This is a genomic window from Acinetobacter sp. YH12094, assembly GCF_013419295.1.
GTDB classification, from domain to species: Bacteria; Pseudomonadota; Gammaproteobacteria; order Pseudomonadales; family Moraxellaceae; genus Acinetobacter; species Acinetobacter amyesii.
In genome coordinates, this window is the sequence record NZ_VPAK01000003.1 from 1 (window position 1) to 57671 (window position 57671).

At 39.4% G+C, this 57671-nt stretch carries 54 protein-coding genes and 1 pseudogene; 36 read left to right on the top strand and 19 right to left on the bottom strand.

Translation table 11 applies throughout. The features are described 5' to 3' along the window. Positions 1-129 precede the first annotated feature (129 nt). From FTU34_RS02360 to FTU34_RS02370, 4 genes and pseudogenes are all read left to right on the top strand, one after another. A complete protein-coding gene (locus FTU34_RS02360; RefSeq protein ID WP_373686462.1) occupies positions 130-582 on the top strand; it encodes a PoNe immunity protein domain-containing protein in 453 nt (150 codons plus the stop codon). A gap of 39 nt (positions 583-621) precedes the next feature. Beyond that, a complete protein-coding gene (locus FTU34_RS02365) occupies positions 622-1383 on the top strand; it encodes a hypothetical protein (RefSeq protein WP_249735183.1) in 762 nt (253 codons plus the stop codon). Between the two features lie 78 nt (positions 1384-1461). Continuing rightward, positions 1462-1594: pseudogene (locus tag FTU34_RS17825) on the top strand (hypothetical protein); the annotation flags it as partial. A 180-nt stretch (positions 1595-1774) separates the two neighbouring features. Then, positions 1775-2215, top strand: a complete 441-nt coding sequence (locus tag FTU34_RS02370; protein WP_180034611.1) for a hypothetical protein — start codon at positions 1775-1777, stop codon at positions 2213-2215. 73 nt (positions 2216-2288) lie between these two features. Here FTU34_RS02370 and FTU34_RS02375 read toward each other — a convergent pair whose 3' ends face one another. After that, the gene (locus FTU34_RS02375; RefSeq protein ID WP_111885341.1) at positions 2289-3068 is read right to left on the bottom strand and encodes a ferredoxin--NADP reductase; all 780 of its coding nucleotides are present in this window, start codon (positions 3066-3068) and stop codon (positions 2289-2291) included. 106 nt (positions 3069-3174) lie between these two features. Between FTU34_RS02375 and tsaA the strand changes: the two genes are divergently transcribed. Beyond that, positions 3175-3897 (top strand): tRNA (N6-threonylcarbamoyladenosine(37)-N6)-methyltransferase TrmO, encoded by a 723-nt coding sequence (gene tsaA, locus FTU34_RS02380; RefSeq protein ID WP_180034612.1) that lies wholly within the window; start codon positions 3175-3177, stop codon positions 3895-3897. Positions 3898-3917: 20 nt separating this feature from the next. Here the strand turns inward: tsaA and FTU34_RS02385 are convergent, their stop codons facing one another. After that, complete coding sequence (locus FTU34_RS02385) at positions 3918-4907, bottom strand: hypothetical protein (RefSeq protein WP_180034613.1); 990 nt, start codon at positions 4905-4907, stop codon at positions 3918-3920. 210 nt (positions 4908-5117) lie between these two features. Between FTU34_RS02385 and FTU34_RS02390 the strand changes: the two genes are divergently transcribed. From FTU34_RS02390 to FTU34_RS02405, 4 genes are all read left to right on the top strand, one after another. After that, complete coding sequence (locus FTU34_RS02390) at positions 5118-6875, top strand: GspE/PulE family protein (protein WP_180034614.1); 1758 nt, start codon at positions 5118-5120, stop codon at positions 6873-6875. 104 nt (positions 6876-6979) lie between these two features. Next, positions 6980-7342, top strand: coding sequence for a NirD/YgiW/YdeI family stress tolerance protein (locus FTU34_RS02395; RefSeq protein ID WP_180034615.1), 363 nt, complete (start codon positions 6980-6982; stop codon positions 7340-7342). 133 nt (positions 7343-7475) lie between these two features. Then, the gene (locus FTU34_RS02400; RefSeq protein WP_180034616.1) at positions 7476-8144 is read left to right on the top strand and encodes a response regulator transcription factor; all 669 of its coding nucleotides are present in this window, start codon (positions 7476-7478) and stop codon (positions 8142-8144) included. Between the two features lie 4 nt (positions 8145-8148). Next, entirely contained in the window at positions 8149-9468 is a 1320-nt protein-coding gene (locus FTU34_RS02405) for a HAMP domain-containing sensor histidine kinase (RefSeq protein ID WP_180034617.1), read from the top strand. Between the two features lie 198 nt (positions 9469-9666). Here FTU34_RS02405 and hemP read toward each other — a convergent pair whose 3' ends face one another. Then, positions 9667-9837, bottom strand: a complete 171-nt coding sequence (gene hemP / locus FTU34_RS02410; protein WP_078189103.1) for a hemin uptake protein HemP — start codon at positions 9835-9837, stop codon at positions 9667-9669. 147 nt (positions 9838-9984) lie between these two features. Here hemP and FTU34_RS02415 point away from each other — a divergent pair, with 147 nt between their 5' ends. Next, positions 9985-10884, top strand: a complete 900-nt coding sequence (locus tag FTU34_RS02415; RefSeq protein WP_180034618.1) for an NUDIX domain-containing protein — start codon at positions 9985-9987, stop codon at positions 10882-10884. Between the two features lie 545 nt (positions 10885-11429). Here FTU34_RS02415 and FTU34_RS02420 read toward each other — a convergent pair. Both FTU34_RS02420 and mrcB read right to left on the bottom strand, forming a co-directional pair. Continuing rightward, positions 11430-11912, bottom strand: coding sequence for a tetratricopeptide repeat protein (locus FTU34_RS02420; protein WP_180034840.1), 483 nt, complete (start codon positions 11910-11912; stop codon positions 11430-11432). Positions 11913-11988: 76 nt separating this feature from the next. Beyond that, positions 11989-14382, bottom strand: coding sequence for a penicillin-binding protein 1B (gene mrcB / locus FTU34_RS02425; protein WP_180034619.1), 2394 nt, complete (start codon positions 14380-14382; stop codon positions 11989-11991). Positions 14383-14534: 152 nt separating this feature from the next. Between mrcB and FTU34_RS02430 the strand changes: the two genes are divergently transcribed. Together FTU34_RS02430 and FTU34_RS02435 are read left to right on the top strand one after the other, a co-directional pair. Then, complete coding sequence (locus tag FTU34_RS02430; RefSeq protein ID WP_078189100.1) at positions 14535-15473, top strand: NAD(+) kinase; 939 nt, start codon at positions 14535-14537, stop codon at positions 15471-15473. Positions 15474-15475: 2 nt separating this feature from the next. Then, positions 15476-15742, top strand: coding sequence for a YeaC family protein (locus FTU34_RS02435; RefSeq protein ID WP_078189099.1), 267 nt, complete (start codon positions 15476-15478; stop codon positions 15740-15742). Positions 15743-15833: 91 nt separating this feature from the next. Here the strand turns inward: FTU34_RS02435 and FTU34_RS02440 are convergent, their stop codons facing one another. Further along, the gene (locus tag FTU34_RS02440; protein ID WP_180034620.1) at positions 15834-16832 is read right to left on the bottom strand and encodes a glycosyl transferase family protein; all 999 of its coding nucleotides are present in this window, start codon (positions 16830-16832) and stop codon (positions 15834-15836) included. 408 nt (positions 16833-17240) lie between these two features. On the opposite strand from FTU34_RS02440, the gene FTU34_RS02445 reads away from it, so the two are divergent. Continuing rightward, positions 17241-18587, top strand: a complete 1347-nt coding sequence (locus tag FTU34_RS02445; protein ID WP_078194416.1) for a dicarboxylate/amino acid:cation symporter — start codon at positions 17241-17243, stop codon at positions 18585-18587. A 170-nt stretch (positions 18588-18757) separates the two neighbouring features. Further along, positions 18758-19900 (top strand): acyl-CoA dehydrogenase family protein, encoded by a 1143-nt coding sequence (locus FTU34_RS02450; RefSeq protein WP_078194415.1) that lies wholly within the window; start codon positions 18758-18760, stop codon positions 19898-19900. Between the two features lie 127 nt (positions 19901-20027). On the opposite strand, the gene FTU34_RS02455 is transcribed toward FTU34_RS02450, so the two are convergent. Continuing rightward, positions 20028-20558, bottom strand: a complete 531-nt coding sequence (locus FTU34_RS02455) for a DJ-1/PfpI family protein (RefSeq protein ID WP_180034621.1) — start codon at positions 20556-20558, stop codon at positions 20028-20030. A 572-nt stretch (positions 20559-21130) separates the two neighbouring features. Here FTU34_RS02455 and pheA point away from each other — a divergent pair. From pheA to FTU34_RS02475, 4 genes are all read left to right on the top strand, one after another. After that, positions 21131-22240 carry a prephenate dehydratase gene (pheA, locus tag FTU34_RS02460; RefSeq protein ID WP_078194414.1) on the top strand — a complete coding sequence of 370 codons (1110 nt, stop codon included), beginning with the start codon at positions 21131-21133 and terminating at the stop codon, positions 22238-22240. A 69-nt stretch (positions 22241-22309) separates the two neighbouring features. Further along, positions 22310-23401 (top strand): histidinol-phosphate transaminase, encoded by a 1092-nt coding sequence (gene hisC, locus FTU34_RS02465; protein WP_078189092.1) that lies wholly within the window; start codon positions 22310-22312, stop codon positions 23399-23401. A gap of 3 nt (positions 23402-23404) precedes the next feature. Continuing rightward, positions 23405-25654 (top strand): bifunctional prephenate dehydrogenase/3-phosphoshikimate 1-carboxyvinyltransferase, encoded by a 2250-nt coding sequence (locus FTU34_RS02470; RefSeq protein WP_180034622.1) that lies wholly within the window; start codon positions 23405-23407, stop codon positions 25652-25654. A gap of 112 nt (positions 25655-25766) precedes the next feature. After that, the gene (locus tag FTU34_RS02475; protein ID WP_078194409.1) at positions 25767-26138 is read left to right on the top strand and encodes a hypothetical protein; all 372 of its coding nucleotides are present in this window, start codon (positions 25767-25769) and stop codon (positions 26136-26138) included. Positions 26139-26222: 84 nt separating this feature from the next. Here the strand turns inward: FTU34_RS02475 and FTU34_RS02480 are convergent, their stop codons facing one another. Together FTU34_RS02480 and FTU34_RS02485 are read right to left on the bottom strand one after the other, a co-directional pair. Then, positions 26223-26747 carry a hypothetical protein gene (locus FTU34_RS02480; RefSeq protein WP_180034623.1) on the bottom strand — a complete coding sequence of 175 codons (525 nt, stop codon included), beginning with the start codon at positions 26745-26747 and terminating at the stop codon, positions 26223-26225. Positions 26748-27027: 280 nt separating this feature from the next. Beyond that, positions 27028-27654 (bottom strand): alpha/beta hydrolase, encoded by a 627-nt coding sequence (locus tag FTU34_RS02485; protein ID WP_078194407.1) that lies wholly within the window; start codon positions 27652-27654, stop codon positions 27028-27030. A gap of 125 nt (positions 27655-27779) precedes the next feature. Between FTU34_RS02485 and yaaA the strand changes: the two genes are divergently transcribed. The 4 genes from yaaA to FTU34_RS02505 all read left to right on the top strand — a co-directional run bounded on the left by yaaA (position 27780) and on the right by FTU34_RS02505 (position 32341). Further along, positions 27780-28562, top strand: coding sequence for a peroxide stress protein YaaA (gene yaaA, locus FTU34_RS02490; RefSeq protein ID WP_180034624.1), 783 nt, complete (start codon positions 27780-27782; stop codon positions 28560-28562). 957 nt (positions 28563-29519) lie between these two features. Continuing rightward, entirely contained in the window at positions 29520-30842 is a 1323-nt protein-coding gene (locus tag FTU34_RS02495) for an NCS2 family permease (protein ID WP_111885323.1), read from the top strand. 66 nt (positions 30843-30908) lie between these two features. Then, entirely contained in the window at positions 30909-31910 is a 1002-nt protein-coding gene (locus FTU34_RS02500; RefSeq protein WP_180034625.1) for an adenosine deaminase, read from the top strand. Positions 31911-31966: 56 nt separating this feature from the next. Then, on the top strand, positions 31967-32341 hold the full coding sequence (locus FTU34_RS02505; RefSeq protein ID WP_111885321.1) for a hypothetical protein: 375 nt from the start codon (positions 31967-31969) through the stop codon (positions 32339-32341). Positions 32342-32393: 52 nt separating this feature from the next. Here the strand turns inward: FTU34_RS02505 and FTU34_RS02510 are convergent, their stop codons facing one another. Next, positions 32394-32951, bottom strand: a complete 558-nt coding sequence (locus FTU34_RS02510; protein ID WP_078189083.1) for a cytochrome b — start codon at positions 32949-32951, stop codon at positions 32394-32396. Between the two features lie 212 nt (positions 32952-33163). Between FTU34_RS02510 and FTU34_RS02515 the strand changes: the two genes are divergently transcribed. Both FTU34_RS02515 and rnhB read left to right on the top strand, forming a co-directional pair. Next, positions 33164-33550 carry a hypothetical protein gene (locus FTU34_RS02515; protein ID WP_168379346.1) on the top strand — a complete coding sequence of 129 codons (387 nt, stop codon included), beginning with the start codon at positions 33164-33166 and terminating at the stop codon, positions 33548-33550. Positions 33551-33643: 93 nt separating this feature from the next. Continuing rightward, positions 33644-34210: a ribonuclease HII gene (gene rnhB, locus FTU34_RS02520; RefSeq protein WP_180034626.1), complete on the top strand. Its 567-nt coding sequence runs from the start codon at positions 33644-33646 to the stop codon at positions 34208-34210. A 95-nt stretch (positions 34211-34305) separates the two neighbouring features. Here the strand turns inward: rnhB and csrA are convergent, their stop codons facing one another. From csrA to alaS, 3 genes are all read right to left on the bottom strand, one after another. Next, positions 34306-34560 carry a carbon storage regulator CsrA gene (csrA, locus tag FTU34_RS02525; RefSeq protein ID WP_078189080.1) on the bottom strand — a complete coding sequence of 85 codons (255 nt, stop codon included), beginning with the start codon at positions 34558-34560 and terminating at the stop codon, positions 34306-34308. 248 nt (positions 34561-34808) lie between these two features. Beyond that, positions 34809-36089 carry an aspartate kinase gene (locus tag FTU34_RS02530; RefSeq protein ID WP_078194395.1) on the bottom strand — a complete coding sequence of 427 codons (1281 nt, stop codon included), beginning with the start codon at positions 36087-36089 and terminating at the stop codon, positions 34809-34811. Positions 36090-36435: 346 nt separating this feature from the next. Next, positions 36436-39129 carry an alanine--tRNA ligase gene (gene alaS, locus FTU34_RS02535; RefSeq protein WP_180034627.1) on the bottom strand — a complete coding sequence of 898 codons (2694 nt, stop codon included), beginning with the start codon at positions 39127-39129 and terminating at the stop codon, positions 36436-36438. Positions 39130-40062: 933 nt separating this feature from the next. On the opposite strand from alaS, the gene FTU34_RS02540 reads away from it, so the two are divergent. Together FTU34_RS02540 and FTU34_RS02545 are read left to right on the top strand one after the other, a co-directional pair. After that, positions 40063-41091 (top strand): type I glyceraldehyde-3-phosphate dehydrogenase, encoded by a 1029-nt coding sequence (locus tag FTU34_RS02540; RefSeq protein WP_180034628.1) that lies wholly within the window; start codon positions 40063-40065, stop codon positions 41089-41091. Between the two features lie 199 nt (positions 41092-41290). Further along, the gene (locus FTU34_RS02545) at positions 41291-41593 is read left to right on the top strand and encodes a hypothetical protein (protein WP_078194432.1); all 303 of its coding nucleotides are present in this window, start codon (positions 41291-41293) and stop codon (positions 41591-41593) included. A 163-nt stretch (positions 41594-41756) separates the two neighbouring features. On the opposite strand, the gene FTU34_RS02550 is transcribed toward FTU34_RS02545, so the two are convergent. Both FTU34_RS02550 and FTU34_RS02555 read right to left on the bottom strand, forming a co-directional pair. Then, on the bottom strand, positions 41757-42056 hold the full coding sequence (locus tag FTU34_RS02550; RefSeq protein WP_180034629.1) for an AzlD family protein: 300 nt from the start codon (positions 42054-42056) through the stop codon (positions 41757-41759). Continuing rightward, a complete protein-coding gene (locus FTU34_RS02555) occupies positions 42053-42799 on the bottom strand; it encodes an AzlC family ABC transporter permease (RefSeq protein ID WP_078194431.1) in 747 nt (248 codons plus the stop codon). The genes FTU34_RS02550 and FTU34_RS02555 overlap by 4 nt, the downstream gene beginning before the upstream one ends. 142 nt (positions 42800-42941) lie before the next feature. Here FTU34_RS02555 and FTU34_RS02560 point away from each other — a divergent pair, with 142 nt between their 5' ends. From FTU34_RS02560 to FTU34_RS02585, 6 genes are all read left to right on the top strand, one after another. Continuing rightward, positions 42942-43397: an Lrp/AsnC family transcriptional regulator gene (locus FTU34_RS02560; protein WP_078194390.1), complete on the top strand. Its 456-nt coding sequence runs from the start codon at positions 42942-42944 to the stop codon at positions 43395-43397. A gap of 321 nt (positions 43398-43718) precedes the next feature. After that, on the top strand, positions 43719-44885 hold the full coding sequence (locus FTU34_RS02565) for an ATP phosphoribosyltransferase regulatory subunit (protein ID WP_180034630.1): 1167 nt from the start codon (positions 43719-43721) through the stop codon (positions 44883-44885). A 66-nt stretch (positions 44886-44951) separates the two neighbouring features. Further along, complete coding sequence (locus FTU34_RS02570) at positions 44952-46271, top strand: adenylosuccinate synthase (protein WP_078189071.1); 1320 nt, start codon at positions 44952-44954, stop codon at positions 46269-46271. A 193-nt stretch (positions 46272-46464) separates the two neighbouring features. Continuing rightward, positions 46465-47268, top strand: coding sequence for a M48 family metallopeptidase (locus FTU34_RS02575; RefSeq protein ID WP_180034631.1), 804 nt, complete (start codon positions 46465-46467; stop codon positions 47266-47268). Positions 47269-47365: 97 nt separating this feature from the next. Beyond that, positions 47366-47674: a hypothetical protein gene (locus FTU34_RS02580; RefSeq protein ID WP_078194385.1), complete on the top strand. Its 309-nt coding sequence runs from the start codon at positions 47366-47368 to the stop codon at positions 47672-47674. A 112-nt stretch (positions 47675-47786) separates the two neighbouring features. Beyond that, positions 47787-48566, top strand: a complete 780-nt coding sequence (locus FTU34_RS02585; RefSeq protein ID WP_180034632.1) for a M48 family metallopeptidase — start codon at positions 47787-47789, stop codon at positions 48564-48566. A gap of 156 nt (positions 48567-48722) precedes the next feature. On the opposite strand, the gene FTU34_RS02590 is transcribed toward FTU34_RS02585, so the two are convergent. The 3 genes from FTU34_RS02590 to FTU34_RS02600 form a co-directional block, all read right to left on the bottom strand. Then, entirely contained in the window at positions 48723-49205 is a 483-nt protein-coding gene (locus FTU34_RS02590; protein ID WP_078194383.1) for a peptidylprolyl isomerase, read from the bottom strand. A 136-nt stretch (positions 49206-49341) separates the two neighbouring features. Then, positions 49342-50643, bottom strand: a complete 1302-nt coding sequence (locus tag FTU34_RS02595) for an NAD(P)/FAD-dependent oxidoreductase (protein ID WP_180034633.1) — start codon at positions 50641-50643, stop codon at positions 49342-49344. Between the two features lie 103 nt (positions 50644-50746). Then, the gene (locus tag FTU34_RS02600) at positions 50747-52060 is read right to left on the bottom strand and encodes a D-alanyl-D-alanine carboxypeptidase PBP6B (RefSeq protein ID WP_111885897.1); all 1314 of its coding nucleotides are present in this window, start codon (positions 52058-52060) and stop codon (positions 50747-50749) included. Between the two features lie 180 nt (positions 52061-52240). Between FTU34_RS02600 and FTU34_RS02605 the strand changes: the two genes are divergently transcribed. Both FTU34_RS02605 and FTU34_RS02610 read left to right on the top strand, forming a co-directional pair. Beyond that, positions 52241-53944: a M61 family metallopeptidase gene (locus tag FTU34_RS02605; protein ID WP_180034634.1), complete on the top strand. Its 1704-nt coding sequence runs from the start codon at positions 52241-52243 to the stop codon at positions 53942-53944. Between the two features lie 61 nt (positions 53945-54005). After that, positions 54006-54752, top strand: a complete 747-nt coding sequence (locus FTU34_RS02610) for a hypothetical protein (RefSeq protein WP_180034635.1) — start codon at positions 54006-54008, stop codon at positions 54750-54752. A 32-nt stretch (positions 54753-54784) separates the two neighbouring features. On the opposite strand, the gene FTU34_RS02615 is transcribed toward FTU34_RS02610, so the two are convergent. Continuing rightward, on the bottom strand, positions 54785-55573 hold the full coding sequence (locus FTU34_RS02615) for an rRNA large subunit pseudouridine synthase E (RefSeq protein WP_180034636.1): 789 nt from the start codon (positions 55571-55573) through the stop codon (positions 54785-54787). A gap of 189 nt (positions 55574-55762) precedes the next feature. On the opposite strand from FTU34_RS02615, the gene icd reads away from it, so the two are divergent. Together icd and FTU34_RS02625 are read left to right on the top strand one after the other, a co-directional pair. Continuing rightward, complete coding sequence (gene icd / locus FTU34_RS02620; protein WP_180034637.1) at positions 55763-57016, top strand: NADP-dependent isocitrate dehydrogenase; 1254 nt, start codon at positions 55763-55765, stop codon at positions 57014-57016. A gap of 416 nt (positions 57017-57432) precedes the next feature. Then, positions 57433-57582, top strand: coding sequence for a hypothetical protein (locus FTU34_RS02625; protein WP_171319314.1), 150 nt, complete (start codon positions 57433-57435; stop codon positions 57580-57582). Positions 57583-57671: the final 89 nt, after the last annotated feature.

The window sequence follows — 57671 nt, forward strand, 5'->3', positions numbered from 1 at the left end:
TCCGCCTGTTTTAAAATGGACATGATCTGGCTGTCAGTAAATTTAGATGTTTTCATGCAGAATCTCCTGCTCGTATCTTAAGAGAAAATTCTACTTTTAGATCCTTTTATTTTTAGGGGGGATTACCATGTGATTGATAATGTAATAATTAAAAATAACAAAAATCATGCGATTGAACTGTTGGATGAATATTTGGCTGATTGGTATCAAATGCATAAAAATACACTTTGGTACAATAGTCATTTAAATTTAGATAATTATTCATATGTTGGTTACTGGGCTTTTGAAGCAGCAGCTCTTGTTTATTTACTAGATTTGGATGAAAGTTCTTTACATAAACATTTGTTTTATCCTAAAGATATAGTTGCATGGGCTCGTAAAAATAATACTCAATCTGAAGTAACCCAAGAGAATCTAACTGTAATAAAAGTCAAAGCTGGCGAAAAATCCCCAAAAACGGGCTATTGGACAACACCTGCACAAGTGGATTCACGCGTTCATGTGTTAAGAGGTGAAATGTTACCAACACTTTCTAAGGAAGATTGGGGTGAAGTGTACTGGTATTTTAATGGTGAAGAATAAATAAAATATGCCCTTCGGGGCATTAATTTTAGGCTGAATATGAATTTTAAAATCGATCCTAAATTTTTATATTTATTAGAACATTTTAGTTCTAAAGAATTTTTTTATAGCATGAGAAATAACTATCAATCTTTTTTAGATCGTTTGGAATTGCTGTTTGTCGTTTATATGAGAAATCTACCCTGTAATTATCTGGATTTTCCAATGCCAGAGCAAGTTGACATCAATTGGGGAGGGACGGTTTTACCGCTTTTAAGAAAAACCATGGATACTTTAGATTTTGCTTATATAAGAATAAAAGAAGGCGATCTAACATATTTAGATTGCGCATCAGAGATTCGATCGAATGACAAAGGTATGAGTGAGTTTTCAAAAAAATGGATGGATGAACTACCTCATGAAAATGTGAAAGAATGTTGGGATTTTTATACAAAGGCTAAGGTCGAGGCATTCATTATTGAAAATACCTATCCAACGTATTGGAATCAAGAAAGTATTGTTGATGAAATATTTGATATTTCAAAAATTAATATTCCTGTGTCATATCCCATTTATCGTATAAATCAAAGTATTAAAGTAAAATCGAATGAAAAAGTTGCGATAACAGGTTTATATATTTCCGAATTTGTGCCGAACCGAATAGAATTTATGGCTCATAGTAATGAAGATGATAGAGGTTTTGGTAGTGTAATTCCCACTACAATAGATCCAGAAACTTATGAAACATATTATGAGAAAACAGATTGGTACTTGATTGAAAGAGTCGCAAATGAAGGGGGCAAGTTTACCGATCGAAGCTGAAATGATTTGTGTTGTCTGATGTGTGTTGATAAATGATAGCGAAATAACACATATGATTTATCCAAAAGATTTGGTTAAATTTGCCCTAAAAAAGGTGAATGGTATATTCCTGCGAATAACATGGAAAAATGTCATTTTAATCAAGGAGAAGGTATGCCTGAGATTAAAGATATCCCTTGGGGGATTAACGATTTGGTATCTGACTGAATAAGTAGATGCCATTCGGAGGCATTTTGAAATGGATGCTAATATATATTGGCAGTTTGCTGGTGATAAATAGGATAAATTTTCCTTTTGGTTATTCGTTTCTAATGGATAATATTTTTAATTTTCATTGATTATTAATTTTTAATTAAATAAATTAAAACCCAATATTTTTAAAAGGATAATGATGAAAGTTTTAAAAAAGAATTTAATGCTTATTATGCTTTCAGCAATGAGTTTAATAGGGTGTAATACTCATTCAACAAAAACTTATGTGTTGACGACAACATCTTATGGTTATGATGCAAGTTATATTCCTTATATAGTCAAATTAAATGGTGAAGAGTTGGGTGGTGGATTTGGTAGTGGAACGAAAAGATCAGCAGTGTTAACAGGGTCCCAATATGTAAAATGGGGTGAAACAAACAGTTCGCGTAAACATAAAGCTATAAATGTTCCTTTATTAATTTCTAAAGACTTAAAAGATAAAAAATATTTAGCAGTCCATTTATACCCAGATGATAGTGTTGAGATTACTCTTTCAAATGAATTACCTCGTGCTACAAATAAAGGTTTAGAGTGGAGAGCAAAAATTATTGATGAATTGAAGGTAAAAGAAGAAAAATAGCTGTATCAGTCATGAGTGGCATATAGATCAAAAAAAAGCGCATGATGACATGCGCTTTTTAATTTTCAGCTAATTATTTTTCAACGAATGCACGTTCAATCACGTAGTCGCCTAGAACGCCCATCTTAGGAGATTCTTTCAGACCGTGCTGGTCAAGTAGTGCAGCAACGTCGTCTAGGAATGCAGGTGAACCACAAAGCATTGCGCGGTCAGTTTCAGGGTTGAAACGTGGAAGACCAATTTTTTCGAAAAGTTGACCAGTTTCAATGGCAGTAGTTACACGGCCTTGAGTATGGAATTCTTCACGGGTTACTGTAGGGTAGTAAACCAATTTTTCTTTCGCGCCTAATTCACCAAAGAATTCGTGGTTAGGAATTTCATCTAAGATTAAATCTTGATAAGCCAATTCCGAAATGAAACGTGTACCATGTACAACAATGATTTTTTCAAAACGTTCGTAAGTTTCAGGGTCACGAATTACAGAAAGGAACGGTGCAAGTCCTGTACCTGAAGAAAGTAGGTATAAGTTTTTACCAGGGTTTAAGTCATCTAGAACCAACGTACCTGTAGGTTTTTTAGACACTAAAATTTCATCGCCAACTTTTACTTTTTGTAAAATAGACGTTAAAGGACCATCTGGAACTTTAATAGAGAAAAACTCTAATTCTTCTTCATAGTTTGCGCTTGCAATAGAATAAGCGCGCATTAAAGGCTTACCATTTACTTCAAGGCCGATCATCACAAATTGACCGTTTTTAAAACGTAACGCAGTATCGCGAGTGGTTTTAAAAGAGAATAAAGTGTCATTCCAATGGTGGACGTGAGTAATCTTTTCGACGTTAAAAGCAGCCATTAAAGGTCTCAATAAAATTATCAAATTAGAACAGCTTACTATTCTAATCTAAAATCATTCTCGATAAACTGAATATATTTAATTGAACTTATCAGAAAAAGTGATTATGTCTGAGCTTAAAATGCCAATTATCGGGTATATGAAATCTCCCTACCGAGAAAAGTTTGGTATTCCACGTCAGCCGAATTTGGTGCAAGTCGAATCTTATATTGAAATGGTGGAACCTTATAACGATTTATTGGCTTTCGAAGGGATTAATGATTTTAGTCATCTTTGGCTGATTTGGCAGTTTCATGAAAATAAAAATGCAGATTCGACAAAATTTCGTCCGCAAGTTCGTCCTCCGCGTTTAGGTGGTAATCAAAAAATCGGGGTATTTGCGACACGAAGTATGTACCGGCCGTCACCTATGGGCTTGTCGGTTGTGCAGCTCAAAGGGGTGAAAAAAGTCGGTAAATCGGTACGTGTCTATGTGGTCGGCAGTGATTTGTTAGATGGAACACCAATTTTAGATATTAAACCATATATTCAATATTCTGATGCAGTGATGGATGCGCAAAGTGGTTATGCGCAGGATGAGCCAGAAAGAAAATCTGTAATTTGGTCAGAAGCAGCAGAACTGCAAAAAAAACAGTTGATCGGTATGGGTTCTTTAGAGATGCAGACAGTTTTAGAATTACAAGAGGTATTATCTTTAGATCCACGACCTGCATATCAACAAGATGAGGAGCGTGTATATGGCATGTTGTTTGCTGGCTTGAATGTGAAGTTTAGGATTGAAAGTGAAAAAATTTTACTATTAAAAATTTTAAAATCTGAAAGAGAGTAATCTCTTTCAGATTTGCTAACTTACTTAATTAAATCATCAGTAATTGCTTTAGATGCAATGTTATTGAAGAGATAACATGAATTTTTTCTTAAATTTATTAGCTCTTGAATAAGCTTTTTCTCTTCATTTGTTGCATCTGCACTTATGTCTTCTAATTCTTTAATTTCATCTGCAAAAGTATATTCTGTACGTGAATCTATTAGGTTAGCCCAATAATATTTTGATTTATACGAGGCTACCCCATGATTGTCATTATACTCAGGGGAATATTCTAGATATGCCGTTGTATCTTTAAAATTATATTTTTTAATATTAGTGTTATCTTGTTGTGTTGAGTATTTAATCCATTGATTTTTAAGAATATTTTGCTGATCTTCAGTGTCAGAATATTCATCATTATCTAATGATAGATAATCCTGATTATTTGTTTCACTTATAATTTGTAGACAGTATGAGCCTGTAGGGAATTTCTGCTCATTTAATTGCTTTAAGTAGCTCATTAATTGCTCAGGATATTCATAGGAATCATTAAGATTATTTTTAGCGATCCAGTATTCATTTGGTGAAACAATTTGCGCAATTGGTTGATTACTAATGTTGAGTATCTTAAAGTTCGTTGTTAATTTGAGGTCATTTGAACCAATACTTGAGTAAGGACTAAGAACCCAAGAGCTATTGTTCGTAACAACGGTGCCTTGATATTTTCCGTACTGATTATTTGTAGAACTTTGATCGTATACACCATTTTGAGTTACATAAATTTCAGAAAAAGTATCCTCGCTTTTAGAATAACTTTTACCATTATCAAGTGTTAGTGTATCTGAATAGTATTCAATATTATTAGTATTTAAATTGAAGTCTATAAAAAAATTTGACCACTGTTGGAAAGGTGAAGTAGTGATATTATTATTTTCACTATCATTAAATTTATCTGACGAACCTCCACCGCCACCACAAGCTGTTAAAATAAATGAACTTACAATAGCTGTGCTTAAAGTTTTAAATTTCATGTTACCCTCTTTAATAAATTATGAATTACGTCACTATTATTTGTGACTGTGGCATATAGTATAGAAAAATATAAAAAAAGGAATGTTAAAAAATAACTAATTAAAATTAATAATTTAAGTTAAATTTAACTTAACGATTTAAGTGAAAATATTAAGTTTAACTATTCTAGTTTTGTTATAGTATTCCCTATGTTTGGGGAACATAGAACAATGACTTTTAATTTTGAAATTGACACTTCTTGGTGTTTAGACCAATTACAAAAAGATGGACGTATTACTGAACGAGACAAAATACTGATTCAAACCACGCACCGTCAGCGTGAGCAGTTGAAATGGCATCCTTTACAATGGATTGCCAATTTTAATTTAGTCGATCAGAGTCATCCACAGTCTACCTTAACATTGAATAGACTCTGTCAATGGTTAGCAGAAAAGTCTGGTGTACCGTTTTATATTATCGATCCTCTAAAAGCTGATGTGCCTGCACTGACTGCAATTATGTCGCAGGAATTTGCAGTACGAAATCGCATTTTAGCGGTTGAATTACAAAATGAGCATGTGTTGATTGCAACGGATCAACCTTATAAAAATGAATGGATTGCCAACTTAGAAAGAACGGTATTACCACGCAAGATTCAACGTGTATTACTCAGTCCAGATCAACTACAGCGCTACTTGGTTGAATATTACCAAGTGAGTCGCGCAGTCAGTAATTCGCAAAAATCATCGAGTTATGACCGTGAAAATAAAGGCGTTGAAGCACTATTACAATTAGGTGATACACAAAATCCAGATGCCAATGATCAGCATATTGTGAAGCTTGTGGATTGGGTCTTACAGTTTGCCTTCGAACAAGGTGCAAGTGATATTCACCTCGAACCGCGTAAAGATACAGGAAAGGTGCGTTTTCGTATCGATGGCGTATTGCATACCATCTACAACATGCCTGCAAATACCCTGACAGCTGTGGTCTCGCGAATTAAGATCTTAGGTCGGATGAATGTGGCGGAAAAACGTAAGCCGCAAGATGGACGTTTAAAAACCCGTACACCCAAAGGCCAAGAAACAGAGCTACGTTTATCGACGCTGCCAACAGCCTTTGGTGAAAAGTTGGTTATGCGTATTTTTGACCCTGAAGTCTTGGTACGTAGCTTCCAACAGCTCGGTTTTGAAGGGCGTCTGTTGGATGATTGGAAAGCATTAACCAGTCATAGTCACGGTATTATTTTAGTGACCGGTCCGACGGGTTCGGGTAAAACCACCACGTTATATTCATCGCTCAAACAATTGGCAACCGAAGAAGTGAATGTCTGTACCATTGAAGATCCGATCGAGATGTTAGAGCCGAGCTTTAATCAAATGCAGGTGAATGCAGGGATTGATCTGGGCTTTGCCGATGGTGTACGGGCTTTAATGCGTCAAGACCCTGACATTATCATGGTCGGGGAGATCCGAGATCATGATACGGCAAATATGGCGATCCAAGCAGCATTAACAGGTCATTTGGTGCTTTCAACTTTACATACCAATGATGCACCATCGAGTTTGACGCGATTACATGATTTGGGTATTCAGCCTTTTTTAACGGCAGCGACTATTTTAGGGGTTTTGGCACAACGTCTAGTTCGTCAACTTTGTCCACATTGTAAGCGTGAGACTTTTATCAATGAACAAGAGTGGAAACATCTGACCTTTGATTATGCGATTCAAATGCCTGATTTTGTCTACGAGGCGGTGGGCTGTGATGAATGTCGTCAAACGGGGTATAAAGGCCGTGTGGGGATTTATGAATTTATGCCGCTCAGTATTGAAACCAAGCAATTGATTGGTGCCAATGCAGATCTAACCCAACTACGTACACAGGCACGTAAAGAGCATGTCGAACCATTACGAATTGCAGGTGCACGTAAAGTACTTGCAGGGGTGACGACTTTAGAGGAAGTCCTGCGTGTCGTACCGCTCAACTAATGGTTTGATCAAATAAATAAAAACGTCTTTGCAGCTTAAGATTCGACTCATCTTGCTTTGTTTAAATAGCGCTATCGAAATAGACAAAGTAAGAGAGAGCGAAGATGACAACATTTACACAATTGGTATGTGGTTTAGCATTTGCAGGTGTGGCATCAGTGGCAGTTGCGAATACAGCAGTCAATCAAACAGCAGTTGCGCCAGTGAAAACCACATCAGTGAAACATGCCTTAGGCTTAAAAGATGATAGTAAAGTTCAATTGAAAGGTTATGTTGTCAAATCGATGGGCGATGAAAAATATCAGTTCCGTGATAGCACAGGCAGCATTACAGTGGATATTGATGATCAACTTTGGCAAGGCAAAGCGATTTCAGCTAAAACACCAGTAACGCTCATTGGTGAAATCGACATTGATTACAAACCGACGAAACGCGTTGAAGTTGATGTCGATCAAGTAAGATTTTAATTTAGCCTGTTATTCATTTCAGTGCTGCTCCATAAAAAAACCACGGCTTGCTGTGGTTTTTTTTATGATTTGAGTAGATATGAGCAAAAGTTCGATACACTGAAGTCGGAACCATAGAAATAGGGTAGGTAAGATGCGAATTTTATTGGCAGAAGATGATGCTTCCCAAGCAGACAGTATAAAAACATGGCTTGAAATGGATGGCTACAGTGTCGATTGGGTTGATCGCGGCGATCACGCTATTTTGGCTTTAGAACAACATCAATATGACTGCATACTTTTAGATCGTGGCTTACCAAAAGTAACTGGTGATGAAATTTTAAAACGTATCGTACAGTTGCATCCGCTTACACCAGTTTTATTCATTACTGCTCGTGACAGTATTGCAGATCGTGTAGAAGGTTTAGATCTGGGTGCTCATGATTATTTGGTAAAACCCTTTAGCTTGGAAGAGTTGTCAGCAAGGGTGCGTGCCCAATTACGCTTGCATCATCAACAGCGTGATAATTGTTTGACTTTCGGAGATTTAAGTTTAGATGTACAAGCCAAAACGCTGCGTAAAAATGCGGAATTGATTACGCTGACATCGCGTGAATATCAAATCTTGCATAAGATGTTGTTAAATCCTGAGCATATTATGACGCGTAGCCAACTCGAAGAATCACTCTATGCTTGGGGCGATGAAGTGGAAAGTAATGCGATCGAAGTTTTTATTTACCAATTGCGTAAGAAGATTGGCAGTGATTACATTAAAACCTTAAGGGGCTTGGGTTATCGCATGAATCTTCCTCAACAAAGTTAAGTCTATGAGTGATAAAAAAAGCATTTCCTTACAGTCGCAACTGATTAAAACCTCACTGCTCAGTGCAATTTGGGCGGGAGCAATCTCCCTGTGTCTGATGTTGGGATTTAGTCTTTATCACATCATGAGTGTACATGATGCCCTGATGGACGAAGTGGCTGACATGCTCACTGCTACTGATCTCACGCTGAAGCAAGACGAACAAATAGATGAGCTGAGTGAAGAGTTTGATATGCAATATCAACTCATGCAAGGGCAGCAAGTCTTAACCACGTCGGAACAACACACAGCATTTGAACATCAGCTCAATTTAAAACAAGGGTTGCATTATCAATGGAGAGAAGGCGCGCTTTGGCGTAGCTATGAAATTCAGGACGATGGATTAAGCGTACAAATCATTCAACCGATGAAAACACGGCTGAGGGAAACGCTGCAAAGCGTACTAGGCTATGCAGGGATTCTATTGATTGTCTGGTTGATCCAATGGCTATTACTGCATATTTTGATTAAACGTCAATTGAAAGTTTTACAGCTTTTTTCAAAACAAATCGCTGAAAAAAATGTAGATGACTTACAAGCCATTGTTTTACCTGAACCTGTATTACAGGAACTAGAACCGATCCAAACACAGCTGAATTTTTTATTAAACCGATTAGATCAAGCCTTAGAGGCGGAACAACGCTTTACCTCCGATGCCTCACATGAATTACGCTCACCGCTGTCTGCGATTCAAATGCGACTTCAGGTATTAAAACGAAAATATCCCGACATTCAGCAGGATTTATTGAGCATACAGCACGATGTTAATCGAGGAACACGTGTGCTGGAAAATCTACTTATTCTGGCGCGGCTCGACCCGACGCAATCGGAGCAATTAGATAAAAAACAGAACGACTTAGAACAGCTGAGTTTACAAGTCATTGATGCTTTACAGCCGTTTATTGAAGAAAAACAGATCGAATTGAAGCTACAGACCCAGTCTGTACAGTTTGCGATGAACGCAGAGTTGATGTTTAGCTGTCTACGCAATTTAGTCGATAACGCTATTCGCTATAGTCCTACGCAAGGACAGGTAAAGATTGATTTAACGGTAACAGCACAGCAGGCGGTTTGGACGATTGAAAATCAAGGTGCGGGACTGACAGTCGCAGAATTGCAACGCATTGGCGAGCGATTTTACCGAGTATTGGGAACGAAGACGCAAGGTTCAGGTTTAGGTATTTCAATTGCCCAAAAAATTGTACAGTTACATCAAGGTCAATTAAGTGTGAAAGCCTCTGAACTGGGCGGCTTAAAGGTACAACTCATTTTTCCATTCCGCTAAAAACATGATTTGCCCTATTGAATTTAAGCGAAAGATTGTTGTGAGAGGAAGATGAGTGTTGCGATTTAAATTAAGTTTGAATAGTTATAAAGCTTAATTTGACTAAGTACAAAACTTAAAAAAGCAGTAAGCGGATGGCTTACTGCTTGTGTCCACGATTATTTTTATTGCGCTGATAATTATTATTTTTATCAGAAATTATTTGGTCAAAATAAGGCGATTATTTCGTGTTAAACGTAGTCGATATTCTTCACCTGCATGCATAATGCGAATTTCACGTCCTAAGGCAAAAAGGTTGTTTGAATGTAGCATTGGCAGCGAGTGGTGTGCTTCATTGCTACGAGTAAAAAGGCTAAATGGTGCGTTCATTCCGTCGACTCCGTGGTGTATTTTTGAATGGTTTAAATGATAATCATTATCGAATAGACCTGTCAACGGTAATTTTAGGATTTTATAAAAAAGATAAATTTGCTTACACTTGGATATCAATTGGAACAGAGTAGAGAGCAGGGAACTATGTCGAAACCGCAAATCGATGTCGCCATTGCGATTTTATTGCACCAAGACAAAGTACTGGTGGGTTGGCGTGAAGCAAAACAACATCAGGGCAATAAACATGAGTTTCCGGGTGGTAAAGTCGAGCAGGGTGAAAGTCCTGAACAAGCGTGTCGTCGTGAAATTTTTGAAGAGGTTGGAATTGGTTTACATGACTGGCATGCTTTTGATTTTATTCAACATGAATACGATGATGTTATTGTGAAATTGCATTTATTTCATGCCACCGTCCCGCATGCGTTGCTGAATGAAATCCAAAAGCCATGGGCCTGGTATTCACGTCAACAACTTATGAGTTTGAATTTTCCAAAGGCCAATCAAGCTATTTTGCAGCGCTTATATTGGCAGCAACAGATCAAAATCACCGCCGATCTACCAACATTTGAAACGCTTCAAGAGACGCTTTTGTATTATTGGCGAGTCGATGCCAGCGCAGAAAATGCAGAGGCATTAAATCAATTACCTACCGTGATTTTAAAGCAATTGATAATTAATGAAGATATATGGTCATTACTCTCTACAGAGGTGCAAGCACATATTTCGGCTTTACATCTTAAGCAGCACCAATTGCTGAAAAAAAATAAAGGTGATTTACAGCTTGGGAAGCGCTATATCGCCGCTTGTCATGATCAAGTTTCTGCGCTGCATGCGCAAAAAATTGGCTGTGAGGCTATTTTTATGAGCCCAGTTCTGGCGACACAAAGTCATCCAGAGGCGCAAGGTATGGGATGGGCGCATTTTTCTGAGATTGCACGAGGCATAGAAATCCCTGTTTTTGCTTTAGGTGGCATGCGTCCTGAATTGCTACCTATTGCACAGCAGCATCATGCTTATGGGGTGGCAGGTATTCGCAGTTTTTAGAAACTAGAATGTGTATATTGAATTAAAGTCGTATTTGAAAGTCGTTATGTAAAATTCAGTGAAGGTTGGTTAGAAATAGACTTACTATTTGTAAGCTATTTACTGATGTTACGCCCGTAAAAATAATTACGCATTTTTAAAATGATTTTTAAACCGATACGACGGAGTCTTAAATCTAGAGATTGAATAAAGGGATTAGCCTTCGGCTGGAGGTACTCGTACGAAACGATGCTTCTCATTAGGCAAAATGAGAAGCGTGCTTCACAAGGAAACCATCTTGCGGTGCAATGCACCTCACCGACAAAACTCGTTCGCTAGCGTCAATTTATCCAAAGTATCGCAAAAATATTTTTAAATAGATGTGGTCTTGTCTCAAACGCTTGCGGATAACGTTACCGTGTATCGTATTTTATTTAGATCAAATTATGCTTCTGATGTTACTGCGTAACATTATTTAATAATAACTATGAGAAATAAACTTACTTTTAGTATGTTTTAAATAAAAAAGCCTGATCTCAATTAAGATCAGGCTTTTTTATGGGTGCTTAAAGAGCTTTGATGGCTTGTTGGGCTTTTTGAATGGTGCTGCTTTTCTTTTGCATTTGACCGGCTTTTAAAACAACATTCCAAAGCTGTTGTTTCATCGGCTTGGTTTGAGCATAGCTTAATCCGCGCAGTGCCAACGATTCTGCATTCGCAGGCTGACTTTTTCGATTGGCGATCATTGCCAAATATAAAAAAGTTTCCGCAGATTGTGGTGCCAAACGCTGTGCTTGAGTTGCCGCACTTTCAGCTTCATTCCATTTTCCATTGGCATAAGCGGTTTGCGTAGTTTGCATCAATTTTTTGAATGCAGGTAAGTCGCGGCCATCATCAAACTTTTGAATTTGGGTTTTCTGCTCAGGAATAACGATACGTTGACGCTTAATTTCTGGATGGTCATATGGCGTAATGATGACCCCAGAAGGGTCATGGATATCTGCCTTTTTTTCAGGTGCAGCAGGCGACTTTTGCTCAGGTTCGATCATGGTTTGGCAACCTGCCAAAATGATCGTCAAAACGCTCAGAATACTGAACGTTTTTAAAACTTTAATGTTTTGCAGTTTAATTTGAATACTCTCCACTTGATATGATGCGAGGTTGATCAGATGAACCCTGATCATTATCGACATCACTTTCACGAATGTAGTCACCTAAACTATCATTTTGCTCCTGAGTTGGCTGCGTCTCTTCAGTATCAACTGTGTAAGGTTCTACTTCATATTGTGTCGAACCACATGCCGTAGCTTGATTTGGAATGGAGTTGCGCGAAAGAGGAATATATATCGCACCTGTACAATGCTGCGCAGATAAATTACCTGAATAACGGTCTAACCAATGCCACTGTACGCTGTCTGGTTGACGTAAATTAACTGGTTTTTGACGTAACTGCTTCATCACATTGGTCCAAACAGGAAGTGCTCCTGACGAACCCGTTAAGCCTGTAACTTTGTTGTTGTCTAAACCTAACCAAACCACACTTAAATAATTACCTGAATAACCTGCAAACCATGAGTCACGCGTATCATTGGTTGTCCCTGATTTACCTGCAAGTTTGAGTGAAGCTGGTAATGATGCATAAGCAGAACGGCCTGTCCCTGAACTCATCACTTGTTGTAAACCGTAGTTCAAGATAAAGGCTGCATCAGGTGCAATAGTCGGTTGTACCGTTAAGCTATAACGATCTAATAAACGACCATTGGCATCGACCACTGAACGAATAGCTTTCACTGGATATTTGAAGCCACCGGTTGCAAAGTTTCCATAGACACTCATGACTTCCATCGGTGACATATCGATAGCGCCGAGGTAAATCGAAGGGTAGTTTGGAATATTAGACGTCACACCAAACTTTTTCAGATGGTTAATAAAAGTCGACATACCGAACTCTTGACCTAAGCGTACCGCAGAGAGGTTATAAGAGTTTGATAGGGCATCGACCATTGGTACGACACCATGTGCACCACCACTATAGTTTTTCGGTGTCCAAGCTTTGCCATCACTTTGAATGCTGATAGGACTGTCTTCGATTTGACTCGCCCAGTTATAGCGGTTGGATTCTATCGCACTGAGGTAAATCACAGGTTTTAGCAATGAACCAACTTGACGTTTAGCATCCATCGTACGGTTAAAGCCAGTAAAGTCCTGCGTTGAACCGACTGCTGAAACCAATTCACCATTTTCAGGATGAGACACCAGTACCGCGCCTTGTAATTCTTTCAAGCGTGCTGGATTGGCATTACTTAAACGTGCCACAGATTCTTTAAATGCAGTTTGTACACGAGTTTGAGCAATCGGGTCCATCGCGGTGAAAATACGAAGACCTTGATTGGTCAAATCGCTTTCTTGGTATTCGGTACGCAGTTGACGACGCACGATGTCCATATAGTCTGGGAAGCGAGAAGGGCCCAATGTTGGTTTTGTAATGACATTTAATGGACGTGCAGACTCAGTTTCATATTGTTCCTGAGTTAAATAGCCCATCACCACCATATTGTTTAACACAATATTACGGCGTTTAATCGCACCTTCAGGGTTTTTCCACGGATTAAATAGGGTCGGACCTTGAACCAAACCGACTAAATACGCCTGCTGAGCAATATTTAGTTCACGCAGCGGTAAACCAAAATAGAATTGTGAAGCTAAACCATAACCATTGATTGAATAGTTACCGTTTTGACCTAAATTCACTTCATTTAAATAAGCTTCAAGAATTTCATCTTTGTCATAGTGAAGTTCAATCAGCATCGCCATTAAGGCTTCATTGGCCTTACGCTTAATGGTTTTTTCAGGGGATAAATAGAAATTTTTCACCAATTGCTGAGTGAGGGTCGAACCACCTTGACGTTTACCACCAGTGATATTACTTACGATGGCACGTGCTGTACCACGAATCGAAATACCATGATGCTGATAGAAATTACGGTCTTCTGTAGCAATTAAAGCTTGGATTAAAGGCTTAGGTACTTTATCCAGTTTAATCAGCACACGGTCTTCATTGTGCTGAGGATAAATACCACCTATTAACATCGGCTCTAAACGGGCAATACCACTACTTGAAGGTTTGGTCGCACTTACTTCAGTGATTTGATCTTCACCAAAGGTCACTTTAAGGACTTGTTCAGGGTCGACACTATCACCAAAGTCAAAACCACGCGTGTGGATATAAGTTACATTGCCAGAAGTAACGTAACTCCCTGTTTTCGCATAGCTGTCTTGAGCGTTATAACCCAAAAGTTTCAGTTCTTGGTTGAGGTCTGCTTGGCTTACAGGCGCATTGGTATAAATTTCTAAAGGACGCGCAAATACCTTGGCTGGAATGTCCCAACGTTGACCTTCGAATTTATCCCGTACAATATTATCTAGACGAATAAGATAAATGCTGAACACGAGAAATCCGCCGATAATCAACAGCGAAAAAATCAGTGCAATTATGCCTATGCCACGTTCAGACTTCATAAATAGTGATAAGACCCTGAGAAATTTTGCTAATCATGCGAAGCTTTTCAGTATTTTGCAATATTTAAACTGTTATATGTATGCAAAATATTGGAAGCTACTTCACTAAAGTCGAAACTTTAAAGTTTTTTTAAATCATTTCTGTTAGTGATATGATACCAATGAGGCGAAGCGGAGCAAAAGCGCAGGTGCAAATTTCACATAAATCATTTCGAAACATTGGGTTGATTGGTCGTCCAGACAAATCATCAGTGATCGAAACCCTATGTTTGATCCACGATCATATTTTAAGTTTGGGATTACATCCTGTATTTGATACGCAAACAGCGCAGCTGGTACCCTATAACAATACTCAGACGGTCAGCCGTAACTTATTGGGTGAAGTCGTCGATTTGGTGATCGTAGTCGGCGGTGATGGTTCATTGCTTCATGCTGCACGTGCCTTGGTGAAATATAATACTCCTGTGATTGGGGTGAACCGTGGTCGTTTGGGCTTCCTGACCGATATCAAACCGACAGAAGTGATTTTCAAGTTAGATCAAGTGCTCAAAGGTGAGTTTCAGCTAGACCGACGTTTCTTGTTGGAAATGGAAATTCGCTCGAAAGGTGAGTCGATTTATGATGCTGTGGCTTTAAATGATATTGTGCTGCACTCGGGTAAATCGGTACACATGATCGACTTTGAACTAAATATTGATGGGCAATATGTGTACCGCCAACACAGTGATGGTTTAATTGTTTCGACGCCAACTGGCTCTACAGCTTATGCATTATCTGGTGGTGGTCCGATTGTCCACCCAAGTATGGATGCGATTGCCTTAGTGCCAATGCATCCTCATACTTTGTCGTCACGTCCGATTGTCGTGGGCGGACAAAGCGAAATTAAAATTTTGATTCGTGAAAACCGTGTTCTACCAATGGTCAGTGCCGATGGTCAACACAGTGTATCATTGGGTGTAGGCGATAGTTTACATATCCGCAAACATCCATTTAAGCTCAACTTATTACATCCACCTGGTTATGACTTCTATATGGCATGTCGTACCAAGCTAGGCTGGAACCAAGATTTTGACTCATTAAAGCAGGATTAATTATGAATATTGAACAGATGCTTGCCGTACTCGATCCTGAAATTGTTGGTCGATTAAAAACGGCAATTGAAATTGGTAAATGGCCAAATGGTGTAGCGCTGACTCAAGAACAACGTCAAATTTGTATGCAAGCGGTGTATGCATGGGAAATTAAACATTTGCCAGAAGATGAGCGTAGTGGTTATATCGACCGCGGGACCAAAGAAGAAGATGAGCATTGCGACTCACATGTGGAAGAACCTGAGTTCAAGCCGATTCGTTTCGTTTAATCCTTTTTCTTTCTGATTGAAAAAGCCAGCTTAATGCTGGCTTTTTTATTAGCTGATGCATACCTTAATTTGTTGCTACATATCTGCTTATTTAAGCGTGACGATTTGCCCACATGGTTTTGGCAGTTTGCATTGCTTCATCAAAACTTGCGATGGCACCCATGGTATACAGTGCGATTCCCATGGTTTCGGTGACCGCGATTTCACCATATTCATGTGCCTGCTGACCGTCCCACACGGCTTTAAAAATGGCCAAATCAAGTTCTTCTTCGACTGGACTGCGGTTGTCCGTCAGTTTAGGCAATTCATGTTCATACATTTCACCATCCTTGATACCACAAATTAATGTTTTTGCATCGGGATTACGTTCGAATTCACCACCTTCACCCTTAATGACAGCACTATTTTGATAACCCAATTGAAATGCCGCACGTTGGTGTGATCCACGATAGGCTGGATGGAAAATAGCTTGCATGGTGGCTTTGGCATTAAATGGGTTAATCAGACGCGCAAGGGTGTGAATTGGGGAACGTAAACCCATCACATTGCGTAGTGAAATTAAATCACTGAGTATTGGTGAAATGACGTCGAGCGGAATATAAGCAAAATGACGTTGTATTAGTTGCTGTTCCACATCTGTATCATTTTGGCAAATAGGAAAACCCAAATACTCTAATACTTGTTCTGTATAAAGGCGGTTAATGGTATGACCTGAAGCGCCATGCATTACGACATTGTAGCCGTGTTTTGCTAGCGTTAATGCGGCCAATAAAAACCAAGGATAATGTTTGCGTTTACCTGCATAAGATGACCAATCTAAATCGACATCTAGCTTTTTAAACTTGAGTTGATCACGTGTAGCTTGGACGAAGCCTGTAAGTTCATCAACTGATTCTTCTTTTACACGCAATAACATCAAGAAAGCGCCCAATTGAACGTCTAAAACCTCATCTTTTAAGATCATGCTGAACGCTTGGTAGGCTTCATCATAAGTGAGCGAACGTGCGCCATTTTTACCTTTACCCACGATACGGACAAATTGCGCAAAAGGATGTTCAAAATCTTTGTAAATATTTCGTTTATTGTTCATGCAAATACTGGGCTTAAAATTAGGACTTAAGGATAGTTTACTTCTATAGTTGGTATTTTTCAGCCTGATAATGGGCGTAAAAAACGCAGTCTTTAGACTATAGTCTAATGATCTCGGTCTATTATTTAACCGAAATTAACATTTGTGGCAGAACAAGCCATTAAAAAACAGGTAAAATTTAACCTACTTTAGTATGTGTTTCATCTCCTGATCAATGTGCTGATTCTATATCAGGTCCTGATGTGATTATTTAATCACCATACATATTTCGTTTTTCTGTATTTGGCTAAGTCAAATACCTTTGGTGCTCTTTTGTCGAAGACAAAGGGGTTTTGGGCTGTTTATTTTTTGAAAATAGACAAAAACTGAATATTTCTTTGAAGCAGAAATATATCGTGAAGTAATGTCATGGCTAAAAAACCAATTTATAAGTCACTATATTTTCAAGTGATCGTTGCCATTATTGCGGGTGTATTGGTGGGTCATTTCTCACCAAGTGGTACGCAAATCATCAATGGTACCGAGCAATACGTAAAAGGCTGGGGTGAATTGTTCTATCCACTAGGACAAGGTTTCATTAAGCTAATTAAAATGATTATTGCACCTGTAATTTTCTGTACCGTGGTAAGTGGTATTGCAGGTATGGAAAGCATGAAATCTGTGGGTAAAACAGGTGGGGTCGCTTTACTATACTTCGAAATCGTTTCGACCATCGCACTCATTATCGGTCTTGCAGTGATTAATATTGCAAAACCTGGTGTAGGCATGAACGTCGATCCAGCATCTTTAGATACTGCAGGTATTTCTAAATATGTTGAATCTGGTGCAGCACAATCTACCCAAGAATTTTTTATGAATATCATCCCAAACACCGTTGTTGGTGCGTTTGCTGAGGGTGAAATTCTTCAAGTTCTATTATTTGCCTTATTATTTGGTTTTGCTTTGCATAAACTTGGTGATGCAGGTAAGCCTGTATTGAAGTTTATTGATCAAATTGCACATGTATTCTTTAACATTGTAAACATGATCATGAAGCTTGCACCAATTGGTGCTTTCGGTGCGATGGCTTATACCATTGGTAAATATGGTATTGGTAGTTTGGCACAATTGGGTCAATTGATCATCTGCTTCTATATCACATGTTTGCTGTTTATTTTCATTATACTTGGCTCAATTGCACGTATTTGCGGTTTCAGTATTTTGAAAATGATTCGCATGATTCGCGAAGAGTTACTGATCGTACTGGGTACGTCATCTTCTGAATCTGTACTGCCACGTATGTTGAAAAAACTCGAACTTGCTGGTGCAGAAAAATCTGTAGTGGGTCTTGTTATTCCAACAGGTTATTCATTTAACCTAGATGGTACGTCTATTTACCTGACCATGGCAGCAATCTTTATTGCACAAGCGACCAATACACCGCTTGATATTTCGCATCAGATCACGTTGTTGTTGGTTCTACTCATTTCATCTAAGGGTGCTGCGGGTGTGACGGGTTCAGGCTTTATTGTGATGGCTGCAACATTGTCTGCTGTGGGTCATATTCCTGTTGCAGGTTTGGCATTAATTCTTGGTATTGACCGTTTCATGTCAGAAGCACGTGCATTAACCAACCTTGTAGGTAACTCTTTGGCAACGATTGTGGTTGCGAAATGGGTGGGTCAATTAGACAAAGAAAAACTGGATTTTGCTTTGGCAAACCCTGAAGAAATTGACCGTCAGATGCAAGAAGAAGGCAACGCACATCATGCCTAAGGATGATGCTGTGATGTAAAAGATGTAATTAAAAAGGAAGCTTCGGCTTCCTTTTTTTATGTAAGCCCAAAGCCAAATTTGAACGCTTTAGTTTTTAGGCATGACGGCTGTTCTAAACTGCAATAGGATGAAGCTCAACAAAACAACAAACTCAACCAAGGAAGAAACACATGCTAGCTTATGATGCAGACTTAGAATTATTTCGAGATAACTTTCGCCGCTTTATGGCAGAGCATGTCGCACCACATTATGAGCAATGGGAACGTGAAGGCATTATGCCGCGTTCAGTATGGAATGCTTTGGGTGAAAATGGCTTTTTATGTGTGGATGTGCCTGAAGAATATGGCGGCTATGGCGTCCCAACGCATTATTCACTGATGCTAGTCGAAGAATCTGCGCGAGCAGGTTTTAGTGCATTATCGACAGGTATTTCATGCCATTCTGAAATTGCAGCGCCTTATATTTTGCACATTGGTTCAGAAGAACAAAAACAATATTGGTTACCGAAAATGGTCACAGGTGAAGTGGTCGGTGCCATTGGTATGACAGAGCCTGGTGCAGGTTCGGACTTACAGTCTATGCGCAGTAGTGCAATTTTGCAGGGCGATCATTATCTGCTCAATGGCTCGAAAACTTTTATTTCAAATGGTCAACATGCAGACCTTGTGGTATTGGCTGCAAAAACTGATCCACAAGCACGTGCCAAAGGCGTGTCACTACTCTTAGTCAATACACATTTGGATGGATTTAAGAAAGGTACCAACCTCGACAAAATTGGTCTACATGCACAAGACACTTCTGAGTTGTTTTATGACAACGTCAAAGTGCCAAAAGAGCAACTTTTGGGTCAAGCTGGACAAGGCTTTGCTTACTTGATGCAAGAGTTACCGCGTGAACGTACCGCAATTGCCTCGACTGCAATTGGTGCGATTCGCGGTTCCATTGATGTGGCAACGCAGTATGTTAAAGAGCGACAAGCGTTCGGACAGGCGATCGGACAGTTCCAAAATACTCGTTTTGTCTTGGCACAGGCTAAGATTGACGAATTGGCTACAGCGGCATTTTATAATCAAAATGTTGAACTTTATATGCAAGGCAAACTTGATGTTGAAACTGCAGCAGCACTCAAGAGCTTTTCTACCGATATGCAAATGAAAGTGGCCCATAATCTACTTCAATTATTTGGTGGCTATGGTTATATGACCGAATATCCAATTTCACGTTTCTTTGTCGATGCACGTATTCAGCAAATCTACGGTGGCACCAATGAAATTATGAAAGAAATCGTGGCACGAAGTATTTTAGGTCGATAAAAAAATTATCAGGCTGAAAATTAAAATAGCGAAGTGACGACTTCGCTATTTTTTTGACGATGTATTTCTACAGATTTGCGTGTTTGAATTAGATTATGCGGTTGAGTGTAAGTGAATATATTGAAATCTATGATAATGACGGTTGCCCCAAAACTTGCAGACAGACTTCGATAAATTCAGGTATATCTAAAGTACTGCGAGACGATATATACAGGTTATTATCATTCAAGACCGATTGATCCGACACCACCACACCTGCGTTTAGTAAAGCAGATTTCAGCGTTTCAGATTGGGCGAAATGGCGACCTTGTATGACACCCGCTTCTAATAACAACTGTGGACCGTGGCAACTGCTCAAAATCGGCTTTTGGCTATTTGCAAAATTACGTACAAAATAGATAAAACGGTCATCTAAAGAGAGTTTCTCTGGGGAATAACCGCCGGGAATAAATAAGGCATCAAAATCATGTACAGAGGCGTCGTCGATACTCTGGTCAATGGTGATCTGGGAACGGCGTTTAATACCGTAAACAATTTTTCCAACCTGATCTTCGATATTGATAATGCTGTGCCGAGCGGCTCGAAAGGCCTCCACAGGCTCAAGGTACTCAATATCTTCAAAATCGTAGGTCACTAACACTGCAATTTTCTTGTGCATACTTGTACCTATGGGTCTGTTATTTTTTTTCTGATATTTAGACTACAAAGCAACGAAAAAAATTACCTGTGTCTTTTGTAATAAATGCGTCAATGACTGTAAACACTAGATGAAAGTGCCTATTAAGTCACTGAAAAAACGATCAATGACCAAGTGTTTATATAGATCATCTTTAAGTTTCAAATTATTTCTATGCCATGAAAACCAAGTTTAGAATTTTTTATTTTGCTACAGGTATTGAGAGCAAAATTTAAAACTGCAATGACCAATGAAATAAACTGATTGATGGGCTTATACAAGGGGATGGATCTGATGCAAATTTGGAGGAAAAGAGAAGGTCTATTTATTGTGCTGCTCAAGATGAATGATCAATAAAGCCGTCAAAAGGTAAGATTTGTCTTAATTATGGCTTTACCTATCAGTTTGGCTGTTTTGGCTCTTAAGTTAAGCTGATGAAGCTTTAATCAACTGTATGTTTTTAAGGCTGAAACCATCAAAGTCGTATTGCGCAACATTTGAAAGCTAACTATTGTTATACTGTTTGCAAAATTTTTTTGAAGGGCGACATAACAATGATCAACGATGATCAAAACACTCCGACTTCTCTGGACTTAGCTCAAATTCGTGAAGATATCGACTCTGTTGATATGCAGATTCAACAACTTATCAACCGTCGTGCGAAACTAGCTGAGGCAGTTGCAAAAGCAAAATTTGCTGCTGAAGAGAATCCACTGTTTTATCGTCCTGAACGTGAAGCGCAAGTTTTACGTAAAGTTATGGATCGTAACGAAGGCCCATTGTCTGATGTGACAATGGCACGTTTATTCCGTGAGATCATGTCGGCTTGTTTAGCCCTGGAAGCGCCGCAAAGTATTGCGTTTTTAGGTCCAGTCGGAACTTATACGCATTCGGCTGTTTTAAAACATTTCGGTCAAGACGCTGTTGTTCGCCCTCTTCCAACGATTGATGAAGTATTCCGCGAAGTAGAAGCAGGCAGTGCGCACTATGGTCTTGTGCCTGTAGAGAACTCATCTGAAGGTGTAGTGAACCACACCCTAGATTGCTTCAAATCTTCACATCTGAATGTTATTGGTGAAGTGGAGCTGCGTATTCATCACCAATTCTTAGTGTCTGAAAACACACGTAAAGACAGTATTAAACAGATTTATGCACATCAACAAACTTTGGCGCAATGCCGTGGTTGGTTAGATGCTCATTATCCAGGTGTAGAACGTGTTGCACTCAGTTCAAATGCAGAAGCTGCACGCCGTATTCGCAATGAATGGCACTCAGCAGCAATTGCTTCTGAAGTCGCTGCGAACATTTACAACCTTGAAATTTTGCATAGCAATATTGAAGACAATCCTGAAAATACTACTCGTTTCTTGGTGATTGGTCGTGAGAAAGTACCGCAATCGGGCAATGATAAAACTTCATTGTTGATTTCTGCGCATGACCGTGCAGGGGCGTTGCTTGAAATTCTTGCACCGTTTGCCAAGCATAATATTAGCTTAACAAGTATCGAAACACGTCCTGCATTACCAGAAAAATGGGCTTATGTATTCTTTGTGGACTTGGAAGGTCATGTTGAGCAAGAAAACGTGAAAGCGGCAATTGAAGAAATTCGTCCATTGGTTAAAGAAATTCGTGTATTGGGTTCATATCCGATTGCTGTTCTTTAAGATCACAACTGTGATCAATTCCATCAGGAGTTGATCACCTTCATCATTTGAAAAAACTGGAAGTGTAAAATGACGTTTGTCCCAGCCAATGAAGGCATTGCAAAGCTAAAGCCTTACCAACCAGGTAAACCAATTAGTGAACTTGAGCGTGAGTTGGGTATTACAGATATCGTAAAACTCGCATCAAATGAAAACCCATTGGGTTGTTCTGACAAAGTGAAAGAAGCGGTTGCTGCTGAACTTGCAGAAATTGGTCGATATCCGGATGGTGGCGGTTTTATTTTGAAAGACCAAGTTGAAAAACAATTTGGTATTGCACATGACCGTATTACGTTGGGTAATGGTTCAAACGATCTTCTAGAAATTTTTGCTCGTGCTTTTGTTTCAGAGCAAGACTCTGTGGTGTATAGCCAACACGCATTTGCTGTGTATGGTCTGGTGACACAAGCCATTAATGCTGAAGCGATTGAAGTGCCTGCAAAAGGTTTTTCACATGACCTAGATGCAATGGCTGCGGCAATTAAAGACAATACTAAATTGATTTTTATTGCGAACCCAAATAATCCAACAGGTACATGGTTTGAAGAAGCTGAATTTGAAGCGTTCATGCAAAAAGTACCTGCAAATGTGATCGTGGTTTTAGATGAAGCTTATGTGGAATATTTCCCAGAAAACTTCAACAGCTTGAAATTCTTAGATCAATACGCAAACTTAATCGTTAGCCGTACCATGTCTAAGTGCTATGGCCTGGCTGCGTTACGTGTTGGTTTTGCCTTGGCTTCAGTTGAAGTGACGGATTTCCTCAATCGTATTCGTCAACCATTCAACGTCAACCATTTAGCAATGGTTGCTGCAGTTGCTGCACTTAAAGATGAAGCGTTTATTGAAAAATCACGCGTAGTGAACAAAGCGGGTATGGCTCAACTTGAGTCAGGCTTTGATGCTTTAGGTTTAGCGTATGTGCCTTCACGTGCCAACTTCATTTTAGTAAATGTAAAAGCAGATCCTGCACAGACTTTCAATGCTTTATTAAAAGAAGGTGTGATTGTTCGTCCAGTTGGTATCCCCGAGCATTTACGTGTATCAATTGGGACTGAAGCTGAAAATGCTAAATTCTTAGCTGCATTGGCTAAAGTTTTGGGCTTAGAGGCTAAAGCTTAAGTCATGTCTGTGCCACTATTTGAAAAAGTTGCTTTTATTGGGCTTGGGCTGATTGGCTCAAGTCTAGCTCGCGTCATGATTGCTGAAGGTTTAGCTAAGGAAATTGTAGCGTCTACGCGTTCACAAAAAACTTTAGAAGATGCAAAAGCTTTAGGGCTTATTCAGCAGGGTTATAGCGATCCTGCTGAAGCGGTCAAAGGTGCAGATCTCGTTGTCTTGGCTTTGCCTGTACGTGCGACACAAAAAGTCCTTGAAGCGATCAAGCCTTATCTATCCGAACAGACGATTATTACCGATGTTGGGAGTACCAAAGGCAATGTCGTTGATGCAGCGAAAGCCGTCTATGGTGAGCAATTACCTGCTGGTTTTGTACCGGGGCATCCGATTGCTGGGGCTGAACTAACAGGTGTGCATGCAGGTAAGGTAGATTTATTTGCTAATCACAAAGTGATTTTGACACCTTTACCAAGCAGTGCAGATTGGGCTGTAGAGAAACTGATTCAATTGTGGCAAGCTGCCAAAGCGGAAGTAATTTGCATGGATGTGGAAAAACACGATGAAGTGTTGGCCCATACCAGTCATCTTCCGCATTTGATGGCATTTAACTTGGTTGAGCAACTTGCGAACCGAGAAGACAATTTAGATATTTTCCGTTATGCCGCTGGCGGTTTTCGTGATTTCTCACGCATTGCTGCAAGCGACCCACATATGTGGCATGACATCTTTTTTGCCAATAAAAAGGCAATTTTAAATGCGGTAGATGGCTTTGAAAAACAATTGGCTATTCTTCGCAAACTGATTGAAGATGAAAATTCACAAGCGTTGATGGGACTGTTGGGGCATGCACAAGCGGCACGTCAACATTTCAATCACATGCTCGCAAAGAAACCACTGATGGAGAAAAATAAAGTGACGACACAGCAATTCAAAATTTTACCGGGTCCAAAGCAATTCCAAGGTAAATTTACTGTGCCAGGTGATAAATCTGTGTCACATCGCTCTATCATGTTTGGTGCTATTGCAGAAGGCACAACGCATGTCACTGGTTTCCTTGAAGGTGAAGATGCCTTGGCAACCCTTCAAGCATTCCGCGATATGGGTGTAAGTATTGAAGGCCCTAAAAACGGCGAAGTCACTATTCATGGTGTAGGTATGCATGGTTTAAAAGCACCTGCAGGCGCTTTGTATATGGGCAATTCAGGTACTTCAATGCGTTTGCTTTCAGGCATGTTGTCGGCACAGAAGTTTGATTCAGTGATGACGGGTGATGCGTCATTATCAAAACGTCCAATGGAACGTATTGCCAAACCATTACGTGAAATGGGTGCGCAAATTCAAACTACAGGTGAGCGTGGTACGCCGCCCGTGTCTATTTCTGGAAGTCAAAACCTTAAAGGTATTCATTACGACTTACCAATGGCATCTGCACAAGTAAAATCTGGTATTTTGTTGGCAGGTCTTTGGGCGGAAGGTGAAACTGTTGTCACTGAGCCAGAACCGACACGTGACCATTCTGAACGTATGCTTCGTGCATTTGGTTATGACGTGAAAACAGAAGGAAACCGCATTTCACTTCTAGGTGGTGGCAAGTTAGTCGGTACGGATATCCAAGTACCCTCTGACATTTCATCTGCAGCATTTTTTATGGTGGGTGCAGCGATTACTGAAGGTTCAGATGTCACACTTGAAGCGGTCGGCATTAATCCAACACGTACAGGTGTGATCGAAATTTTAAAACAGATGGGTGCTGACCTGACTGTTGAAAATGAACGTATCGCTGGCGGTGAGCCGATTGCAGATATTCGTATTCGTGGTTCACGTACACTCAAAGGCATTCATATGCCAGAAGATCAAGTGCCATTGGCGATTGATGAATTCCCAGCGTTATTTATTGCTGCTGCATGTGCAGAGGGTCAAACCATTTTGACTGGTGCAGCTGAACTTCGAGTGAAAGAGTCGGATCGTATTCAAGTGATGGCAGATGGCCTAAAAATTATGGGTATCGATTGTACGCCAACCGAGGACGGTATCATCATTGAAGGTCAAGGCAAAGCGGGTGAGTGGGGTGCAATCTTCACAGGTGGTGAAATCGAATCACATCATGACCACCGTATTGCAATGAGCTTCTCAATGGCAGGTTTACGTACTTCGGGTGAAATAAATATCGTGGGTACAGAAACTGTTGCGACCAGCTTCCCGACATTTACAGAGCTAGCGACTCAAGCCGGTTTAACGATTGCGGTAAGTGAATAAATAATTCACTAAATTTGTATATTTATTCAACAACAGCCAAGCAAATGCTTGGCTGTTTGGTTTTAATTGCTTATGCTAAAACCATACAACAAGAATGTCTTTGGATAGATACATGAGAAAACTACAATTCACCGCCCATAGCGATTCAAATCGAGTTGAAAGCAGTGCTGATACGCAAACTCAGGTTGCTGAATTATTGGCAAATAAATTAGAGCGTTATGGCTTTCAAACGTTATCGCAAAGTGGTGATCAGATTGCAGTCAGTGTCGATCAACATGAATTGCCACTTTCAGTGACATGTCAGGGGCAGGATGAATCAGGTCGTCTAGTCTGTGAAATTACCTCTTATCCAGATGAAGACCAAGATTGGTTAGATCGTATTACTGAGCAAAGTTTATTGAATCAATTGGCTCAAGCGGTCGAAAACAGTTTAAAAGAAGAAGACTCGTATAGTGAGTTTCAATGGAAACAAATGACGAAATGAACTGAAAAATTGAATTAAAAATCATCTATAAAAAAGCAGCATAGTGCTGCTTTTTTATTTTTTAACGGAATGTATCGAACAACGTTATAGACATTCAATATTGATAGGATTAATAGTTCGATTGCTCTTTTTCACATAGTCACACATTTTTTCTGACTCTTGTTCATTGAGTCCCCAAAACACGATCACACCACGTTGATCAGTCAATTTGCTATCGCTTAAATAAATATAATGGGTGTCATGATAGTTTTTATCGAGCATATCTTTATATTTTTGATCGGTAAAAGATGAACAAGACGAAATTTCAGCTTCTTTACACACCGAGTCACGCGAACAGCGTTGCTTAAAGGTTGAGATCATATTCATGGTGTCAGTGCTGTTGAGTTGGGCTTCACACACTTGGCTATTGGGAAAGTCGTAGACCATTTTTAAGCTAAAATCACGACCATCGACATTCATCTTGTATGACGCAGTCAAATAGGCTTTGGGACTATGGTTCGCAGCAACCGTAGACGCTGGCAAATTTGTCGTTGTGGATGGGGTTGAATTAAAATAATAAACCAAAGCTGCAATGCTTAGACTTAAAATCACAGCAACAATAAATTTCATTTTTCCCTCTAAATTTTATCTTAATTTTTCTGGGTATTATTTCTGTAGTTGATTATTTAAACAAGTAAATAATTGGTTTTTAGATAAAAAATTGAGGCTTAATCAAAATTAAACGAGCATAGGCTTAAGTCATTACATGTTGAACGAATTGTGATCACTAATGCAAAAAAATGGATAACTTGACAAGCGAGTAGTTCAGTTTATCTGGAATATTGGGGGAATAGAGCGTTCGCTAGGCAAGAAAAATGAGCCAGTTAAGCTGACTCATTTTTGGTATTGTTTATACTAAAAAGCGTGAGATCGCGATACGAAGCTGTTTGAGATAACCTGTAAAGAAGTGGTTTGCACCTGGTAAAACCGTGATTAAATGGCGCTGTGGTTTGGCCCACTGAATCAAGTCAGATAACAGTGTGACATTATCTTCTTCACCATGAATAAATAAAATATCACCCTTAATATGCGGTGTCACATAGTGACGTACACCTGCAACTGTTGTGGTTGGTAAGCCGCATAAAATAGTCTGTACAGGCTGTAACTCCACTGGCAATAGGGCATAGCATTTAGTCATGACATTTGCACCAAAACTAAAACCGCCTGCATAAAATGGCAAGTTTGGGTGTTGGCTACGAGCAAATTCAATGACTTGCATGGTATCTTTGGTTTCACCATTGCCTTCGTCATGTATTCCTGCACTTTGGCCAGAGCCGCGGAAACTTGGGCGATAGACAACATAGCCACGTTCTAAGAACATTTGCGCTAAAAGCACAGGTACTTTGTGCTGTGGTGTGCCACCTTGCAATGGGTGAGGGTGTGTAACTACCGCGAATCCTTTCACTTCACCCTGTGGATAATCAACAAAAATTTCAAGCTGACCAACAGGCCCTTGAATGAACAGTTGTTCTGACATAATGACTAAAATGTGAAAGCGGGAGAGTCGCATAGTTTACAGATTATGTTTATCAAAAACACAGATTGGATTTGAAAATACTCTACTGTTATAGTTTGTTTAATTAAAAATTAATCAGGATGTTTATGCTCGCTTTAATTTCTCCAGCAAAAACTTTAGATTACGAAACCGCTTTACCGACTGAAAAATTCACTCAACCACGGCTATTAGATCATTCTGAGGAATTAATCTCAGTCGCACGTAAATTGTCGGTAAGTGAAATTTCAAGCTTGATGAGTGTCAGTGAGAAAATTGCGACTTTAAATGTTGAGCGCTTCCGAGATTGGCAGCCTGATTTTGATTTTGCCAATGCACGCCAAGCAATCTTTGCCTTTAAAGGTGATGTATATACCGGTTTAGATGCTTATAAACTTACAAACTCAGACCTTGAATATGCACAAACCCATTTGCGTATGCTCTCGGGTCTCTATGGTTTATTGCGTCCACTGGATTTAATGATGCCATATCGTTTAGAGATGGGGACCAAGCTGCAAAATCCACGTGGACATAACCTATACGAGTTTTGGGACAATACCATCACCAATCTCATCAATGACGATTTGGAAAAAGCGGGCTCTGAACTTTTGGTCAACATCGCTTCAGATGAATATTATAAGTCGGTCAAAGAATCAAAAATTAAAGCCGAAATCATCAAGCCAGTTTTTCTCGATCAAAAGAACGGCAAATATAAAGTCATCAGCTTCTATGCCAAAAAAGCACGTGGCCTAATGGCGCGATATTTGTTGGAAAATAAAATTGAACGTATTGAAGATATCAAGTCGTTTAATACCGATGGATATTATTTCGATGCCGACAGTAGCTTAAAGGGCGAATTGGTCTTTAAGCGAGATGAGCAACAAGCTGCTTAAGTTCAAGATTGAAAATTTTGAATCTGTAAAAAATATGAATAGCCGCTGTTTTTAAGTCAGCGGCTTTTTTATCTTCTTCACTCGGGATGTAACGGTGGGCCTGTGAAATTGATCGTGCTTTAAATTTCGTATATGAAATGATCTACAATTTGAGGCTTTTTGAGGAAAAGGATTTAAAAAAACATTCAGCGATTATCTTGTCTATCAGTCTAAAATATATTACAAAGTTAACATTGATCGAACAAATAGCTTATTAAATGACTTAATAAGATATAAAATTGTGAAATATGTAACTTTTTTGTTTAAGTTTTTTGTTATTATAGCCAAATATTTAAACATGAATAAAATTTTGTTATGAAAAAAATACTGATACCAATTTTTATATTCAGCATTGTGTTCTTAGGGTTTAGTGTTTATAAAAATGCAGAGTTAAAGCGACAGCAAGAAATTAATCAGGTGTTCAATGATGATTTGAACGCATCACCTTATATGCGCTAAAAAAAATCAATCTTGCTGCTTTTGAATTGAGCTCAAGCATGATCTTGAAGAGTTCGTCTAAATATTGATATTTTATTTTTACATATAATAATTTGAAACTTTATAAATAAAACAATGTCTTAAATTTACTAAATTGAAAAGCGATGAAAATGTGGAAACATTAAAAAATCAATGTGTTATAATTTGCCGAAATTAATTTGATCAGTATTTATTGATATTAAATACGAATTAAATGACATAAATAGAGGAGCTGCATAGGTTTATGCAGCTTTTTTGTTTGCAAATTTCAACATTTGTACTGTGTTGTATGCTGTTGAAAATAGGATTTTTTAAAGCCTACAATCTGCCGAATTGGCATATTCGTTGCTTAGGCATACACAAAATTAATGATGAATACATCACATGATTAATTTTGTGGAATGCTTATATGCATAAAGTTTACTTCATAGGGGCTAGGTCATGACGACTCCTAATCCATCTTCCGAGAACATGCTTGAACGTCTGTTTAAACTGAGCGAAAACAAAACCAGTTTCAAAACAGAAGTCATTGCAGGTGTAACTACTTTTTTGACAATGTGTTACATCATTATTGTCAATCCAATGATTTTGTCCGAAACGGGTATGGATCATGGTGCTGTTTTTGTCGCAACCTGTTTAGCAGCAGCCATTGGCTGTTTGGTGATGGGTCTTGTTGCTAACTATCCAATTGCCTTAGCACCCGGTATGGGCTTAAACGCTTACTTTACCTATTCTGTATGTTTGGGTATGGGCGTGGAATGGCAAACTGCTTTAGCAGCTGTTTTTGTCTCTGGCCTTGTTTTTATCGCTATCAGCATGTTCAAAATTCGTGAAGCGATTGTCAATGCGATTCCAATGTCGCTTAAACTGGCGATCGGTGGCGGTATTGGTTTATTCCTTGCGCTGGTTTCTTTGAAAAATGCCGGCATTATTGTTGATAACCCTGCAACATTGGTTAGTCTGGGTGATTTAAAACAGCCGTCTGTCTTGTTAGCTTTACTTGGCTTCTTGATGGTTGTGGTTATGCATCACTTTAAAGTACGTGGTGCAATCATCATCAGTATTTTGGTGATTACTGCAATTTCAACCCTGCTGGGCTTCAACGAATTTAAAGGTGTTGTAGGTGCTATTCCTTCAATCGCTCCAACATTCATGCAAATGAACTTCGAAGGTCTATTCACCGCAAGTTTGATTGGCGTGATCTTTGTATTCTTCTTGGTCGATTTATTTGATTCTACAGGTACATTGGTCGGTGTATCACACCGTGCAGGTTTATTAAAAGACGGTAAATTACCACGTTTGAAGAAAGCATTATTTGCTGACTCATCTGCAATTGTTGCGGGTGCGGCATTGGGTACGTCATCAACTACGCCTTATATTGAATCATCAGCAGGTGTTGCTGCCGGTGGTCGTACAGGTTTAACTGCAGTTGTAGTTGCTGTATTGTTTATTTTGGCATTGTTCTTAGCACCACTTGCTCAGTCTGTACCAGGTTTTGCAACTGCGCCAGCATTATTGTTTGTTGGTGTGTTGATGATTCAAGGTATCGTTCATATTGAGTGGGATGATATTACTGAAGCAGTCCCAGCATTTTTAACAATTGTATTTATGCCGTTTACGTATTCAATTGCAGACGGTATTGCAATGGGCTTCATTAGCTATGCATTGGTTAAATTGCTTACAGGTAAAGCGAAAACTGTACCGTATATGGTCTGGATTATTGCTGCACTTTGGGCATTAAAATTTGCTGCATTTGGCGGTTAATACTGTCAAATAGCGAAAGGGTGTAAACTCAGTTTGCACCCTTTTTTATTTTTATGAGGATAAAAGATGGATCAACTTGAGCTGATTCGCGCTTTGCCAAAAGCAGAGTTACATGTGCATATTGAAGGGACATTTGAGCCTGAACTCATGTTTGCAATTGCCCAACGCAACAATATTGCAATCCCTTATCAATCAGTCGAAGAATTAAAAGAAGCGTATAATTTTCATAATTTACAGTCTTTTTTAGATATTTATTATGCAGGTGCAAATGTACTGATTCATGAGCAAGATTTTTATGATTTAGCATGGGCATATTTAGAAAAATGTGCAGAAGATCATGTGGTTCATACTGAAATGTTCTTCGACCCACAAACTCATACAGATCGTGGCGTTGCTTTTGAAACGGTTTTGAATGGCTTACAACGCGCTTGTGATAATGCCAAAGTAAAACTGGGCATTAGCTCACATCTGATTATGTGTTTCTTACGTCATTTATCTGAAGACGCAGCATTTGCAACATTAGAACAAGCTTTACCATATAAAAATCAAATTATTGGTGTTGGTTTAGATTCGAGTGAAGTGGGTCATCCACCATCAAAATTCGAACGTGTTTTTGCCAAAGCACGTGAAGCAGGTTTTCTTATCGTTGCGCATGCAGGGGAAGAAGGTCCAGCAGAATACGTATGGGAAGCCTTGGATCTACTGAAAGTAAATCGTGTTGACCATGGTGTACGTTCAGAAGAAGATCCAGCCTTAATGCAGCGTTTAATTGCAGAGAAAATGCCATTAACCGTTTGCCCGCTGAGTAATTTAAAACTTTGTGTTGTGAATGATATGGCTGATCATAATATTCGCCGTCTATTGCAACAAGGTGTGCATGTGACCGTCAATTCAGATGATCCATCGTACTTTGGTGGTTATATGAATGATAACTTTGTTGCGATCACCAAAGCGCTTGATTTAAGCAATGTAGAGTTAAAGCAACTGGCAATCAACTCTTTTGAAGCATCATTTATTTCAGATGCTGAAAAACAAGCTTGGATTAAAAAGATTGAAGCGTTGAATTAATAATCAGCGTATAATCTCAGGCAGTGAATATTCACTGCCTTTTTTATGTCTAAATCATGCTTTTCTCTCATTCAAATCGCTCTATATTTGCCTCATCGATTACATTTTTAGCCGCAGTATTGATTTCATCCGCTGCTAGTGCAGATAAATCAAGTTTAAGTCAGCGTATGCTAAAGCCTGTGATTGAATATCAATGCTCGCAAGAGTTAAATAGTTCTAAAATTTGGAAAGGTGCTGCGTTGTTTATGAGTGCTCAACAGAAAAAAGACAATCAAGCTGCGATTTGTCAGTGCGTGAGTGAGCATGCTATGGATGATATCGGTGCGAAAGATCTGATGACTGCTGCAGTGAATGAAACTGAAAAGAATAAACTGATTTCTAAAGCGGTTTTGAATAGTATGCGTGGCTGTGCTCAGCAAGTGCTGAATTAAAAGATGATGCTCACAATAAAAGCCACATAATGTGGCTTTTATTTTGTCTTTATTAAGGTTTTGGTTGTCGTGTCATGCTTTTGAGCACATGGTCTTTATCAATAAAATGATGTTTCAGTGCTGCCAAAATATGACCGACTAAGAGCAAGCCTGCTGCCCAAGAAATCCAAATATGTAGCGGTTTCACGATGGCTAATAATTCAGGATTATCTTGGACCAAGCGTGGTATTTCAAACAAATACAGGACAGGGGCCGGGTGACCTGCGCTCCAACTAAATAAGCAACCTGTAATAGGTAAAGCCAGTAGTACAAAATACAGTGCTAAATGACCCAAATGTGCCAAGGTTTTCATGCCGGAGGACATGTTGTCAGGTAAATCTGGAGCGGGGTGGGTATAGCGCCAAAAGATTCGTATCACCACCAGAAAAATAATCGTAGTCGCAATATTTTTATGGAGGGTAATGACTTGCCCTTTAAAGCTGCCATCGACGTCATAACTCAGAAAATTACCACTATAAAAGCCAATTAACCATGCCACGATGAATATGATCGCCATCAGCCAATGTAAGACCTGAGCTGTTCGAGTGTAGTATTGTGTGTTATTGCTCATGTTGATTATTTAAGCGTCCAATCTTATGCAGATTCTAATACAGACCACAAAAATATGCGTCGTTTAAAATCGGGACACTGTGTTGTGAATATGCAACACAGGCTTTGATGATTAACTACACAATTACCGAATTTATTTTAAATAGTCATATCGGATGGTGTGTGATTTGGGGCACAATATGCGCGTTAATTAACAGAACAAAGGAAATATTCGTGAAAAAATTAGTTGCTGTTCTAGCGCCATTAGCGCTTGTACTTTCTGCATGTGCTGCGACTGGTACAACAGGTACAAGTTCTACAGGTACAACTTCAGCAAACAGCTTGGCAATGATGGCTGTTAAAGTGGGTGTTCAAGCGAAATGCGTGACTGAGCTAAATAACAACAGCTACTGGAAAACAGGTTCAAAATTATTAACAGAAACTCAAAAATCTGAACTACAAACTGAAGTGTGTTCATGTGTAGGCGAGAAAGCGACAACTAGCGTGACTGCAACGGATTTGGTTGTAGCAGCAATGGATAAAACTTCACAAGCTAATCTTGCGGCTAAAATCGTGACAAATACTTTAAATGCTTGCGTGATCGAAACATTTAAAAACTAAGATTTAGAACAATTTATACGATCCAAACAGTGGTTTTGTTGTGTATCAGCAAATCCAAATTAAGGGTCGTATTTTATTTTGAGTGAGAGATATATGAAAATTGCTGGTGCAGATGAAGCGGGTCGCGGTCCATTGGTGGGTTCGGTTGTTGCGGCAGCTGTCATTTTAGATCCAAATAACCCGATTGAAGGTTTAAACGATTCTAAAAAGCTCACTGAAAAAAAACGTGAAAAGTTATTTATTGAGATTCAAGAAAAAGCCTTGGCTTGGGCGATTGCTGAAAGTTCCGCACAAGAAATTGATGAGATCAATATTTTGCAAGCATCATTACTTGCAATGCGTCGTGCAGTGGAAAAACTCAGTGTGCAGCCAGAACACGTGTTGGTAGATGGTAATAAAGTCCCAGCTGGTTTAGCGATGAGCTGTGATGCTGTGGTAGGCGGAGATGCGATTCATCCAGAGATTTCGGCTGCGAGTATTTTGGCAAAAGTGACTCGAGACCACGAAATGGTTGAGCTAGATGCAAAATATCCACAGTATGGTTTTGCGAAACACAAGGGCTATCCAACCAAAGCGCACTTCGAAGCGATTGCGCAGTATGGGGTGATTGATGAACATCGCCGCAGTTTTGGCCCCGTACGTAAAGTTCTAGAAGGGTAGTAATAAAGCTTAGTTGAACGTCTATAGTAAAAGCATGTTCTAGATAAATTTAAAGCGGCCTAATGAGCCGCTTTATGATTTAAACAACTTAAATCTTAGCGATTATAGTTATTTTGGGAATAATCAGTTTCTTCAAAAGATGGCTGATATTCTTGATCAATGTTTTGGAGATGTTCGTGCATTGCGCGTTCATGTTGAATTCGTTGGTAAATTTCTTCACGATGAACAGATACTTCTTTTGGAGCATTCACGCCAATACGAACCTGATTACCTTTAACACCAAGTACAGTCACGCTAACTTGGTCTCCAATCATTAATGTTTCTCCGACACGACGAGTCAGAATCAGCATGTTTCTCTCCTTGCAAAATGCAAAACCTGCAAATGATCTGTTATGTAAAATTCATAACTTGTAAAAGCAAAAAATTTAGCAGTGCATCTGAAACAATCATTGTGACAGTCGCAAACTGAGTAAATTTTAAAATCCTCAGGTTTAATATAACAGAGCCACTATAAAAAAAACTATAGTGGCTCTGAATTTTTACGATGTTTTTCAAAATCTGTCTAACAATGACAAATTTTGACACACAGCAAGGTTAATTAAGCACGTGCGCTTGATTCACCTGTTTCACGGTCTAGACCGAATGCAGTGTGTAGAGCACGTACAGCAAGCTCTAAGTATTTCTCATCAATAATCACTGAAATTTTGATTTCAGAAGTCGAAATCATCAAAATATTAATACCTTCTTTTGCAAGAGCAGTAAACATTTTGCTTGCAACACCTGCGTGTGAGCGCATACCAACACCTACAATCGATACTTTTACGATGTCTGCGCGAGTTGCAACTTCACGTGCACCAATTTCTTGTGCAGTCGCTTCAAGAATGGCTTTCGCTTTTGATAATTCACTACGGTTAACTGTAAATGTGAAATCAGTTGTGCCGTCTTCTTCAACGTTTTGGATAATCATATCCACTTCAACATTGGCATCACCAATTGGTGAAAGGATGTTTGAAGCGATACCTGGTTTATCCGGTACACCAAGAATAGTTAATTTAGCTTCATCACGGTTGAACGCGATACCTGAGATGATTGGTTGTTCCATGTTGTCTTCCGCTTCAGTGGTGATTAGTGTCCCGACGTTTTGTTTAAAGTTTTCGTCGAATGCGCCATCATCGTCATTATCAAAACTTGATAATACGCGTAAAGGCACTTGGTATTTACCGGCAAATTCTACAGAACGAATTTGAAGGACTTTAGAACCAAGTGATGCCATTTCAAGCATTTCTTCAAAAGAAATACGATCAACTTTTTTCGCTTTTGGAGCGACACGAGGGTCAGTGGTGTAAACACCATCAACGTCTGTGTAAATCTGACATTCATCAGCTTTAAGTGCGGCGGCCAATGCAACACCCGAAGTGTCAGAACCACCACGACCTAGAGTCGTAGTGTTACCTTCGGCATCAAAGCCTTGGAAACCTGCCACTACAATGACACGTCCAGCGTCAAGGTTTGAAGTCAATACATCCGTATCAATCGCTTCAATACGCGCCTTGGTAAATGCGCTGTCGGTTTTAATACCGACTTGACGGCCTGTAAGTGATTTAGCTTCAACACCAATAGAGTTAAGTGCCATTGCTAACATAGAAATCGTTACCTGTTCACCCGTAGACACCATTTGGTCTAATTCGCGTGGATCAGGGGTTTCGGTAATGGCTTTCGCTAAAGCAAGTAGACGATTGGTTTCGCCACTCATTGCAGATACAACAACCACAACTTTGTGACCGTGATCATGCCAACGCTTTACACGACGAGCAACATTTAAAATGCGCTCTGGAGTACCCATTGAGGTACCGCCATATTTTTGAACGATTAATGCCATAACTATCCTTACCAAGTAAATAAGTCTAAAGACTTAAAGCACTTACACATATTTTAAGACCGCACTTCGGCGCGATTTTAATATACCACGTAGCTTATGAACTCCAAGGTAGGAGGAGTTCAAATAGATACTTTGTGTCTGCAGGGGATTCACATGAACCCAGCCTTTTAGACTCCATTTTCATCATTTAGCCAGAGGTTGAATATTGGTTTCAACATGATGATTGAGTTTGCGCTTTCACGCATCAACAGTGTTTAAGCAGGATCCAGCATTAAAAAACACACTGCTTAAACCTGTTGATTTGCTCAAAGGAGGTGAGTCACTTTGAGCTATAGGACTTTTGGTCTTATTTTGCAGCTAACCATGCAACGAGGTCAGTCATTACCGCTTCAAGTTTGTCGCTATAAGGCGCACCACCTTGAGCCATATCAGGTTTACCACCACCTTTACCGCCAAGTTCTTGACCAAGGTGTTTGATGATGTCACCTGCTTTTACAGCAGCAGTGTATTCTTTAGCAACCGAAGCAATGAGGCTCACTTTGTCGGCATCAACCGCTGCGATCACGATCACAGCATTGTCTAACTTAGATTTCACACCGTCGTGCAAGTTGCGAAGTGATTTCGCATCTACACCTTGAACCGTGGTGATTAATGTTTTACGGCCACCAATCTCTTGAACTTGACTCAATAACTCAGCGGCTTGGAAGCTTGCCAATTTTTGGTTCAATTGTTCAATTTGTTTTTGCAAGCTAGATGCTGTGTGAGACAAAGCTTCAACTTTTTCTAAAGTTTGATCTTTTTGCGCTTTCAGCAAATCGTTGATTGCATGAATGTCACGATCTGCTTTTTGCGCAGCTTCAACAGCTTTAGTACCCGTAACGGCTTCAATACGACGTACGCCTGCAGCAACACCGCCTTCAGAAGTGATTTTGAATAGACCAATATCACCGGTGCGTTTTACATGAATACCGCCACAAAGTTCGATAGAGAAGTTTTTCTCATCTTTGGTTGTACCCATTGAAAGTACACGTACTTCGTCACCGTATTTCTCACCGAACAACATCATTGCGCCTTTTTCTTTGGCCGCCTCGATGTCTAAAAGTTCAGTTGAAACAGCAGTATTGGCAATCACTTCGGCATTGACAATGCGTTCAATTTCTTGAAGCTGTTCAAATGAAACAGGTTGGTCATTAGCAAAGTCAAAACGTAAAAGTTCGCTTGCAACCAATGAACCTTTTTGCTGTACGTGCGTACCTAAAACTTGGCGAAGTGCTGCATGTAATAGGTGAGTTGCAGAGTGGTTGCGTGAAGTTGCTTCACGGATATCCGCTTTAACAATCGCCTCAACTGCTTGAGCTGCTTTTAAGTTACCCATGGTCACGATGCCTTGGTGTACAAAAGCGCCGCCTGATTTTTTGGTGTCTTGAACTTCAAAAATACCAGTTTCGTTTTTGAAGATACCTGTATCGCCAACTTGACCGCCACTTTCTGCATAGAAAGGAGTTTGGTTTAGAACGATTAGTGCTTCGTCACCTTCAAAAACTTCATCAACTTGTTCGCCGTCTTTGTAGATTGCAACAATTTGACCTTGGCCTTGAGTTGCGTCATAGCCGTCAAATTGAGTCTCGCCTTCAACTTTCACAATTGAGTTGTAGTCGACAGCAAATTTACCAGCATCACGCGCACGTTGACGTTGAGCCGCCATTTCGACTTCGAAACCAGCTTCGTCAATGGTTAAATCACGTTCACGTGCAATGTCTGCTGTAAGGTCAGTTGGGAAGCCGTAAGTATCGTAAAGTTTAAATACAGTTTCACCCGGAATTACAGAACCTTTAAGTTGAGCCAATTCACCTTCAAGCAATTTCAAACCTTGCTCTAAAGTTTTTGCAAATTGTTCTTCTTCTTTTAAAAGCTGAGCTTCGATACGTGCTTGCTGTGCAGCAAGTTCAGGATAAGCAGCACCCATCACGTCGATCAGCGGCTGCAACATTTTGTAGAAGAATGAACCTGTTGCACCCAATTTGTTACCATGACGTACGGCACGACGGATAATACGGCGCAGTACATAACCACGGCCTTCATTAGAAGGGTTTACACCATCTGCAATCAGGAAGCAGCATGAGCGTGCATGGTCAGCAACCACTTTAAGAGAAGCAGGGTATTCAACTGGCTTGTTTGCAGCTTTTGCAGCAGCTTCAATTTCAGTGGTATCCAGGCCAATGATTTCAGCAGCAGCTTTTAATAAGTGTTGGAATAGGTCGATTTCGTAGTTCGAGTTTACATGCTGTAAAACTGCAGAAATACGTTCCAAGCCCATACCAGTATCTACAGAAGGTGCTGGAAGAGGGTGTAGTACGCCATCAGCAGTACGGTTAAACTGCATGAATACGTTGTTCCAGATTTCGATGAAACGGTCGCCATCTTCTTCAGGAGTACCTGGTAGGCCACCCCAAATGTGGTCACCATGGTCAAAGAAGATTTCAGAACATGGACCGCAAGGACCTGTATCGCCCATTGCCCAGAAGTTATCTGAAGCGTATTTTTCGCCTTTGTTGTCACCTATACGGATAATTCGTGAAGCGTCTAGACCAATTTCTTTGTTCCAGATATCAAATGCTTCGTCATCTGTATGGTAAACAGTGGCATAAAGTTTATCTTTTGGCAGACCTAACCATTTTTCGTTGGTTAAGAAATCCCAAGCAAATGTGATGGCATCACGTTTGAAGTAGTCACCAAATGAGAAGTTACCCAACATTTCAAAGAACGTGTGGTGACGTGCTGTATAACCAACGTTGTCTAAGTCGTTGTGTTTACCGCCGGCACGGACACATTTTTGTGAAGAAGTTGCACGAACGTAGTCACGTTTTTCAAGACCGAGGAAGCAGTCTTTGAACTGGTTCATACCAGCATTTGTGAACAATAGTGTTGGGTCGTTGGCAGGTACCAGAGAACTCGACGCGACACGTGTATGCCCTTGCGATTCAAAGTAGCTTAAAAAAGCTTCGCGAATTTCAGCTGATGTCATAAAACGAGTACTCACAACCAAGTCTCTCCTAATTTCGATTTGGTAATAGCATATCAAGCAAGTCTTACAAAATTTTAAAGCTGGCTTGAGATGCTGACATAAAATTTAAAAACGCTAAATTATAACGGAAAAAGGTGTAGTGACCAATGATTTTCGGCTATCTCTATGACTTTTTATATGTTTTAAATTTAGCACCTATATTTTTAGATTTTTAAACCTTTGGAACGCTGAAAGTATTTATTGATTAATCTTGTGAGCGCACTGTTGCTGCGTTTTATTTACTGATGTTGCGCAGTAACATCAGAAGCGCAATTTGATTCAAATAAAAGAACGATACGCGGTAACGTCATGCGCAAGTGTTTGAGATAGTGCTACTTTTAATCAAAAATGTTTTTGCGATATTTTTAATAATTTGACGCTAGTGAAAGAGTTTTGTCGGTGAGGTGCATTGCACGGCAAGTTGGTTTCCTTGCGAAGCACGCTTCTCATCTTGCCGAATGAGAAACAATGTTTCGTAAGAGTACCTCCAGCCGAAGGCTAATCCCTTTATCAATTCAAAAATGTAAGACTCCGTCGAATAAAGTTAAAAAGTATTTTAAAAATACTTAATTACTTTTTCGTGCATAACATCAGTTATTTATATGTCTTGAAAAGCTTTGAAATTTCAAATTCAACATGTTAATGAATGCTCTACATGAAGGTGGGTTGCTTTTATATTTTTCAGTTCATTTGGATAATTGCATGTTTATACCCAATTTAATCATAGTGTTTGGACTTGATCTTAGTGCTGTACATGTTTAGTAAAGCTAATATTTGGATCTATACAGGTGCTAAAGTTTTATAAAAATAAAGCCCAATAAGCATTAAACGAATAAATGATAACGTTTTCATGTTGAAATCCATTAACATATAGATGCTTTATTTTTGTTTCAAAACGAAGGATTGGTCATGCAGCGAGTGGCAATTAATGGATTTGGTCGAATCGGACGCAATGTATTACGCGCTTGGTTTGAAAATCCAAAAGAATTTCATTATGAAATTGTTGCCATAAATGATGTCGCTGATGTGGAAACCATGGTGCATTTGTTTAAATATGACACCACGCATGGTCGTTTTGCAGGCCAAGTCGAAATTCTTGAACAAGATAACGCTATTTTTCTAGATATCTCTTGTGCTCAAGCGCATCTCAAAGTGCAAGTTTTAAATGAAGCACAGCCGAGTCTTTTGCCTTGGCAGCAACTGAATGTCGATGTGGTACTTGAATGCACAGGTTTATTTAGATCGCGAGAGGCAGCCACACAACATATTGGTGCAGGTGCCAAACGTGTGATTATTGGTGCGGCGCCGTTTGACAGTGTTGATGCTGCGATTGTGTATGGTGTTAATCATCATGAAGTCAAAGCGACGGATCAAATTATTTCGAGTGTGTCGTGTACCACGCAGGCTTTGGTGCCTTTAGTCAAAATTATTGATGATGCCTTTGGTATAGACACAGCACTCATGACAGAAATTCATGCTGTGACTGCGGATCAGTCTGTATTGGATCATGCACATCGTGACTTACGTCGTGCGCGAGCTTCGGGTCAAAATATTATTCCAACGACGTCTTCAGCTCTAGGGGCATTGAAACGGGTCATGCCGAAAATGGAAGATCGAATCGATGGCTATTCGATTCGTGTACCGACTATCAATGTTGCTGCAATCGATTTAAGTTTTGTGTCCCAATCGCTTATCACCAAGCATGAGTTAAATGCAGTGTTAAGCAAAGCTGCACGTTTTGATTATCATGAAATTATGTCAGTAACCGATGAACCTTTGGTATCAAGTGATTTTAATCATTCACCTTATTCATTGATTGTCGATTTGAATCAAACCATGGTGGTAGGAAAACAAGCAAAAGTTTTCGCATGGTATGACAATGAATGGGGTTATGCGAACCGCTTGCTCGATTTATGTGAAAGTTTTCATTCTCTATAAAAATTCAAACTTATCCAATATAGAAAACATCTACTAGCTTGTAGGTGTTTTTTATTTTCTAAAATTAGATGAAAAATCATGCTTAATGACCTACATATGGCTTGAAAATATTGAAAAACTTTAAAAAATATTCAAGCACAGCCGATTTATTGTTTAAGATGAAAGTCAAAGAAATATATAAAGAGTATTGAGCATGATGTTGATGTTACTTTGGGGATTTATTTTATTATTGGCGCTGGCGGTTATATTTTTAATTTGGCTACAGTTTAATCGTGACGTATCGCAATCTACCGCGCATGAAACCTTGCCACTTGAAGAAAAAGTGGTGCATTTAGAAGCCAATCTGAAAAAGACCTTGGAAATTATGCAAGATCTTGCAAAGAAAATGCATATCCAGCAAGAAGTATTAGATCAAACCACTCACAAATTACAGCAAGTTGAATTGCAAAATGCAGAGTTGGTGAACCTTTTGGCAAAAGTGATCAAGACAGACCAAAGCTAATCAAAAAAATACAAAAGACTGCCCACACCTCGATATCTGCATGAAGCATGTGATCTCAAAGTATGGGTGTTTTTTATCCAATAAGATGATTCCTAATATTCATCATCATTGGGTTTAAATCGTAGTTCTTTCGTTATTCAAAACATGATCGCGTATTACTTAGTTAAATCAAAATTTGTCTTAATACTGCTGCTGAAAGCATGCTAATCACAACGGTAGGCAATAACGAAAAACGTGATGCTGCAAATAGGGTAATGGCTATCGCAATCAGATCGGCAGGATTATCTTTGACAAAATAGGGCGCAATCACTGATATCAACACACAGCCGGGGACAACTTCCATAATTTGACGTTGTTTGTTGGTGAGGCTACGGTTTTTCAGTAACACATAACCCAAGATGCGGGTCAGGTAAGTGGTTAAGGCTATAAATAGAATCGCGATCACGGTGCTAGTGTGGATCATGCATCATCTCCAATTAGGAAAAATGCAGAAGCAATGCCAGTAACTGCGCCAATCGGAACATACCAGCCCGCAGGGAGATATAAGTAAGCCAAAGATGCGGCAATCAAACTGACCAGCCATGGACGCGCCGCTTTAAAGCCTTTCCACATGCCACGCAGTAAAACAAGAAATACAGCAGGGAAAGCCATATCAAAACCAAGTCGACTAATATCGCCAAGTATCGGCCCAATCATTGCCCCAAGCGTGGTAAAGCCAACCCACATCAAATATAGAGCACAGCATAAGCCTGCATAGAACATCAAACTAAAGGCGCGCTGAATTCCCAAAACATTAGATTTTTTTTGCGCATCAGCCAAACCCACAGCCCAACTTTCATCGCACATAAAAAATAAAGCGGTATAAACCGTACGATTTGGTAAATGTCGTAAATACGGGACAAGGCTCGCCCCCATTAATAGGTGCCGACTATTCACTAAAAACGTAATAAACATCAGCATGAGAATATTTGGGGGATTGGTCCAAACTTCCAAAATGGCAAATTCAGAACCACCGGCAAAGTTAAGGCCAGTCAAAAGCGGAACTTCTAAACTGGAAAATCCTTTATGTGTTGCCTGAGCACCCAAAACTAATGCAAAAGGAATAATGCCCAGCAGCATTGGAATAGATGTTTTTAGACCTCGTTTAAACTCAATAGAATGCTGTGAATGGGTGTGATTGAGTGTACTTTGTCTAAACATCAACATGACGTTTTCCATGAAGCGAGATCAAAAGCAATATTTTATGAATATCTGAGCAGCATTTGGCAGCTATTTTATGGAAGATTGCTTTTATTGTGCAATAAAATTGCTAAAATAAAGATTATTGTGAAATTTAGTGCCTTTATTGATGGATCAGATAGATAAACGCATTTTGCAAGCATTACAGCAAAATGGAAAACTACAAAATAATGAATTGGCCCAACTAGTTGGTTTATCACCTTCGCCGTGTTTGAGACGGGTTAGGCAACTAGAAGATGAAGGCTATATTGAGAAATATGTGGCTTTACTGAATCAGTCAAAATTGAATTTAAGTTTAACGGTATTTGCGCGGATTTGGCTAAAAGGTCAAGATGCAAAAACCGTGAATGATTTTGTCGCAGCGATTCAAACGATGCCTGAGGTGGTTGAATGTCAACTCATGGCAGGGGATTGTGACTTTTTCTTACGTATCGTCGTGGCAGATTTAGAAGCCTATCGAAAGTTTCAGATTCATCATTTAACGCAGATTGCCAGTGTGCAAAATGTAAAAACAGAGATACCGTTACAGGCCGTTAAACAAACTACAGCGCTTCCATTGGATTGATGTTCGTGTCTTAAATTAAGTTATTGAGCCTGATCATATTTATAACTTTGTTTAAAACTTCATCTATAGAAAGCAGGGTGCTGATTATTTTTTATCAAATGGTTAAAAAAATAACGTTCACAGGATTTTAAAATCTAAGCATAAACATGTATTTAGTTGTAAAAGTTAAAGCTGTAAATGAAGTAATGAATGCTGAATCATCTTTTATGAAAAAGTCGTGTGCAAGCGTAAAACTATCGTGCTAAACTAGGAGAAATCGGGTGTGCTCCCGATTTTTTTATGCGGATTTGTTCCGCGCTGACAAGAATTTAGGTTTACAACATGCCCATTTCAGAGACATGGTTATTACCTGATGGTGTAGCTGATGTACTGCCAGAACAGGCGCAAGTGATTGAATCTTTGCGTCGTGAAGCATTAGATTTCCTCGCATCTCGAGGTTATCAGTTGGTGTACACGCCATTCATTGAATACATCGAATCTCTATCTTCTCTTTCAGAATCGAATCAAGATTTAGACTTAGCCACTTTTAAAGTGATCGACCAACTTTCAGGTCGTTTGCTTGGTGTGCGTGCCGATATGACACCACAAGTGGCTCGTATTGATGCGCATGTACATCCTGTCGAAGGTGTAGCTCGTTATTGCTACGCTGGTACAGTACTACATACTAAGCCACAGGGTTTTAATACCACACGTGCACCTTTACAGTTAGGTGCAGAATTATTTGGTTCAGACAGCATTGATGCTGACGTTGAACTGATTGATGTCATGATCAACTTGCTTGCTAAAGCAGGTCATGCAGATGGTATTCATCTTGATTTAGGGCATGTCGGTTTATTCCGCAGCATGGTGAAACAAGCTGGCTTGAGCAAAGCAGTTGAACGTCAGTTATCTGACTTGTATCAACGTAAAGCGCTACCTGAACTTGCTGAATTCACACAAAGCATTCCAAATGGTGCTGACTTCTATACATTAGGTCGTTTTGCAAGTGACTTAGATGCACTGCAAGCCAATTTAACGGCTGAAGTTTTAAATAACGAAGCATTTAAACTTGCATTTGATGCAGTGAAATCGACACAAGCCGCAATTCAGGTGCGTTGGCCAGAACTACATATTGGTATCGATGTGGTTGAACTTCGTTCATATCACTATCACACTGGTTTAATGTATGCCGTATATGCGCCAAACCGCGCTGCGCCATTGGCTCAAGGCGGTCGCTATGATGGTATTGGTGAACACTTCGGTCGCGCGCGTCCAGCAACAGGTTTCTCTTGTGACTTATATGCATTAACTGCAGGTCAAGTTCAAAAAAGCCAAGTTTTGGTTGCACCAAAAGGCATCGAAGCAGATTTATTAAAGGCAATTGAGGCAGCACGTACCGAAGGATTCAGTGTTGTTCAATTGTTAGGTAATGATGATTTAAGCTCAGCACCGTATGCAACGCACCAGTTGGTGAATGCAAATGGCGAGTGGACAATCAAACAAATTTAATCTCGGATGTGCCTGCGGGCACACACGTTTTTTCCAATTTTAACAGCATGATGCAATGAGGCTATTATGGGCAAGAATGTTGTGGTACTTGGTACCCAATGGGGCGACGAAGGTAAAGGTAAGATCGTCGACCTGCTCACAGATCAAGCGGCTGCGGTAGTTCGCTATCAAGGCGGACACAACGCAGGTCATACACTTGTGGTTGGTGGTAAGAAAACTGTTTTACACCTCATTCCATCTGGTATTTTACGTGACAACGTATTGTGCTTAATTGGTAATGGTGTTGTTTTATCACCTGAAGCTTTAATCCACGAAATGGAAGTTTTAGAAAAAGAAGGCGTGCCTGTACGTGAACGTCTACGTATTTCTCCAAACTGTCCATTGATCCTTCCACACCATATCGCCCTTGACCAAGCACGTGAGAAAAAACGTGGCAATGCGAAAATTGGTACAACAGGTCGTGGTATCGGTCCTGCATACGAAGACAAAGTGGCTCGTCGTGCAATCCGTGTTGCTGACTTGGTTCGTGGTGGTGCTCATCTTAAAGCTCAACTAGAAGAGCTTCTTGAATACCATAACTTCCAATTGACTCAATTCTTCGGTGTTGAAGCAGTTAAAGTTGAAGATGTGATCGCTCTATGTGACGAATGGCGTAAAGTCATCGAACCTATGGTGATGGACGTGACTGGTGAACTTCATGCTTACCGTAAAGCAGGTAAGAAAATCATGTTTGAAGGCGCGCAAGGTTCACTTCTTGACGTTGATCACGGTACATACCCGTATGTTACTTCTTCAAACACAACTGCTGGTGGCGTAAGCTCTGGTTCAGGTCTTGGGCCATTGCACCTTGACTATGTATTGGGTATCACTAAAGCTTACACAACTCGTGTAGGTGCTGGTCCGTTCCCAACTGAACTTGTTTATGATGCTGCTAACGATGTTGGTGATGCGATCGGTAAACACTTGGGTACTGTCGGTTCTGAGTTTGGTGCGTCTACTGGCCGTCAACGTCGTTGTGGTTGGTTCGATGCTGAAATTCTACGTCGCTCAGTAGAAGTAAACTCACTTTCTGGTATTTGCTTAACTAAACTAGACGTTCTAGATGGTTTAGAAGAAGTGAAAATCTGTGTAGGTTACGAAGCAGCTGATTCTGGTTGTGTAGGTTCTTCTGATGCGCTTGCATTTGAAACTTTAAAACCAATCTATGAAACTATGCCAGGTTGGTCTGAGTCTACTTTCGGTGCGAAATCACTAGATCAATTGCCACAAAATGCAATTAACTACGTGAAACGTTTAGAGCAATTGATTGAATGTCCAATCGACATCATTTCAACTGGTCCAGACCGAGATGAAACAATCGTATTACGTCATCCATTCGACGCATAATGTTGTTGAATTAAGATGTAAAAGCCTCGCGAAAGCGGGGCTTTTTTATATAACGAAGAATACAACTTCAAAAAAGTTGATTAAATTTAAATGATGGAAAAATAAAGATTTTGAAAAAAATAAGTATAAAAATATTGAGTCAGTCAATTTTTTGTATATATTTGACACTCTTTATAAATAACTAGAGATCATGATGAATTATAAAAAATCTTTGGCATGCTTTGCCGTAGCAGCTTCTTTATCAGGTTGTACCACGATTGCTGATCTTGCAGGTGCTGATTCTGCATCTTTGAACTTACAGGCAACACAGTCTTATAACGCAATGCTGAAAGACGCACAGACCAAACAAGTGCTCGATACCAAGTCTGCGACTTATCAAAAAGTAAACCGTGTTTTCTGGAAAATGAAACCATTTGCAGATCAGATGAATCAAACGGGTCAAGCTTTTGAGTGGAAAGTTGCCGTGATCAAGTCTAAAGAAATCAATGCCTATGTCGCACCCGGCGGGAAAGTTGTTTTCTATACAGGAATCGTCGAAACACTCAAACTTACGGATGATGAGGTCGCTGCAATCATGGGTCACGAAATGGTTCATGCCTTAGAGGAACATGCAAAAAATAAAATTGGTGCTTCTGCACTGACTAATCTTGCAGTGAGTATCGGTTCACAATACGTAGGTAATGCAGCAGGTGGCTATGGTGCAACCTTGCTTGACTTGGGGAGTCAATTTGGTGTGGGCTTGCCGTATTCACGTAATTTGGAAAGTCGCGCGGATAAAGGTGGCCTAGTGATGATGGCAAAGGCTGGATACAATCCAGAAGCGGCGATTTCATTGTGGAAAAAAATGAATGCGAATGATAACAGTGGCAACGACGCACTGAGCAAATTTATGTCTACACACCCAAGCAATAATGACCGTATTGCTGCTATGCAAAAAATGATGCCGGAAGCGCAGCAATATTATAAAAATGCGACACCATCGAGTGTACGTCGTTAATATCTGCGGTTTTCAAGACTAAAGTTGCATTTTAGTATGCTATACACTTTGTGGTGAGTTGCTAAAATGCAATTTAAATTAGGAAGAGAAGTGCAGGATGCAAAAGAATATTTCGACCACCATTTTTTATTCTTTATTATTTGCGATGGGGGGAGCACCCACTATTGCTATGATGATCATTCGTGCCCAAACTCAAGATCCACAATTAATTTATCAAGCCCTGATTGGGTTGTCGGTGATTATTGCCTGTATTCTTGTGCCCATAGTTTTGATACAAAATGCTGTCCTATTTTTTAAGCGAAAAAATGTGCAGTTAGAAGAAAAAATTAAGCCATTAATGCATGTGTATTTGGGCTTGAATGTGGTTTGTTTAATCTATTGGTTGGTTCTTCAATTTTCAGCTTAAAAAAATTACATAAATACTATTATAAGTCGCTATAACTTCGTTTTAAGCTCCAAACCATAAGAATATAATATCCATAAATTCACTTATATTTTAATGGTCTGGAGTATCCTTAATGAAAAAAATAATTCTAACGAGCCTGTGTATGGCCGGTGTAATGACGATTTCGGGCTGTGCGACAGTGGCAGATATGGCAGGAGCGGATACTGCTACATTGAACGCGCAAGCAACACAAAGTTATAACAAAATGGTGGCGGATGCGCGTTCTAAAAATCAGTTAGATACTTCATCAAGTACGTATAAACGAATTAATTCAGTATTCCTCAAACTTCGCCCATTTGCAGACCAAATGAACCAAACGGGTCATGCGTTCCAATGGCAATTGGCAGTCATGAAATCAGACCAAGTCAATGCCTTTGTCGCTCCAGGCGGTAAAGTTGTATTTTATACAGGTATCGTCAATAAACTAAATTTAACTGATGCAGAAATTGCGGCGGTTATGGGACATGAAATGGTCCATGCTCTTGAAGAACATGCAAAAAGTAAATTGGGTGCTCAAGCCTTAACGGATCTTGCGCTGAATATTGGTTTAAGTGCCGCAGGCAATAATGTCGGTCAATTGGGCACTGCTGCTGCGCAGTTAGGTAGTCAAATTGGTATAGGGTTACCGTATTCACGTTCTCTGGAAAGCCGTGCTGACCAAGGTGGTTTAATGTTAATGGCACGTGCAGGTTATAACCCACAAGCGGCGATTACACTTTGGGAAAAAATGAACAAGCTTGAAGGTGCGGGAGGTTCATCATTCCTTTCTACGCATCCATCAAACTCACAACGTATTGAAGCGATGCGTAAAAATCTACCTGCAGCGCAGCAGATTTATAACCAACGTCGTTAATTCATAAGAATTAATTATCCGTTTTAAAAAAGCAGGCCGTGGCCTGCTTTTTTGTATTTAATAGTTTGAAAAGTTCTTATATGGCATACCTATATCAGGCGCAATAAAAAAGGCAAAGTAAAAACTTTGCCTTTTTGCACTAGAGATCAGAAGATCTTAGTGGTGGTGACCGCCTGCACCGTGTACGTGACCGTGTTCAAGTTCTTCAGCAGAAGCCTCACGGATTTCAACGATTTCAACTTCGAAAGTTAAATCTTGACCAGCAAGTGGAAAGTTCGCATCAACAACAACGTTGTCGCCTTCAACCGCTTTAACTGTCACGATTTGAACGCCGTCATCAGTTTGAGCTTGGAATTGCATACCTGGTTGGATGTTATCCACGCCTTGGAACATTTGAGCAGGAACTTCTTGAACGAGATCAGGATTGTATTCGCCATAACCTTCAGCAGCAGGTACAGTTACAGTGAATTTTTCACCAACTGTTTTGCCTAAAAGAGCTTTTTCAAGACCTGGAATGATGTTACCAGCGCCGTGCAAATATGCTAGTGGCTCACCTTGAGATTGGTCGAGAGTTTCACCCTCTGCATTAGTCAATGTGTAGTGGAAAGAAACCACAGAGTTATTTGCAATAGCAGTCATGTTATTGATCCATTCAATTTTTTAAGGGTTACATCATAAAGTGAAATTGCACTTTTGTAGACTAAATTTATCAAAAAAATGCAATTTTTAAATGCTTATGATGCTTTTTTCATTAATCGGGGCAAATCTGTAAATTTCAATGCAATTTAATTTTAGGCGCAATTTTTCGTGTAACAAAATCTTTAGCCGTTAATAGTCCTGCATGTGCGTAGCCGTAAATTGTGGCTTGATGCATTCGATACAATGAAACATACATTGATTTGGCAACAAAGCCTTGAACATTGACCTGACCTAAAAGTTCACCAACCGCTTTATGCTTGCTTAATGAGACTAGAGAGCCTTTGTCTGAAAATACGAACATTGGGAGTTGCTGACCACGGATACGTGCTTTTAAGCAATCCACAAGAAAAGACGCTTGTTGGCTGGCCACTTGAGCGCGTGGGCCGAGGACGGGTTCATCTGCGCGCGGTTGGCAATGAGCACAATCACCAAACGCGAAAATGTCAGGGTGTGCTTTGGTTTGTAGTGTTGCATACACACTTAAACGCCCCATGTGGTCTTTTTCAAAGCCTTCAAGTTTAGAAATTACTTCTGGTGTTTTAATGCCTGCCGCCCAAACTTTTAGTTCGGCTTTAATTTTGCTTCCATCATTAAAATAAACATGTTCAGCATCGACTTTTTCCACACGTTTAGAGGTTAAGACCTCAATTTTCATGCGTTGTAATTGCTGCTGTGCATGCTCGGCCATTTTTTCAGGGAGTGCAGGCAGAATCCGATCAGCACCTTCAATCAAATTGATCTGTACGCTTTGAGGATGAATTTTATTTAAACCATATTTATAAAAATTATTTTTGGCTTCAACCAATTCTGCTGAAAGTTCAACCCCCGTTGCACCTGCGCCAATAATGGCAATTTTCAACTCACGTGCTGTATTGCTATTTTGCGCATCCAAATACAACTGTAAGAGATCTTGTTGGAAGATTTCAGCTTGTTGCAGACTGTCCAAATAGTGGCAATGTTCATACACGCCTGGCGTGTTGAAATCGTTGGAAACTGAGCCTAAAGCAAGAACAAGGGTATCATAACTCAGTTGCAGTTGTTCTTGAGTAGATTCATATTTACCTTGTTGGACTTTGCTAAGCTGAATAGTTTTTTCAGCAGGATTGACATCTTCAAACTTAGCCAACACAAATTCATAATGATGCTTCGCAGCATGCGCATAATAGTTAATTTCTTCTTCACTAACCGACATTGTACCTGCGGCAATTTCATGTAAGAGGGGCTTCCAAACATGCGTGAGTTTCATGTCAACGAGGGTAATACGCGCTTTCTTTTTTTTACCGAGTAAATCACCGAGTTGAGTGACCAGTTCTAAACCACCGGCACCACCACCGACAATGACAATATGGTGTAACTTGGAGTCATCAGCGTTATTCATTGAATTCCCTATTTTATTATTGTTGAAAAAAAGAAGATGGCACGAGTATGCCATCTTCTTTTTTGCACGAATAACGAATTGTCTTACAAGTTACATAATCACATCATTGACCTAGAGGGTAGGTTTTAACTTCTGCTGCATCCGTATTAAAGATGCTAAAAAGGCCTTTGATCCACATCATGAAACGCTCAAAAACATTGGCTTCTTCAATTTGTACGTCATCTTCAATATCAAAGGTATTAATCAGTTGGTTATTTTGATAAACCGTAACGGTCGCTAATTTCATCACTTCAGCCAAAGGCGCAGTAAGTTCTTTTTCCTTCACTTCAACACTCAATTTAGTCTGCGTTTCATGAAGTGGTTCAATGGCTTGAATTTGACCATTGCCGGTATTTAAAAGAATACGTTGCTGCATAGGATCAAACGCTTTTAAATCGATGGCATAAGCTTGATCATAAAGTGAAGTTGTAATCAGTTTAGGTTGTTGAGTTTCTACCTTAAATATTTTCAAGGTTGATTTAACCACAGGTAATTCTGCAATTAATTGCTTATCTTTGATTGCAACTTCATTACGTGTATAGGTATAAGCCAAGTTCATGAGGTTGTGTGCTACTTCTGCACGTTTTAATCCACTTTTTGCCCCTAATACCACAACAATCAAACGACGTTCTGGCGCGTCAGGATTCGCGATCAAACGGTTGGCTGTTAAAGCTAAATTATAACCTGCAGCTTTAGTAAAACCTGTTTTTAAGCCATCAACGGTAGGATCTTGTTTGAGTAAAATATTAGTTGCATGGTGGAAACGGTGATTATAACTAAAACTTTGTTGTTTAGAATAATTCAAATAGTCAGGTGTTTCAGTCACCAGTGCTTGCCCTAAACGTGCAAGGTCAGCCGCCGATGAATAATGTTCTGGCATGGTAATACCGGCTGGATTTTGAAAATTGGTATCATTCATGCCCAAAGCTTTAGCTTCTTTGTTCATGCGTTCAATAAATTTTGGAATATCACCAGAAATGCGTTCAGCTAAAGTCACAGCGGCATCATTGGCAGACATGACCACAAGACCTGCTAAAAGCTGATCAACTGAAATTTGTTCGCCTGCTTTGAGATACATTTGTGATTCATCCCATTGAACCACTTGTACAACTGGGGTTGCGGTTAGGATTTCATTTTTCTTTAAATGACCTGCTTTAATTTCCTTTAAAGCAATATAAGCCACCATCATTTTGGTAAGTGAAGCAGGGGCACGCTGAACATGGCTATTATGTTCTGCTATCACTTGACCCGATTGAGGGTCTAAAATGGTCCAAGCTTCAGCTTCAACAGTTTCAGGGACAATATTTAAAAGGGCAGCATTTGCTATCGTGGAGCATAGAAAACTAAGCAGCGCGATGAGGTAGATCACGTGTTTCAATGAGGTTCCTTAACCAACCATTCCGTTGGTGGTAAAACGAAAAAATTTTTAGGCATGCTATGCCTTTTTTTTTCTGCTGACTAGTCATAATTGTAGACAATTGCGACAGTTCCGCATTCAGTTGTAAAAAATGTTAATCTAATTGATAAGTTATCTTTTACTAATTTTATATCGCCCATTATGTTGCATTATCAAATCGAATTTGACGATTATCGTCAGCATCTAGTCCATGTCACTGCACGTTTCTTGGCAAATCCAACACAGGTGCTTTCTTTACCAACTTGGATTCCCGGAAGTTACTTAATCCGAGAATTTTCGAAGCATATCGAAGCTGTTCGAGCTTATGATGAAGATGGGCGTTTGTTACAAATTGAGAAATTTGAAAAAAATAAATGGCGCTTATTCAATACAGATCATGAGTTGATCACGGTTGAATATGATGTATATGCCTTCGATTTGTCGGTCCGTGGTGCTTATGTTGATCAAAGCCGTTTATACGTCAATCCAGCTTGCGCATGTTTAGGTTTAGTTGACCAAGAACATACAGCTATTGAGATTGAAGTATTCTTGCCACCAGAGTTAAAACATTTCCAACTTGCGACTGGATTGAAGTCAAAAAGTTTAGTGAAAGGTCGTTATACCTTGTATGCTGATAACTATGCTCAGTTAATTGATGCACCGTTTGAATTGGCGGAACAAACCCGTTTCAGTTTTGAAGCCAACGGCATTCCACACGAATTTGTGGTTTCGGGCAAACATGCCATGAACGCGCAGCGTATGCAGCAAGACATTGAAAAAATTTGTTCGACAGAAATTTCCATGTTTGGTTCAGCACCATTTAAAGACTATACCTTTATGACCATGGCAACGGCGAATAGCTATGGTGGTTTGGAACATCCAAACAGTACGAGTTTAATTAGCCCGCGTGATGATTTACCAAAAGCTAATGAACCTGTAGAGCCTTCGGCAGATTATCAACGTTTCTTAGGTTTATGCAGCCATGAATATTTCCATTCATGGTTAGTAAAATTTATCCGTCCAGAAAACTTTGTGAATTATGATTTGAACAAAGAAGGCTACACTTCTTTGCTTTGGATATTTGAAGGTTTTACATCGTATTATGATGATTTGATTTTATTGCGCAGCGGCGTGATTAATCAGGATTCATATATCAAGCTTTTGAAAGCACAAATTGATCGCTATTTACAAAATCCAGGTCGTGAAATTCAAACTGTTGCTGAATCAAGCTTTGATGCATGGGTGAAATTCTACCGTCAGGATGAAAACTCAAATAATGCAGGTACAAGTTACTACAACAAAGGCTGCCTCGTGGCGCTATGTTTAGATCTTGGCTTACGTCTACGTGGTTCAAGTCTTGATGCCCTAATGCGTAAATTATATGCAAATGCGCAAAATGGCATTCAAGTGAATGAACGGACTATTTTCAATTTATGCAATGAATTGACGGGTGATGATTGGTTAGAACAAATCAATCATTTGATTAATACTACGGATGAATTGCCGTTAGACCAATTATTCCCTGAGTTTGGCCTAAGCTACACGCTTAAAAATGACAAATCATTGCCATTTGGTCTAAAACTTGCTGATAAGCCTGAAGGAATGTTGGTTCAGTCCGCTCGCCGTGATGGTGCAGCAGCAAAAGCTGGCTTGTCTGCGAACGATGTGATTATTGCAATTGATGGTCTAAAAGCAACCGTTAAATTGGCAGAAAAATATGCCAAGCAAGACGGAACTTATACCGTACTGGCATTCCGCCGTGATGAGTTGATGAGCTTTGAAGTAGAAGCGGCAGGTTCAGAATTGACGGAAGTTGAACTTAAAGTTGAAGATCAGGCTAAAGCTGAGAAGTGGTTAAAAGCTTAATTTGATAAGTATTTAATTTTCATGTAAAACCCATACTTAGGTATGGGTTTTTTATTAGAAAATGAATAGTAAAAATTTAATAATTGGAATTTCGATAACTGTAGTTTGGTTCTTAGTTATAGGACTGTTTTGCGTTCAAAACAATTTTGTATTTACCAATAGAGAGCTGAATTCACTAGGGGATTTCCTTGCAGGTATATTTGCTCCAGTTGCTTTTCTTTGGTTAATACTCGGGTATCTCCAGCAAGGTAAACAATTAGATCAAAATACCAAAGCTTTGGAACAGCAAGAAAAAGCATTGCAGTTGCAAATTGATGAGATGAAAAAAAATGTTGAGCAACAAAAAGAATTAGTGACTATTCAGAAAAATCAATTTGCTGAGCAGCAGAAGCTATTCGAGCCTCTATTTTTTATTTCTAATACAGAAGTTTTTAATGTATTAGGTCAAGATGTTGATAGGAATTCAGCGAATAGTCATCTATTAACTTCAAAACAAAATGTATTTGTCAAAGTTATTTTTAAATTAATTAATTTTGGAGAAGAAATCTTTGATCTTAGAATTAAAGAAAGTGGCAAGCAATTATTAGCAGTAAAAATTGACCGTGTAGAAAAAGGAGTGATTCAAGAAATAAATTTAGAATTAACGGATTTTCAAATAGATTTATTAAATCGTGAACAAGAATTATTGGTTGAATTTAATATAAATTTTACTTGTAAAAATGGAAAAAATTTAAGTAAGAAACTTAGATTGTTTGTTTATAAATGTAATGAATTAAAATTTGGTGCAGAATTTTTCCTAGAGAAATAAAGCCCACTTTCGTGAGCTTTAATTCTTAAATCTTAACGTCCGTTACGAGCGCGGCCACGTGGGGCTTTAGTATTCGGACGAGTTGTACCATTGGTACGGCGTTTTGGTTTTTCGCTCTCATCCATTTGCCAGATACGTTTTGTACCAGACTTTTTCACGGATCCATCTTTATTCTTACGAACCATTGGCTTACCACCTGTACCGCCTGGTTTTTTCACATAAGAGCGCGAACGGTAAGGTTCTTCTGCAGGTACGTTTTGAAAGTCAGGGTACAGTAAAGGCTCAATTTCTTTGGTTTCACCTGGTTCTAAAGCCAATTGAACTAAATCGATTGCACCAATACGTGTACGAATTAAACGTAAAGTCGGGAAACCCACTGCTGAAGTCATACGACGAACTTGGCGGTTACGGCCTTCACAAATTTGGATTTCAACCCAAGAGGTTGGAATGTTTGCACGGAAACGTACAGGAGGATCACGTTCCCATAACCATTCTGGTTGTTGTACTTTAATGGCTTTGGCTGGCAAAGTCATACCATCTTTTAGCTCAACGCCTTTACGTAATTGTTCAAGCGCTTCTTCTGTGATGTCGCCATCGACTTGCACTAAGTAAGTTTTGAACTTTTTATTTTCAGGATTGGTGATGTACTGATTTAAACCACCATGATCGGTTAAAAATACCAAACCTTCGGAGTCCATATCTAAACGACCTGCAATACGTAGACTAGGATCGTCCACGAAGTCAGATATGGTCATATGCGCTTCGTCTTTACGGAATTGGGAGAGCACGTCATATGGCTTGTTTAAGATGACGATTTTCATAGGAAATAACTTCTATTAAATACAATAATTCAAATTGGTTAAGATTTATTCAATAGGGAAATGCAGCTATTTCCCATCTAAATCTCAAAAAAGGTAGATTTGCTTTAGAGTATTATGCGTGAAGCGCAATTAAAAGTCTTATCAAACAGAAATTATTTTTTCACTCGCTTCTCAGGGAGGATCATAAAAATGGGTTATCAGAAGATCGTCGTTCCAGTGGATGGGACAAAAATTACAGTAAATTCAGACTTATCATTCAATGTTCCCAATAATCCAATTATTCCATTTATTGAAGGCGATGGTATTGGTGTTGATATCACGCCCGTGATGAAAACCGTGGTGAATGCAGCAGTACAAAAAGCTTATGGTGGAAAACGTGCCATAGAATGGATGGAAGTTTATTGTGGTGAAAAAGCCAATAAAATTTATGGCACCTATATGCCCGAAGAAACCTTTGAGGCTTTACGTGAATTTGTAGTTTCAATTAAAGGGCCGTTAACGACGCCTGTCGGTGGCGGTATTCGTTCGCTAAATGTTGCACTACGTCAAGAATTAGATCTCTACGTCTGTGTGCGCCCAGTACGTTGGTTTAAGGGCGTTCCTTCACCTGTTCAGCATCCTGAACGTACAGACATGGTGATCTTCCGAGAGAACTCAGAAGATATTTACGCAGGGATCGAATGGAAAGCAGATTCGCCTGAAGCCAAGAAAATGATCAAATTTCTCAAAGAGGAAATGGGCGTCACTAAGATTCGCTTTGAGGAAAATTGCGGTATCGGTATTAAGCCTGTATCTAAAGAAGGTTCTCAGCGTTTGGTTCGGAAAGCTATTCAATTCGCCATTGATAACGATAAGCCGAATGTCACCTTGGTGCATAAAGGCAATATCATGAAATATACCGAAGGTGCGTTTAAAGAGTGGGGTTATGAAGTCGCAGTTGAGCGCTTTGGTGGTGAACTGCTGGATGGCGGTCCTTGGGTCAAAATAAAAAATCCGAAAACTGGCAAAGAGATCGTGATTAAAGATGCGATCGCAGACGCTTTTTTACAACAGATTCTGATGCGTCCGACTGATTATTCAGTCATTGCTACCCTAAATTTAAACGGTGACTATATTTCAGATGCTCTGGCGGCTGAAGTTGGCGGTATTGGTATTGCACCGGGTGCCAATATTGGTGGCGCTGTACAAGTATATGAAGCGACACATGGCACTGCGCCTAAATATGCGGGTCAAGACAAAGTAAACCCAGGGTCTATTATTCTGTCTGCAGAAATGATGCTCCGAAATATGGGCTGGAAAGAAGCCGCAGATCTGATTATTAAAGGTATTGCGGGGGCGATTGAAGCCAAAACAGTGACTTATGATTTTGAACGACTCATGCAAGGTGCAAAACTATTACGTTGTTCAGAGTTTGGACAAGCCATCATTGAGCATATGGACTAAGTTTATTTGCCAATCTAGGTGTAAAAAAGCTAGATGTATAAAAAGGCTAGGTAAAAAGGACTGAATGATTCAGTCCTTTTTTATGGGAATTAATTAAACACACAGAAAAAGGGTTACTCAATGCCATTAAATAAGATGAGATAAACAGATGACTTCACGCAATCAATCAGATGGTCTGGCATGCTTGTGTTACTAAAAGTTTAAAACCACACTATTCGAGTGAACTTAAGTAATGCAGAAAATAGAGGGGGATTGATTTCAAATTAATTATTCTCCAGAAATTTTACAATGACGTAATTCGAAACATTTATCGGGTTGGTTCCATGAAAATTAGCGGTACATTGGTTGTTGTCCTTTAGTAGATGTACATCTAGTAACAGTACATTGTGACACTTATGATGATAAGGAGAAATGAAATGTCTCGTAAACAGCATCAACAAAACCAACAAACTGATCAACAGCAGCAAAATGATCAGCAACAGCAACAGCAACAGCAACAGCAACAAGACCAAAAGAAACAGAAACAACAGCCACATCAACGAAATCAGCGTCAACAACATCATTAATAGGCTAAAGACTTTGTGAGTCAAAGTTCATTTGGCCAAACGATTTACTCATTGAACGAAATTAAAGTTTTATACGTAGACGAGAAGGA

Bases quoted from the DNA above. Each gene is read 5' to 3' on its own strand.
- FTU34_RS02365 (WP_249735183.1), top strand. From the start codon at position 622: ATGAATTTTAAAATCGATCCTAAATTTTTATATTTATTAGAACATTTT.
- FTU34_RS02370 (WP_180034611.1), top strand. From the start codon at position 1,775: ATGAAAGTTTTAAAAAAGAATTTAATGCTTATTATGCTTTCAGCAATG.
- FTU34_RS02375 (WP_111885341.1), bottom strand. From the start codon at position 3,068: ATGGCTGCTTTTAACGTCGAAAAGATTACTCACGTCCACCATTGGAAT.
- tsaA (WP_180034612.1), top strand. From the start codon at position 3,175: ATGTCTGAGCTTAAAATGCCAATTATCGGGTATATGAAATCTCCCTAC.
- FTU34_RS02385 (WP_180034613.1), bottom strand. From the start codon at position 4,907: ATGAAATTTAAAACTTTAAGCACAGCTATTGTAAGTTCATTTATTTTA.
- FTU34_RS02390 (WP_180034614.1), top strand. From the start codon at position 5,118: ATGACTTTTAATTTTGAAATTGACACTTCTTGGTGTTTAGACCAATTA.
- FTU34_RS02395 (WP_180034615.1), top strand. From the start codon at position 6,980: ATGACAACATTTACACAATTGGTATGTGGTTTAGCATTTGCAGGTGTG.
- FTU34_RS02400 (WP_180034616.1), top strand. From the start codon at position 7,476: ATGCGAATTTTATTGGCAGAAGATGATGCTTCCCAAGCAGACAGTATA.
- FTU34_RS02405 (WP_180034617.1), top strand. From the start codon at position 8,149: ATGAGTGATAAAAAAAGCATTTCCTTACAGTCGCAACTGATTAAAACC.
- hemP (WP_078189103.1), bottom strand. From the start codon at position 9,837: ATGAACGCACCATTTAGCCTTTTTACTCGTAGCAATGAAGCACACCAC.
- FTU34_RS02415 (WP_180034618.1), top strand. From the start codon at position 9,985: ATGTCGAAACCGCAAATCGATGTCGCCATTGCGATTTTATTGCACCAA.
- FTU34_RS02420 (WP_180034840.1), bottom strand. From the start codon at position 11,912: ATGATCGAACCTGAGCAAAAGTCGCCTGCTGCACCTGAAAAAAAGGCA.
- mrcB (WP_180034619.1), bottom strand. From the start codon at position 14,382: ATGAAGTCTGAACGTGGCATAGGCATAATTGCACTGATTTTTTCGCTG.
- FTU34_RS02430 (WP_078189100.1), top strand. From the start codon at position 14,535: ATGATACCAATGAGGCGAAGCGGAGCAAAAGCGCAGGTGCAAATTTCA.
- FTU34_RS02435 (WP_078189099.1), top strand. From the start codon at position 15,476: ATGAATATTGAACAGATGCTTGCCGTACTCGATCCTGAAATTGTTGGT.
- FTU34_RS02440 (WP_180034620.1), bottom strand. From the start codon at position 16,832: ATGAACAATAAACGAAATATTTACAAAGATTTTGAACATCCTTTTGCG.
- FTU34_RS02445 (WP_078194416.1), top strand. From the start codon at position 17,241: ATGGCTAAAAAACCAATTTATAAGTCACTATATTTTCAAGTGATCGTT.
- FTU34_RS02450 (WP_078194415.1), top strand. From the start codon at position 18,758: ATGCTAGCTTATGATGCAGACTTAGAATTATTTCGAGATAACTTTCGC.
- FTU34_RS02455 (WP_180034621.1), bottom strand. From the start codon at position 20,558: ATGCACAAGAAAATTGCAGTGTTAGTGACCTACGATTTTGAAGATATT.
- pheA (WP_078194414.1), top strand. From the start codon at position 21,131: ATGATCAACGATGATCAAAACACTCCGACTTCTCTGGACTTAGCTCAA.
- hisC (WP_078189092.1), top strand. From the start codon at position 22,310: ATGACGTTTGTCCCAGCCAATGAAGGCATTGCAAAGCTAAAGCCTTAC.
- FTU34_RS02470 (WP_180034622.1), top strand. From the start codon at position 23,405: ATGTCTGTGCCACTATTTGAAAAAGTTGCTTTTATTGGGCTTGGGCTG.
- FTU34_RS02475 (WP_078194409.1), top strand. From the start codon at position 25,767: ATGAGAAAACTACAATTCACCGCCCATAGCGATTCAAATCGAGTTGAA.
- FTU34_RS02480 (WP_180034623.1), bottom strand. From the start codon at position 26,747: ATGAAATTTATTGTTGCTGTGATTTTAAGTCTAAGCATTGCAGCTTTG.
- FTU34_RS02485 (WP_078194407.1), bottom strand. From the start codon at position 27,654: ATGTCAGAACAACTGTTCATTCAAGGGCCTGTTGGTCAGCTTGAAATT.
- yaaA (WP_180034624.1), top strand. From the start codon at position 27,780: ATGCTCGCTTTAATTTCTCCAGCAAAAACTTTAGATTACGAAACCGCT.
- FTU34_RS02495 (WP_111885323.1), top strand. From the start codon at position 29,520: ATGACGACTCCTAATCCATCTTCCGAGAACATGCTTGAACGTCTGTTT.
- FTU34_RS02500 (WP_180034625.1), top strand. From the start codon at position 30,909: ATGGATCAACTTGAGCTGATTCGCGCTTTGCCAAAAGCAGAGTTACAT.
- FTU34_RS02505 (WP_111885321.1), top strand. From the start codon at position 31,967: ATGCTTTTCTCTCATTCAAATCGCTCTATATTTGCCTCATCGATTACA.
- FTU34_RS02510 (WP_078189083.1), bottom strand. From the start codon at position 32,951: ATGAGCAATAACACACAATACTACACTCGAACAGCTCAGGTCTTACAT.
- rnhB (WP_180034626.1), top strand. From the start codon at position 33,644: ATGAAAATTGCTGGTGCAGATGAAGCGGGTCGCGGTCCATTGGTGGGT.
- csrA (WP_078189080.1), bottom strand. From the start codon at position 34,560: ATGCTGATTCTGACTCGTCGTGTCGGAGAAACATTAATGATTGGAGAC.
- FTU34_RS02530 (WP_078194395.1), bottom strand. From the start codon at position 36,089: ATGGCATTAATCGTTCAAAAATATGGCGGTACCTCAATGGGTACTCCA.
- FTU34_RS02540 (WP_180034628.1), top strand. From the start codon at position 40,063: ATGCAGCGAGTGGCAATTAATGGATTTGGTCGAATCGGACGCAATGTA.
- FTU34_RS02550 (WP_180034629.1), bottom strand. From the start codon at position 42,056: ATGATCCACACTAGCACCGTGATCGCGATTCTATTTATAGCCTTAACC.
- FTU34_RS02555 (WP_078194431.1), bottom strand. From the start codon at position 42,799: ATGTTGATGTTTAGACAAAGTACACTCAATCACACCCATTCACAGCAT.
- FTU34_RS02560 (WP_078194390.1), top strand. From the start codon at position 42,942: ATGGATCAGATAGATAAACGCATTTTGCAAGCATTACAGCAAAATGGA.
- FTU34_RS02565 (WP_180034630.1), top strand. From the start codon at position 43,719: ATGCCCATTTCAGAGACATGGTTATTACCTGATGGTGTAGCTGATGTA.
- FTU34_RS02570 (WP_078189071.1), top strand. From the start codon at position 44,952: ATGGGCAAGAATGTTGTGGTACTTGGTACCCAATGGGGCGACGAAGGT.
- FTU34_RS02575 (WP_180034631.1), top strand. From the start codon at position 46,465: ATGAATTATAAAAAATCTTTGGCATGCTTTGCCGTAGCAGCTTCTTTA.
- FTU34_RS02580 (WP_078194385.1), top strand. From the start codon at position 47,366: ATGCAAAAGAATATTTCGACCACCATTTTTTATTCTTTATTATTTGCG.
- FTU34_RS02585 (WP_180034632.1), top strand. From the start codon at position 47,787: ATGAAAAAAATAATTCTAACGAGCCTGTGTATGGCCGGTGTAATGACG.
- FTU34_RS02590 (WP_078194383.1), bottom strand. From the start codon at position 49,205: ATGACTGCTATTGCAAATAACTCTGTGGTTTCTTTCCACTACACATTG.
- FTU34_RS02595 (WP_180034633.1), bottom strand. From the start codon at position 50,643: ATGAATAACGCTGATGACTCCAAGTTACACCATATTGTCATTGTCGGT.
- FTU34_RS02605 (WP_180034634.1), top strand. From the start codon at position 52,241: ATGTTGCATTATCAAATCGAATTTGACGATTATCGTCAGCATCTAGTC.
- FTU34_RS02610 (WP_180034635.1), top strand. From the start codon at position 54,006: ATGAATAGTAAAAATTTAATAATTGGAATTTCGATAACTGTAGTTTGG.
- FTU34_RS02615 (WP_180034636.1), bottom strand. From the start codon at position 55,573: ATGAAAATCGTCATCTTAAACAAGCCATATGACGTGCTCTCCCAATTC.
- icd (WP_180034637.1), top strand. From the start codon at position 55,763: ATGGGTTATCAGAAGATCGTCGTTCCAGTGGATGGGACAAAAATTACA.
- FTU34_RS02625 (WP_171319314.1), top strand. From the start codon at position 57,433: ATGTCTCGTAAACAGCATCAACAAAACCAACAAACTGATCAACAGCAG.